The organism is Paenibacillus puerhi (assembly GCF_009846885.1).
Taxonomy (GTDB): Bacteria; Bacillota; Bacilli; order Paenibacillales; family NBRC-103111; genus Paenibacillus_G; species Paenibacillus_G puerhi.
Genome location: NZ_WUWM01000044.1, coordinates 1 through 44932, shown reverse-complemented (window position 1 = coordinate 44932; position 44932 = coordinate 1). Strand labels below are relative to the sequence as shown.

Genomic DNA, 44932 nt, shown 5'->3' with positions numbered 1-44932 from the left:
GAAGCCCTGGACCGCTTGCTGCCTTGGTCACCGTCGCTGCCGCTGACCGTACGCGTATTTAAATCATAATCTCATCATAGACAAGCCCACATCCTCTTGCCAAGGTGTGGGCTGTTTGACGCTTACGATCATAGCAATGAGATGGGATGAAATATGGCTCTAGTACGCCGGCAATGTTTCGCTCTCACCGCGTATAAAGTAGCCCTACGCCTGCATCATATACATCCGGCAGTACCCCCCTTGCCGCTTCATTAAGGAATCGTATGTACCCTGCTCGATCAACTCCCCGTTCTTCGGCACCAGGATGTGATCCGCCAGTTTGCAGCATCCGAGACGGTGTGAGAAGAGGAACGTGATTTTGCCGGAGGACAGCTCCGCAAAGCGCTTGAACAGCTCTGAATCTGCCATCGGGTCCCAACAAGGTCTCAAAACCATCGGGAAGTTGATCGATGACTTCTGTAGCGCCGGATCGCGAAGCGGCAGCCTCCAGAACGGCGGGATCCTCAGGCTTAGATAGATCGCCATAGCCTTGACCGGGCTTGATCGTGAACGAAATGTTTTTCAGCACAGGCGCTGGTCTTGACGGGTAGCTGAAGCTCAAATTATGAGGCAATTTCCTTTGTAATTAAAAGCGGTTCGGGGATTTTTCGAAAGGAGAATTATTTTGAAAAGAAACACTCGTAAGCTGTTCCTAATCTTATCTCCACTCCTGATTTGCTTGATAATTGGTATTGTCATAACTTATCTAAGTCTCGAGGATGGTAAATTACTTAATACGCAGAATCTGAGGGAAAATGAATTAAATGCTCAATATAATAAAATTATATTGCAATATGAAGATGCCGATCTTCTAACGTTCAATAATGTTTTTATATAAAGGACAATACAACCTGAACTTACTTCCCAAATCAATTTAGAAAATCCAATCGGTGAAATTACAAAAAAGTATAATTCAAATAAACCTTTTGAAAATCAAATGTCTACCAAACTAGATATTAGCACGAAAGTTTTTTTAGTGAACCATCACCCCGAGCTACTAGCAATTGCTAATTAAAAAAATGAAATCTACTTTTATAAAACAAATAACTAGATATTCAAGATCATTGACTCGACGACTATCCTAACTTTTATGCATCGCTAGTGAATTTATATATAAGAACGTGTAGAGTGGCCGGAGTATTTTACTACTCTGATCAGGCAAGAATCATCTTCTCTACGGATATTTAATCTTAATGTTGATTTTTCTTTCAAAAGCAAACGCCTAAAAGGCGGTCATTTCAATAATTCATATGAGAAGTATAAACATTATCCGTATACTTAGTAACGGCTTCATCGTAATCCGGATACGTATATCCGAGGCTTTCGGATACAGCTTTTGAATATTGTCTAAATAACTCATGACTGCCACATTTCCTGATATCCACTCTCCTAATTATCTAGCAACACTTCAACTAAACCGTCGCTATTGGTGAAGTAAGCCTCCAGTTCATAAGCAGGAATAAGTGTTAGATCTACTTTAGTTCCGTCCTCAAAAAGCATTAAATATGAAAACCAATTGCTTTCCGGTGGAAATAGTTCCATATCCTCAGGTTTTTGCATCATAACACGATTTCCCAAGAATAAAAGCCATTGATCGTTCTCCTTGAAAGAATCAATATCTGTTACAAAGTAAGAGATGTCAAAATCTTGGAATGTATCAGGTGGAATATTTTTGTTTGTACGCGAACCTTCCAAAGTTACCAATCGAATCCTATCATCATTTTTAGCAAAATCTAATAGAACTTTCATCATTTCTTGTTCACTTCTCAATACGGTACTCCTCCACTTCCCATAAATATGCCCCTTTAAGTCATATTTTAACATAGCTTATTTAGGAAAACTGCCGTTAGTTGGAAAACGTGTCGCCAAATACGAGTAGGGAGAAGTATTCGCTCATACATCTTATTTTCTCCATTTGCTGCTTCAGCATGGGATAGGAAGGAGGACACTGGAGACAATAAAACTAAACGAAGTAGATAGGGTGGAGCGGAAAAGAATACTTGCTAAAATAGGACAAACAAACCATGGAAAGGGCGAAGGATGATGAAGCTTTTGCTGAAGTGGATTGTCAATGGAGCAATTGTTGTGTTCATGCTGATGTATGCTGCAGAGAATATTACCATTTGGAATGCATTGGTTACAGCAACAGCCCTAACCCTCATTGCTTACTTTGTTGGAGATCAAATCATTTTGCGTATGACCAATAACCTAATCGCCACTATTTCCGATGGCCTGCTGGCTTTTATATTTCTTTGGGCGGCAGCCAGCTTAATGCGCTGGAATGTTACCACAGGCGAAATTTTCGCTATTGCTATTGTTTTAGGGATTGCGGAGTGGTTTATGCATCGCTACGTTTTTCAACCCCAAGTCAAAGCCCGATCTTATTAGTTCTGTTGCTGCCAAGCACGCTTTCTCGAACCGGAATGTAGCAGGGCCTGAAGACAGGTCCTGCTAGCCATACCTGTTAGTTGACATACCTTCCGTAATCAGGCTTGGCCATTTCATCGAAATGTTCAACCAAAGTATTTAAACTCTCCGTTAGTAATTCACCTGACATTGGCAGTCCATGTCCAGTAACGGCGACCGTTGGTTTTAGTGCCGCTAGCTTAATGACAGATTCCTTGGCGGATTTCCAATCTGTAGTCAAATATCTTGGAGGACCGCTAATTTCTTGTTCTTGTGTTATAACTTTATAGAGGTATTCTTGTTTGACCGTCACAAAAGCATCTCCTGCAATTAACGATTTATCGGTTTCCCTAAATAAGGATACATGACCTGGCGAGTGTCCAGGGGTATGAATCCATTTAAACCCTTGCATAGCAGGTACAGACCCATCGGAAGGCAATGGATGTATATTATTCCCCAGATTAATGGGTTCATTAGGAAACAATGGCGACATTTTTGCTACCATACCGCCTTCAACAGTCGGATCTGGCTCTGGGTAACTCCTATTTCCTGTTAAGAAAGGCAGCTCTAGCTCATGAGCATACACAGGGACTTCCCATCGGTTCACTAACTCAATCACAGCTCCCACATGATCAAAATGTCCATGAGTTAAAATAATCGCCTTTGGACGACTGTTTGCTCCAAAGCGGCTTTCGACAACCGAGATGATTTCCTCGGCCGAATCAGGCATCCCCGCATCAACCAATACAAATTCTGTTGTTTTGGGTTGACCGATCAAATGAATGTTGACTATTTGTATGGTGTGGCTGAACAGGTCCGGTAATACCTCTGTGCCTATCCCGCTCTCAATGGAAGTGACGGGAATGTACTTATAATCACTTCCGTAATTCATTTGCTTGTCCATATCTATCTCCTCCTTGAACTTAGATCTTGATTAGTTTTCCCAATAATGCTAAAGGCTAACAAGATTTTATTTTCTTGCGTACCCTTTTCAACCGTCCAATGCAGGAAAAAACAAATGGATATAGAACTTATCTTTCAATTGAATAGCGTATAGGAGGGAAACGCATGCTGAAGCCAACCAAAACATATAGAATTGCGTAATTACCTTGATACTATATCGGTCATTAACACACATGAACATCATAGCGGGGTGCTTGCTGAAGCAGATCCGTTCATTCGCCAAATATCCGGATATCTATGGTCGGATATGGTTAATGCCGATTTTAACATGCAGAAGGAAGCGTAAGCGGCTTTTCATTAATGGCCCGTGATAATGTAGCGTATGCGCTAAGTGATATGGTTGACATCGGCTGGATCGACCTAGAGGAGGCCAAGCGTCTAGCGTTGGATTGGTTCTTCCATAATCCGAATGAGTTCTACCAATTAGGTCTGAAAGCGAACTGACAAGAACGGAGGATGAACAGCCCTAATCCGATAACAACCGGACTAGGGCTGCTGGAGCTTTGAGAAGTCAACATCTTTACTTTCATCATGGATACTTCTGGAACTATAATAGAAGGCAAGTCTCACTAAATGGCATGAATGTAAATCGATCACAAAAAGGAGCGGGTCGTACATGTGGCGCTGGATAGGGACGTGGAACACGCTGCGCAATCAGATGCTCGCGGGATTCGTGCTGGTGATGCTCATCGTGCTTGTTTCCGCCGGGATCGTGACGTTCAGATCGGTGTCTACGCTATTGAAGGATAAAGCGGGGGACCAGATGAAGCAGACCGCGGTCCAGGCGAACGGGCGGCTCGATGCATTTATCTCGCAGATCGATATGCTGACGCTCCAAGCGGTCAATGATGCGCATATGCAAGCCCTGCTGCTGTCGATGGTACAGGGCGAAGAACTCAGCTTCAGCGACCGGCAATCGTTTAGTCAGATTGCGAATCATATTCAAAATTACAGCAAAGTCAGCAGCGTGGAGGTGTATACGACCGATCAGCTCCGCGTGTATCCGCTGGGCGATCGGAAGCTCACCGATCGTGTGGAGCCAAGCTGGGTCGAACGCGCAGACCGGGGGAAGGGAAGGCTCGTCTGGATAGGCGTCGATCCGAAGGACGACAATTCGGTGCTGGCGATACGGCGCATCGGTCTGTTCGACCGGTGGTTCTCGAACGGGGGATATGTGCTCGTGCGGCTGGACCGGCATGATTTCAACTTCCAGGACCCGGCAGCGGGCTCCGACCACCCCGAGTTCATGCTGCTCGCCGATCAAGCGGGCCGGCCGATCGTGTCAGACGACAGCGTCCAGGCGGACTGGAGCGGCCTTCTGGAGTCGGAGTCGCAGACGGTCACGCTCGCGGATCGTCGCTACCTGCTCGTGAAACAGCAGTCTGAGCAGACGGGCTGGACGCTCATGCTGCTCTACCCGGTGACGGCCATTACGGACGGGATCTCCGTGCTTCGCGTGGCGATCCTTGCCTCGGGTTCGTTTGGGCTCATCTTGTTCGCCATCCTGTCGTTCCTGCTGTCGACGATGATTACTCGGCCGCTTCTGCGGTTGATGAAGGCGATGCGGAATACGCGCCAAGGCGTGCTGACGCCTAACCCTGCGATGACGTATACACTTGAGCTGCGAGACCTCAATACGACCTACAATCACATGGTCGAGAACATGAATGAGCTGATCAAGCTCGTCTACGAAAAGGAGATCATCCAAAGCCGCATTGAGCTGCAGGCGCTTCAGGCGCAGATTAACCCCCATTTCCTGTATAACACGCTGGAGGCTGTCTATTGGTCTCTGCAGGAGAAAGGCGAAGAAGACATGTCCGAGCTGATCATCGACGTGTCCGATTTATTCCGCTATGTGATCGGCGGTCCGAATCAGAGCGAATGGGTCACGCTGCGCGACGAGCTTGACCATGTCGAGCGGTATCTCCGCATCATGGGCGTTCGCTTCGGGGACCGGCTGGATTGGTTGATCGAGGCGGAAGCAGGCCATTCTCATCTTCGACTGCCGAAGCTGCTGATTCAGCCGCTTGTCGAAAATGCGATTCTTCACGGCATTGAAGGCAAGACAGGCAAAGGAATCGTGAAAGTCCGCGTCGAGTTGACGAAGAGCCCTCCGCAGGCGCTGCGAATTACCGTTAGCGATGACGGTCCGGGCATCGGCGAAGAAGCGCTCCAACGCATCAAGGAATCGATGGCACAGGGGGCGGATGAGTTCTCGCGCAAAGGGAGCGGCATGGCGATTTCGAACGTCGAGCGACGGCTGCAACTTTATTATCCGCAGTTGACCACGGCGAATCGGCGGCTGACGATTTCTAGCGCTCCGGGTCGGGGGACAAGCGTCAGCTTCGATATCCCGCTGGAGGAGGAGCAAGAATCGGCATTCGTCTCCTAAAGCTGTTAATAGGCATACCCATTACATTTGTATGAGGAAGGGGGACAAGGAGCATGCAGGGGGTCAAAACTATTCTGGTCGTGGATGACGAGCCGCTCACCCGCGAAGGCATCCGCAAAACGCTCGAGGCCTGGTCGACAGGCCGTTACCATATTATTTGCGCCGCCAACGGTACGGAGGCCATCGAGCTTCTGGAAAGCCGCGCCGTCCATCTTCTCTTAACCGATATTCGCATGCCGGAGGTAAGCGGACTGGAGGTCATGGAGGTCATCCGGAGCAGAGGCCATCGGCCTGTTGCGATCGTCATTTCCGGCTATGCGGATTTTCAATATGCGCAATCGGCTATTCAGCTTGGCGTCGTCAACTATTTGCTTAAGCCGGTACATAAGCGCAAGCTGATTGAAGCTGTAGAGGAAGCGATTCATGCGCAGGAGCAGCGGGAGCGCGTCGAGACGATGGAGAAGCTGGTCGATCCGCTCTTGATGCACGCGAAGGCGGAGACGAAGCAGTACAGCCCACCCATCCGGCAAGCCGTTCAGTTTATCGAGGAGCAGCTGCATGAGCCGCTTGGCATGAGCGACATCGCAGCGCAAATTCATCTGAACCCGAGCTACTTCAGCTCCCTATTTAAAGAACAGACCGGCCTTACCTTCAGCGAATACGTCACAAGGAAGCGGCTGCAGAAGGCGAAAGAGCTGCTCGTCCAAACGAGGATTCCCGTTGCCGACATCTCGGATAGGGTGGGCTATCAGACGGCGAAATATTTTATCAAGCTGTTCAAGGATTACGAGGGAATAAGCCCGACTCAATACCGGAAGCAAACGGCTGTAACCGGGGAAGAGGACTGGAAAATCTAAAAATCGTGGAATTTTTCCCGAACGCTGTGCCCTCCTGCCGTCTATTTGTAAGCGTTATAATTACCTTTGCAGGAATAAATTGATGTCAGGGGGACGAGGTTGATATGGATAAAAGAACGCTTACATGGACGTTAACCGCTATGCTGAGCTCTGCGCTTGTGCTTTCGGGCTGTTCCGGCTCGAATACCGCAACGAACGGCAGCGGGGGCGCGTCATCTTCACCAGGCAGCACCCCGGCGGGAGCCGCCGCACCGGAGAAGAAGGTCACCATCAAGCTGATGCACCTGTGGCCGGCCGGCAGCTCGGCGACCCAGAACAAAATTGTAAACGATATCATCAAAGACTATACAGCGGCGAATCCGAACGTGACGATTGATCAGGAAGTGCTGGAGAACGAGCAGTACAAAAGCAAAATGAAGGTGCTCTCGGCTTCCAACAAGCTGCCGGACATCGGCTTCACCTGGGCGGCCGGCTATATGGAGCCGTATGTAAAAGGCGATATGTTCGCACCTCTCGACGACCTCCTCCAAGGCGAGCTGAAGGACAAATTCGTCAATGGGACGACCGATGCTTATGCATTTGGCGGCAAAACGTATGCGCTGCCGGTCGAGCTGAATATTGTGCCGGTGTACTACAACAAGGCGATCTTCGCCAAGTACAATCTGCAGCCGCCCAAGACGTACGACGAATTTAAACATATCGTCAAAACGCTCAGCTCCAACGGCGTCGCGCCGATCGCGCTCGGCAACAAGGATCGCTGGACCGGCTCGCTCTGGTACATGTACCTGGCTGACCGCGTCGGCGGACCGGAGACGCTGAAGAAGGCGATTGACCGCTCCGGCACCTTCAACGATCCAAGCCTCATTCGGTCGGCTGCCGAAGTCGCCAGTCTCGTGGATATGAATGCGTTCAATAAAGGCTTCAACGGCCTCTCGAATGACGAAGGCAAAGCGGAGTTCATGAACAGCAAAGCCGCGATGTACCTGATGGGTACGTGGGAGCTGCCGAACTATACGACGAATAAAGACGTTCCCCAAGCGTTCAAGGATCAGATAGGCTTCTTCAAATTCCCGACGGTAGACGGCGGCAAAGGCAATGTCGAGAGCTGGGTAGGCGGACCGGGCGTCGGGCTGTACGTCTCCAAGAACTCGCAGGTGCAGGACGAAGCGAAGAAATTTGTCAGCTACTTCGTACAGAAGTGGGGCGACAAAGCGATCACCGAGGCCGGAGTCATCCCCGCAACGAAGGTCGATACGTCGAAGGTGAAGCTGCCGGATATGTACATAGACCTGCTGAACGAGCTGAATAAAGCGAGCAGCATCACCCTGTTCGCCGATGTGCAGATGAAGCCTGCTTCCGCAGAGGTTCACCTCAACATGATTCAAGCGCTGTTCGGCAAAGCGGTCACGCCGGAAGACTTCGCGAAGAACCATGAGGATGCGCTAGCCAAGGAAGCGAAGTAATCCGCGAGAGGAGCAAGGGCATATCTTGTTCAGAGGATATGTCCTTGTTTCTGTCCATAGAAGGGAGTGAGAGAGCAGATGGATAAAGTGATGTCGAATAAAAAAATAATCGCATTGTACGTCATCCCTTCGCTGCTTCTCGTGGTTACGCTTATTTACATACCGATCGTTATGACCGGCTACTACGGTCTGATGGAATGGGACGGCGTCGGGAAAATGAGCTTCATCGGCCTTAACCACTACGCCGAATTGCTGCAGGACAAGTTGTTTTGGGAGAGCGTCAAGCACTCCTTCCTGCTAGCCGTCTTTTCCGCTATTAGCCTGCTCCTCTACTTGGCTGTTTCGCTTGTGCTGTCCGCGCCAATCCGCGGCACGAATTTTTTTCGCAAGGTGTACTTGATTCCGATGCTGCTGTCCTCGGTGGCCATCGCGCAGTTATGGCTGAAAATTTTCCATCCGACAAGCGGTGTCCTGAACCTCATGCTGTCGTCGCTGGGAGTCGAGCAGCCGCCGGAATGGTTGTCCGATACGTCGATCGTGCTGTATGCGATCTTTGTCCCCATTCTTTGGCAGTATGCCGGGTTCTACATTCTCATTTACTATGCGGCATTGAAAAATGTGCCCGCCTCGCTGATCGAGTCCGCGCGCATCGACGGCGCCGGCCCGCTGCGTCTTGCCATGTCGATCCGCATCCCGTTGATTGCCGAGGTGTTCAAGGTAACGGTTGTGCTGGCGGTGGTCGGGTCGCTGAAGTATTTCGATCTGATCTACGTCATGACGGGCGGAGGCCCGAACGGGGCGAGCGAGGTTATGGCCTCCTATATGTATCGCAAAGCGTTCCGGGGCTACGACTTTGGGTACGCGAGCGCGATTGCCTTTTTCCTGCTCGTGATCTGCCTGGTCATGACCTGGCTTATTCGCAGGGCGACAGCCGCCAAGGACGACATTCAATATTCGTAATCAGGAGGAGTTCCAATGACAAGAGTATCTGCAAGGATCGGCTATGGCGTGCTCTATGCCGTCCTGACGGTCGTAGCCGCCATCCAGGTGCTTCCCCTCCTCTGGCTGTTTTTGTTCTCGCTGAAAAATAATGAGGAAATCTTCAACCTCGCTCCTTTCGCGCTTCCGGAGAGGCTGCGATGGGAAAATTATGCGAAGGTGTGGGACCAGGGGAATATCAGCAGCTATTTTGCAAACAGTGTCTGGATCACGGTGGCGGCGGTTGTGGGGACGGTGCTGCTTGCCAGCTTCGTCACCTTCACGGTTACGCGGATGAGCTGGAAGCTCCGCTCTCTCACGCTGGGCCTATTCATGGTTGGACTTATGATTCCGGTGCATTCGACTCTTATTCCGCTCTTCAGTCTCTTTACGAAAGCGAATTTGATCGATAATCCGCTGTCGATTCTGCTGACCTATATCGCCTTTAATCTGCCCATTACGATCATGATCCTGATGGGCTTCTACTACACGCTCCCGCGCGAGGTGGAAGAGGCCGCGATCATGGACGGCTGCTCCGTGAACCGCTTGTTTTTCAGCATCACGCTGCCTATGACCGCTTCGGTTATGTCGACGGCGGTTATCATTAATATGATTTATAATTGGAACGAATTTATTTTTGTGAATACGTTCATTAGCTCCGATGAGCATAAAACATTAACGGTTGGCGTGCAGAACTTTATCGGCCAGTACACGACAGACTGGGGGGCGATCGGAGCTACGCTGATGATCAGCATTCTGCCGATTCTCCTTGCGTTCGTGCTGCTGAGCAACCGGATCGTTGAAGGTATTGCGGCGGGAGCGGTGAAGGGATAAGGCCGAGAGGCGAAGCATATCCGATGACACCAATGACAACAGCTATCGGTTGGATAGGGAACAAAACCTTCTTTAATGACCCTGATGAGACGGACAGGGAATTAAAGAAGGTTTTATTGGCGTACGATGGATGCTAGCTTTTTTTACTTCATTATTCCTTGAAGGAACATCGTCAACAGCTTCGCGGCCTCCGCTCTTGTTGCAAGGCCCTGCGGGTCAAACTGCTGATTGCCCTTGCCGACAATGAAGCCCGCTTGATGCAAGGCGCTGACGGCATCAGCCGCCCAAGAGCTGATCTGCTGCCGGTCGGTAAAGCCGGCGTCATCGACAGCGACTGGCAAGGTATAGCCGGTCAGATCGGCAAACCTGCTTAGCATGACGGACAATTCTTCGCGGCTGATCGGGGCATTCGGCCGGAACTGCTGATTGGCATCCCCTTGGATTAGGTTATGCTTGGAACCCCAAGCGACATATGGCATATACCAATCGTTTGCTTGGACATCGGCGAATACCGAAGATGAATCGCTGGATACATCGGCATGAGCGAGGCCCGCCAGCATTTTGGAAAATTCGGCTCGCGTGATGCTGGCATCGGGAGCGAACGTGTTGTCGCCGGCGCCGGTTGCGATGCCGCGCGCAGCCAGGTAAGACGTATAGCTGCTAGCCCAGTGCCCTGGCGTGTCATCGAAGCTCACTTGGTTATAGCTTACGGCATAGGCGCCGAGCTGATCGGTCCGGAAGCGAGCCTGTCCATCACGCTGGCTAAAGCCTGATTGCGGGAGAATACGAGCCTGACCATGGGTATCGATTTCGCTGATGACAAGCGCCGTCAAGTCTTCCCCTTGCGCCGGCTGATACGGGATGCGAATCTCGATGCTGTTGCCGTCCAAGCGGGCGATGGAGGAAGCCCCGGATTGAACGGTTACCTTCAGCGCCGGCCTCTTGCCGATCAGGCGTTTGGCTTCGGCAGCGAAAGCTGCTGTGTCCGCTGAAGCGAGCTCGATCTGGATCTGCTCTCCCGCTGCATGGTTCAAGCTCTCCCACGCGGCTTTGCCAAACAGCAGACTTCCGAACGGGGTTGTAATGACGACTTCCTTCGCTTTGCTATTCGACAGCTTGACAATCGCTTCTTTGGAAAGGGTGAGCGCTGCCGATTTCGCCTGTCCTGTGACGGTTACTTTCAGTTCTGCTACCAGTTGATCACTCTTCTCAGGCAAGGAATTGATCTTATTCAGCAAATCGCTTAGCTGGGAAGCTTCTACTCTCGCCATGGCTCTCCCGCTAGCGTCCACTGCTGCAGGAACCGATAGGATTAGCTTATTCGGCTCGACAACGGCTGGCAACGTACTCTCACCAGCTGGCTTTGTATCCACGGACGGCGCAGATGCGCCTGGCGAAGAAGAACCTTCCGTGCTTGAGGATGGCGACGATTCATCGTCAAACGTTACCTGAATACGATCGGACTGATAGCTAAGCTTCGCTTTGTACGAGCTTGGCAAGCCTGCTGTTTCAACAGAGGCGAACTGTCCGGTCCGCTGCTCCTTGCCATGGGTCATGATGGTGATTGCGCCGCCAGGCACGTAATGATCCGTAAATTTCAGAAGCAATTTGCCGTTCGCACGGACCGCACCTTGGATATCAAGCAGATCGCTAGCGCTGCTAAGGCTCAGCTCGAGCGTACCTCCTGCAGACTGCGTATAATCCCCTCCGATGATCATCCTGCCGGAAACTTGTTTAACCAGGCTTCCCTCGTTAACGGTCACATCGCCTGTTCCGAATGCCGTCTGGGACTCGCCTACGAGCGTGCCTCCGTTTATCTGCGTGCCGCCGGAATAGGAGTTGCTGCCCTGTAGCTTGAGCGTTCCCGATCCCGCTTTGGTCAGCTTGCCCGTGCCGGAAATATCGTTCCGCCAGCGATCGCTAGCATGGAAGCCGACTTGGTATGCGTCCATGGTCACCGTCACATCTTGGTTGAAGGCGCCATACCCGTCAGCGGCAGCAAAGAGATTCAGCCTGCCCCAGCCCTCGGGGTCATCCAGCACAGGATAACCGGAAGGAAGGCCGGTGGTCGCCAGAACCTCCCGGCGCTGCGTGTCCACCAGGTAAGGCAGACGGGTTTCCAGCAGCACCTCGGCGCCCTTCGGCACCGTTACCGGCTTGGTTGCAGCACCAATCGGGCTGAAGCCGTAGGTCAAACGCTCCGTATATTGCGCTTTATTCTGGGCATAATCGCTGAACCGATCCTCTGCCGTACCGGTTTGCGTGAGCAGCTTCGCGTGCGCTTCCTCATAAGCGGCCTTCTTCACGACCGCATGGTCCGGATCGGCCAGGATGGCAGCCGACAGTGCCGTCGCCATTACCCTTCCGCCCATCACATCCAGGGGAGAGTGCATGCCGGATACGACCCGGCTGTGACCCATTTCCGATGCCCGCGTCAGCAGCTCCTGGAAGCGCTCCGGCACAGCGTAGGCCATCGCGAACGCGCTTAGATAAGAGGCATTCGTGTGTCCGCTCGGAAAGCCGCCGTCTGTTTCGGGTGTCTTACTTATGGCAGGCACCAGAGAGGGAACGATAACCGGCGTGTCGGCCCAGCGGAACGGGCGTTTATAGCTATAGAAATTTTTTGCCGGATTCGTGGACGAATAGTTGCCGCGCAAGGTTTTGACCAATGTCACGATCCGGCCGAGCTCCGAGTCCGGGTCGCCGGCGTCTGTTCCGCCATCATCGTATTTTTTTGTGGTAGCGTCGTCCGGGATGTCATTGATCGTCGTCGTGGCGCCCGCCTTCGCGCGATACACATCGGTGAGCGAGCCAAGGCCCTCGATGGCGCCGTAGCTTTGCTTTCTGCGGTCATCGTAATAGGCCGCCTCGGCTTCGGCCGGGGTTCGGGTGGCGGCAATGTCGACCACCTTCTGAATATTGGCGTCGAGGACGCCGCTGTTCAGCTTGGTACCGTTATCCCAGGAGCTTCCGGGCGTCCACAGCTCCAAAAATGGAGATAGCACGCCGATGGCCGGGTTGGAAGCGACTGAGCTGTTCGCCGCTTGATTACCTTTATACGTATCGATGAAATGCCCCCAGTCCGGCGTTGATGGCAGCTCAATAGCCGAATATACTTCAGGAGCCGGTTGCGCCGATGTGGCTGGTCTGTCTGCTGCAGCGCTAGCGATTTGTGCCGGAATCGTATTAAGCAGCAGGGCAAGGCTTAGCGCAGCGGATAAGGTTTTTTTTGTGTTCATGTGTAAGTGCCTCCCTCTCAATCTCTTAGTTTATCGTCGATTCGTATTGTTATTGTCGCTATGTCAGCATTCTCTTCCATCACCCTTCTCCAAGCAAATTGAGGTACGACATCAATCTAGCATTCGGGGAGATGCGCCTCAATAGAACAATTTCCACATGATATAAAAATCGTACGGTCCGGGACGATGCATAGGGTTTCGGGCCCGTCGCTCCTGATACGTCACCCAGGATGCGAAGAGCAGAATCGGCATGAGTGCGATTGTCCGGGCGTGCTGTTAAGTTTCTGTAAATGGACCAAACCCTTCATTTTGATGATGTATAATTGGAAGATGGAAGGAAGGGAAAGAGATGAAAGTGATGAGAAGGATGAACACCGTGTTTGCCAACTTGGCCATTTCTTATCTGACGATCGTCATTATCGTCGTTCTCTTGCTGTGTTCCATATTCTATATGATCGTCCCTCGAAACTATAACGAAGAAATCCGAAGCAAGAACCAGCTGATGCTAAAAAACGCGGCCCATACTATGGAATCTGCCGTTGTCGAGCGGGTCAATAAGATTTATTTGGATATGACACTCGGAAAGACGCTGAATATCGACGCGGCGAGGGGTTCTTTTCAAGGACAAACCAGTACCATCCTTGATATTCAGGATCTGTTGAAGCAGAAGGTCATTACGAATTCGGACCTTGTGCATGCGATTCATTTGTACTATCCGGGCACTGACGTCATGATCTCCTCCCTGTACGGGCTGAAATACGGGGTTGATACGCGCAGTGAAGTCTACCAAACGATGGGGTGGATCGACAGGCTGCAGCGTGCCAAGAGCAGCTATCTGTGGACCGAGCCGCGCATGGTGCCCCAGGATATCTATGCGAGCGTTTCCGGCAGTAACAGGAAGGAGCCGCTCATTACGTATGCCCATAGCTATCCGTTCAATTCGGCGGGCGAAGGCTCCGACCTGATGATCGGTATCGATATCAAAGAATCCGCTTTTAGCGGCATTCTCCGGCAAATGATGCCAGCTGACTATCCAAACACCTACCTGATCGATCAGCAGGGAACCGTGATGTCGGCGGCAGATAAAACTTTACTCGGGGGCAGGGCCGCAGAGCCTGCACGAATCGCAAACATGCTTGCCTCCCAAGCCGATGCGCAAAGCTACAACGAAACTATCGAGGATACCGACTATGTCGTATCCCACCATAAACTTCCGTCCACCGGGTGGAAAATCTACAATGTCATTCAGGAAAACAGCTTCTATGAAAAGTCCATCGTGTTGCAGAAGGTCATCTTGCTTATCTGCTTGCTCGCCATCCTCATTGGCATGGTTCTCTCCGGTGTTTTCACCGTCGTCAGCTATTCTCCGATCAAGCGGTTAATGAGCAAAATTAAAGGCTTGTTCGACCATCCTTCCGAAACCCGGCATAATGAGTACGCGCTGATCGATACGGCCATTCATAAGCTGAGCAGCAAGGTAAGCAGCCTGGAGGAGACGCTTCAGGCCAATAAACCGGTGATCAAGCACAATGTCGTGCTGAATATGCTCCGAAACGGCTACAAGGCCGATGAGCTGGAAGAACAGCTCTTATCGCTGAACTTATCGATGGACTTCTCCAGCTATTGCTGCATGGTGATCGACCCGGTAAGCAAAGGCTTCAGGGAGCTTGGCTCCAAGGCGAATCAGTATGCCATGTACAAGCTGATCAATCAATTGGAAGCAGCCGGTATGGAGGAAGCGCACTTGATTGCGGAAGAGCTGCCGGATCGCAAAATTGTCGTGATTGTATGTGCGCATCATCCGAAAGACGCCTTGCTGGAGTCAATATCGAACCAGATTTTAGTAGATGTCAAGGCTCAGTTTGGGCTTGATTTTAAAATCGCATGGGGCATATGGGAAGATGAATGGACTGGGGTGCATCGAAGCTTTGCCGCCGCGCAGATTTTGATTAAATACGGTTTTTTCTTCCCGGAAGCTTCGATTATTCGGGAATTCAGCCTGTTGAACCGGGAACATAGCCATCTGGAAATCCCGCAATCCGTTCTATTGAAATTTAAAGAAAAGCTGCAAGCCAGAAGTTTGGATGGCGTGACCGTCGCGATCGACAATTTATTGAGAGAATTGAAGGAAGGCACGTATGCGGCGGATTACGGTCAATTTATGCTCAGGCATATGATCTCGATGTACGCCGATTTTTTGAAAAACACGAGGTTTAAGCATGCCGGTCCCTTTCAGATCGATGTATACAAGCAATACCATTCCATCTATGACATCCATAACTTCCGGGAATGGCTGGTTTCGTCCATAGCCGAGTGTTACGGCCATCTGGAGAAGCGCAGTGACGAGCGGGCCATGGATAGCATAGAAGCTGTCAAACATTATATCTGCTCGCACCTATCGGAAGATCTTTCGCTGGACGCGGTTGCGGCGAAGGTCTTTTTAAGCCCGAAATACCTGAGCAAAATTTTCAAGGAAGAAACGGGAATCGGCTATACGGAGTTCGTCACGCAGAAACGGATGGAGGGGGCACTGGAGCTGATGAAGAATAACAGCCTGACCGTTGAGCAGATTGCGAGTGCTGTCGGTTATGGAACACCGGCCTACTTTATTAAAAAGTTTAAGGAAATGAATGGATGCACGCCTAAACATTATGTCCGGAGTATGTTGAAGCACGGGTAGCCATTTCTTTACTAGGAAAGGTCAGGCTCGCTTATGAAAATGGTTCTTAGTCGCCGATGGGAGCTTATCCTGCTAGGATTGGCTCTTCTATTAACGGCTTGCCGTGCGTCAGATGAACAGAAACTGGAGGTCGAGGTCTCTTCGGATTCACCGGAACTCACGCAGGACAAGCGGTATAAAATTTCGTGGACGATGCACCTGAATGAGGCGGTCCCCGAGGATGCGGAAATGATTCGGGTTCTGGAAGAGAAATTCAATGTGGATCTGGATATTTGGAATCTTGAAAATACAAACTATGAAGCGCTGCTGGATCTCAAGCTGGCACAGGGCGAAATCCCCGACCTGTTCCGAATCCGGCAGTCGTATGATCTCCTGAAGTACCGGAATCAGCATGTGCTCGCCGAAATCCCGCAGGGCATGCTGGAGCGATATGCGCCGAACCTGACCCGGGTCATCCATGCCTATGCTCCGGGATATATGGAATATGGTCGGATTGAAGGGAAACAGTATGGCATTCCGGTTGTCAATGCGACCAATCAATACCGGGTTCCCGTTGTGTACAGAGAGGATTGGCTGAAGGAGCTTGGCCTTCAGCCTCCCGCAACCTTGGCGGAGTTCGAGAAGGTGATGTATGCCTTCACCCGCGATGATCCGGATCGCAACGGCAGGCACGATACGTATGGCCTCTCTAGCGAAGGGATGAACGTTGTATTCGGCGCGTTCGGACAGATGGTGTTCACCGAGCAGCTATATTTTGCGGAAAAGGATCAACGTCTCGTCATCGGGGCGCTAGAGCCGGAGATGAAAGAAGCGCTCCGGTATTTGCAAAAGTGGTATAGAGACGGCGTCATTGATCCCGAGTTCGTCACCGGCGAAAACATGGGCGGCTATAAGCACTTGTCCCATGCCTTTATTCATGGCCGAGTCGGGATGACCTCGATGGGCAACTACTATCACTGGGTTCAAGCCGGCGACTATAACGTTGTAGGCGACAAAGGCGAAGAGGTTCCGGTCGAAGCGGCGTTCAATGCGTTAGAGCTTATCCGAAAGAACGACAAGGCCAGGATCACCTTCGGACAACCCGTGACCGGACCGCTTGGAAAGAGCGGATCCAAGGCCTATGACAGGCTGATGAGCTATACGGCTATCGGGGCACATGCGATAAACGAGCCCGGAAAGCTGGCCAAAATTCTCGAAATTCTCGATTATGTCAGCGCGAACCCTGATCTGGAAGCGAACATGACGATGAAATACGGAATCCAAGGACAGCATTGGAAGTGGGCCGGACCTGCTAAGGACGATGTCGTCATCCTGCCGCCGTTTGACAAGAGGGTCAATTATACAAATCACATCGGCGCCAATATCGGCATGATGGTTCCAGAGCCGCCTAAAGGCCGGAGGGAGAAATGGGCCTCCACGCTTGGGCTGGATAAGCATGGGGTTTACAATGCTTTGAAGGTTTCCTTACCTTCCCTAAATCAGTACAGTCCGGACCTGATCAAGCTTCGCAACAAGGCTTATATGTCCATCATTACGGGGGATATGCCCGTCGATTATTTTGATGTGTTCGTCAAGGCGTTTATGGAAGCGGGCGGCGAGCAGGTTTTGAAGGAAGCGAATCACTGGTACGGAAGTTCTTCGAAAGAGTGAATGGTGCGTTCGCCGGCTGAAGGAAGAATGGGGTTGAATATTTGCTAAATGGAGGATCACGGGCTCGCAGAGCCATTGTCATTAAGTTAGGGTACAGAGCCAAAAATAAAGAAAAAGAGCAGGTTATCGAAAGATAGCCCGCTCTTTTTTTTGCCCGAAAATGAACGATGTTGAAGCGCTGATTCGCAAAAACATTTTGCCGATTCGACCCATTCGCCCAGGGCAGAAGAATACGCGCAAAATTCGCTCTTTTTGTTTATACGTGTAATGAGGATGCGCTGACGATCAGTGGATAAGTGCTGTAACAAACAAAATACCGCTTTTTTTTATACATGGAACCTTCATTTTTTCGATTATCACGTTAGGGCCTACATGATATAGTTCAAATGTAGAAAGGAATGAAAGCGCAATCTTCTTCCTTCCCTTATAGTCCATAAGAACTTGCTGAGGTGAAAGCACGATGAAATCTACCAGACGAAGGTTCTTTCCGAACCGTCAGCTCTATGCCATGCTGCTCCCGAATTTGGTCCTGTTCGTGGGTTTAACGGTGTATCCGATTATTTGGTCCTTACGGTATATGCTTTACGATTATGACGGTATTCAAAACGTGATTCGATTGGCGGAAGGTCACTATTTGATCGATTTCGGTCATGAAATTACCGGACAATTCGAGCTGAAAGCCTGCGGAGAGCCGGGGCAGCAGATAGAGCTGCGCTTCGGGGAGGAGCTGCAGCAGGGAGGACGTTCCGTCAGATATGATATGCGCTGCAACTGTACTTACGTGGAAACCTGGACCTTATCGGGTCAAGAGGACACGCTTGAGCCTTACGAGTATAAAGCGTTCCGATATGTGGAGCTGATCGGGCCCGCAGGGGTCATGCGAGAGGACAGCTTTGCTGCCATCGTCCGGCACTACCCGCTGGACGAAGCCGCATGCCGCTTCGATTCGAAGGACCGGATGCTGAAGCAAATCTGGGACATGTGCAAGCTGGGCGTTCAACTTTGCGCGCAGGAGAACTACGTCGACTGTCCTACCCGTGAGAAGGGGCAGTATCTGGGCGACAACACGATTATAGGTCACACTCATATGTATATAAGCGGAGATATGCGCTTGTTTAAAAAGGCGATCCGCGACTTTGCGCGATCGGTAGAGGTATGCCCTGGGCTGCTCGCAGTTGCCCCGGGCAATTTCATGCAGGAGATTGCAGACTTCTCGCTCCAATGGCCGATGCAGCTCCTAACCTATTATCAGCACAGCGCCGACCGCGAGTTCCTTGAGGAGATGTACCCCATCGCCGAGGGCATCCTCGCGTATTTCAAGAAATACGCCCGGGAGGACGGGCTTCTCGAAAACGTCAAGGAAAAATGGAATCTGGTCGATTGGCCGGATAATTTACGGGACGGCTACGATTTCCCTTTAACCCGGCCGGTAAGCGACGGCTGTCATAATGTGATCAATGTGTTTTATTACGGCTGCATCCAAACCGTTCAAGCGATTCGTGACATCTTGAACATTCCTTATGAGGATGAGCTGCAGACCCTGAAGCAAGCCTTTGCCAACGCCTTTTACCGTCCGGAAACGAAGCTGTTCGCGGATGCTGTACAATCGGACCATAGCTCGCTTCACGCGAATATTTTCCCGCTGTTGTTTGATATGGCTCCTTCCGACTCGATTGACACTCTAGTTTCCTTGATCGCTGAGAAAAGACTAAGCTGTGGCGTGTACATGTCCTATTTCCTTCTTAAAGCACTCGCTGCTCACGGGAAGACCGAGCTGGAGTACGAACTGATCACGTGTGAGGACGAGCGCTCCTGGGTGAACATGGTGCGAGAAGGGGCGACCTCGTGCTTTGAAGCTTGGGGGAAGGAGCAGAAATGGAACACCAGCTTATGTCATGGATGGGCCAGCTCTCCGATTCCTGTACTGATTGAACACATCCTTGGGCTCACGCCATCGAAGCCGGGCTGGACGGAGCTGCGGTTCGCTCCTCGCATTCCGGAAGGGATGCAAGCGTTCAGTCTGGAGTTCCTGACTGTTAGCGGACCGATTCGGATTGAATACTCCGATGGCAGGCTCTTCTTAGAGGCAGCTGAAGGGATTACTGTTGTCGAGTAGCATGCCTTAGATTGAGCTCTGAAAACCTTCTTTAATGACCCTGATTTTATGAGCGGGGAATCGAAGAAGGTTTTTTTGTTTTGGGGATCATCGTCAGCATCATGAAAGCAAAAGCTGCCTAGAAGTACTATGCTATCAAAAAGTGCTATTCCGTGTTAGAGCCCTACGTTCGATGTGAAGCATTAACATAAGCCGCAACGAAGAAATAAGTAAAAAAGACGACTAACATCCCATGATCCGGGTTTGGAAGTCGTCTTTTTCTCTGCTCTCCGAGATAACTGGACCACAACTTTTGATACAAATATTAGTAGAATAGATTAGAAGATTGAAATCCAGCATAAAGGAGAACCGTCGCATGTGGAAAAAAGCTGTGATGCTTATGTTAACCGGTGCTGTGCTTCAGATCGCGCTGCACGCCTCCTCCGGCAACGCCTACGAGTACGCAGATACGCCAACGGAGCCGGCAGATGGTTATTTTATTCCGAAGAAGCTTACCTTCCTCGAGAGTATGCCTTTTTACGCCATTCCCAATACACTGAAAAATGAACCGGAAGGTTCTTTCACACCGCAAACGGTCGATGTTATCGAAGCGGAGGTTAACTGGTCGACGTCGGGAAACTGGTGGAAAATCCATACTGATTTCGGGGACCGCTGGGTCAAAACCGCTCCCTGGCAAATTGAAGTGCCGCCCCCGCCGACTATCCGATTAATGGCGGAAACGCCTTTATATGCGAGGGCGTCAGAAGCGGGCGGGCCAACGGCTGCGCTCTCTCCGCAGGAAGTGAAGGTTGTCGACGCAGAGAAAAGCTGGTTTCGTCAAACGGAATCGGATTACAATCCGAAGCGTTGGATTAAAATCAACACGACTTGGCTCGGAGATCAATGGGTCCACCTTCATTTAGACGAGATTGGAAACCTGCAGCAGCTCGATCGCACGGTTTATTATCCTAGCATTTATTACAACCGTATACCGCATTGGCGCTATATCACCGATCAAAAAGAGGGGCTTCTTACCCAGATATACGTTCATCAAACCGCTCGATTCCGTTCGCTGCTTGGGAGCGCCTATCAATTCGATACGGAGCAAGGTCCCAAATGGGCGTTTGCTTCCGGAATGCCGATCCAAGCCGATCAACAAATCTTGAAGCGTACTAAACCAAGTGTATTATTTGCATTCCCGGATGAGAATTCCAAGATGGTTGCCGAGCTCCCGGCAGGGAATTTGAACGTAGTGGAAACGACCGTCAATAACGACGGTTATATGAGGTATGATGAATGGTACCATATCCGGAACGATCAAGCCGATGGATGGTTTAGCCCCTCTTATGCTGAACCTGAGGGGACGATGGAGGATACGGAATCGATTACACTTCATAGCTCTTCAACCGGCATTTTGCGTTTCCCGAACAGCTATATTCCGCTGAATAACGGACAAATCGGACCGCAGACCCTTCATCCGCTGGCTGCGTGGACCGCTCCGAACGGAACGCGTTGGTTCAAAATCGACTCCTTTGTCGGTCAGGGCTGGATTAGTCTCAATCCTTATCTAGATGACATCGTGTTGAAAGGCCGTGAGGACGATGCCCAGATACGGTCCAAGATGCTGTATCAAGGTGTATTTTCTCATAATGATGCGGGGATCTTTACCTTTGGCCCCGAGACCGTCGGAAACCTGCTTAACGGAGAGCCTTATTTGAGAGCTGATTTCTTGGCAAAGCAGTATCAGTATGAACTGACTGGCCCTGATACAAACGGCTGGTGGACGCTGGCGAATAATACGGGGTATGCGTTTCAAATCAAGTCCGGCGAGAAGTCCGCCAAGACGTTCTGGAACGGGAGCCTTGCCAATAACGTGAATCTCGCGGCGGCGCCGGTGGCGGCGACGGAAGGGAAGCTCGTGCCGCTCCTCAGCTTATCGGAAGTGCAGCAGCTCTTCGGCGCCACAACAGCCTACTATGACAAGGTGGCTTTCGGCGATAAACATGTCGTGCTAAGCTCCCGCGAATATGACATATCCGGGTTTTCCCTGCCTGCAACCACAGCGGGCAGCGAATTGCATCTCACGGGTCTTCTCTATGAACATTCGGTATCGGATCCCGGCTCGATTGCTCCTGAGATGAGTATCTTAGTGAAATCTCGTGACAACTATGGCAGCGATCTTGCTAATGAACATGTGGCGAAAGTAAACCATCTTTACGATTTGGGCTACAACTTCGGTGTCTACGATGTAACACTGGATGCCCCGCTTCATCCGGGAATCAATCACCTGACGATCGAAGTCAAAGCTGGCGAACGTATCGTCTACAAAAAGGACTGGAATGTCACCGCTCCGGCTGCAAAGTAAGACAACAAAGCAGGCTGCTCCACAGAGGGGATCGCATGAATACGAGCTAGCGGAATGGGATTGAATAATTGCTTAAATGAAGGACCACAGGCTCGCAGAGCTTGTGGTTTTTCCAGTTTCAGGTCCAAATCTCAGAAGCGGAATGGGAAGTGAGTAGAAACTTTGGAGAAAATCGCCTATTACCGCTCAAGAAGTCATTGACCAGCTCGCAGGTCCGCATGAGTGGAGTCCCAGAACGGTGAAAACCATGCTAAGCAGGCTTCTAAAAAAAGGAGCCGTGACATTTACAGCGGAAGGCAAGGTTTATTACTACTCTCCTGCCGTTTTCGGAAGACGAATGCGTCAGAGCGAAAAGAAGCTCGTTTTTGCAGAATATGTACGGAGGCTCTCCCGCCGCGATGTTAATGCACTTTATACAAGAGGAATCATTAACGAAAGAAGAGATTCAAGAGTTGAAAAAAATGCTCGATGAGAAAGGGTAATTTCTGGAGTGGATATCTATACGGCACTGGTCCGGGTTTTTCATTGGGTTGTATCCATCACCCCTTCCGCCCTTCACCTCATCCAGCACCTGTCAAATTCCTTGCAGCCGCAGCAGCTAGACTTTGCCCTCGCCTATGAGGAAGAAAGCGCGTCGCAAGGCAGCGGGTCCGGGCTGCTTAAGGTTGTCTATTTCATCTGGGTAATCGGCGTGCTGTGTACGGCCGTTTATTATGTTATGGCCTGCCCTTAGATGGCATCGAGCCCTAACAAGGGAAGCAGGGCGTCACCCGTCTCCTGCAATCGTTGCTTTGTTGTCTGAATGTAAGGATAGGCTGCGTATAAGAAAACATGTATCCGTCAAGCTGAGTTCACTGGTCGCTACGCCGGCAACCTATGGTTTGTGGAAACCGATTTGATGAGTAATGGTGAATTTGTCGATCCTGAGCAAGCCATTTCATTTCCAGAGTAATCATTCATTATGATTATAGATTTCTATGGATAATCAGTGGTAAGATGTTACAAAGTGACATGTACGTACAATTCCGGTAGGCGCTGTCCGTTCCGTGAACGATTTCGTACAAAGTGGTAAGATTCATTTACCAAATGAAGAAAATAAGATAAATTCGGAAAAGGGAAATCCCTTGCGAAGAGGAGATGGATGACATGCGCAAATTTGAATGTGATGAAAACGAAGTAAAGGAACTTATTGATCGGGTAGTCCGCAGAACGATGAATATGGATTTTACTTGGAACTGGTCCTGTGGAGTAGCATATTACGGAATCTCCAAAGCCTGGGAAGTAACCGGGAACCAAGATTATATCGATTTTCTGGTTAAATGGGTGGACGAGTATTTGGAGCTTGGACTGCCGACCCTGATGGTAAACTCATGTGCGATGGGGCACACCATGCTGACCTTGCATGAAGCTACAGGCGACTCCAAGTATCTGGATCTGGCTCTGCTTAAAGCCGATTATCTTCAGAAGGACGCTATCCGGTTCGGAGAAGGCGTATTCCAGCACACGGTATCCTCCAAGAACGACTTTCCGGAGCAGGCATGGGCGGATACGTTATTCATGGCCGCGTATTTCCTGCTTCGCCTGGGCTTCAAACTGGACAACAAGGCATACATAGAGGATGCGCTGAACCAGTTTTATTGGCACGAGGAATACCTGCAGGATATGAAGACGAACCTGTTCTACCATGCTTGGGATAATGTCAGACAAGATCATTTGTCCGGCATTTACTGGGGCCGGGCCAATGCTTGGGCCGCTTATACGATGGCGCAGGCGCATAAAATGCTGAATCCCTTCATGCCTATGTGGATGCAGCTCGGCGGGGCTCTCGGAGACCAATTGAGCGCTTTGGTCAGGCTGCAGACTTCGGATGGGCTGTGGCGTACGGTATTGAATGATGAAACCTCCTATGAGGAAACCTCGGCATCTGCGGGGATCGCAGCGGCCATGGTCATTAACGGGCACCCGCTTCATCAAAACTATATGGCCAAAGCCTACAAGGGCATCCTGGCTAATATTGATGAGGACGGCTCCGTTCGGAACGTATCGGCGGGCACCGCGGTTATGTACTCGGCGGAAGACTACAAGGTGATTTCCAAGAAGAGAGTCCAGGGCTGGGGACAAGGCTTGACCTTGGCGTATCTGGTGGCTTTGCTTCAGAATAAGGAGCTTGTCAGCAACATCTAACTTTGGTATGAAAACCATAGAGGAGAAGAACATGACAAAGCAAACGGTAGAGCAGCAGTTTCTGGAGCCGTCGGAGGAATTTACTCCGATTCCCTTCTGGTTTTGGAATGACGATTTGAACGAAGAAGAGCTTCTGAGACAAATCGGGGATTTTGCTGACAAGGGCGTGATGGGCTTCGTGATCCACCCTAGGCTGGGGATTCCGGAGTCCATCCCGTATTTGTCCGACACTTTCATGCAGCTTGTTCTAACGGCAGTCAAGGAAGCGGCAGCTCGAGGAATGAAAGTCATTTTATATGATGAAGCCATGTATCCTTCAGGCTCGGCGAAGGGAATGGTCGTTCAGGGTAATCCGGAGTACGCCAGCAGAGGCTTGCGGTTGGCGGAAATCGCGGGAACAAGCGCAGCGTTATCCTCGATCCTCGAGGAAGGGGAGGTGCTTGTTTCGGCCCAGGGAATCAGAAGAGCTCCGGACGGGTCCGTGGATGTGGAGCAGTCGCTGCTTCTCCAGCCGCAGCAGGGAGTTATTTCCCTGGAACAAACGGGTCAAGAGGAGGGCTGGAGCCTCCTGCTTCTGATTGAAACGTATTCAAAGGGTACGATTCGCGGCATTCACTTCGGAGAGGATGACGGAGAACCGAATGTGCCGGCCTCTGCGGATTTGTTGAACCCGGAGGCGACCGATAAGTTTATCCGGATCACTCATGAAAGGTATTACGAGTGGCTGAAGGATTATTTCGGCGAAACCGTCATTGCCATGTTCACGGACGAGCCGGAGATTATGGGCCGCGGACATAAGAAGGGATTGAAGGCATGGACCGGCGGGTTTTTGGAGAGCTTCATCGCTCACGGCAATAGGGAGCAGGATCTTCCCTTATTGTGGCTGGAGGGTAAGGACGGCTCCGAGGCGGAGGTGCGTAAAGCCTACCGTAAGGCTATTCAGACCCGGATGATTCTTTCCTATTATAAGCCGCTAAGCGATTGGTGCGCGCAGCACGGAATTGCCCTGACCGGCCATCCTGCGGCTAGCGATGATATCGGCTTGCTGGAGCATTTCCAAATTCCCGGTCAGGATGTGGTTTGGCGCTGGGTAGCTCCTGAGAACGAGCTCGGTCTGACGGGAAGACACAGCACCGCCGGCAAGTGCTCCTCCGATGCGGCCAGACACAGAGGCAGACGGAGAAACATCAATGAAGTGCTCGGCGTGTGCGGCAAAAACAACGACTGGAACTTGAGCGCGGGGGATATGAAATGGTACCTGGACTGGCTGTTCGTCAGAGGCGTTAACATGATCAGCCCGCATGCCTTCTACTATTCCATAGACGGCCCGCGCAGGTTTAACGAGAGACCGCCGGATGTAGGGCCGAACAACATCTGGTGGCCGCATTATAAAACCATTGCCCAGTACATCAAAAGAATGAGCTGGCTCATGACGGACAGCCGGAATATGACGTCGATTGCCGTTGTATGCGGGGAAGATTGGATGCCTTGGCGCATAGCGAAGCCGCTGTATGAGAATCAGCTTGAGTTTAATTATCTCGAAGAAAAGCTGATAACGCCTAACGGTATCACCTCCCAGGGAACGCTCCGCATAGCCGAATATGACTATTCGGTTCTACTGGTGGAAGAGGGAGAGCCGCTCGATCAAGCAACGGAAGAGATGCTGCGCAGCTTCGCCGAGCGTGGAGGAACGGTCATTCGCTTGGCCCAAGAGAGCGGCACGCTGCCGAAGGCTGCGACGCATCTGATTACTAATCCTGACGAGCTTATTGCTGTGCTTGAGCCGTATGCGCGGCGGGAGATCCGCCTCCAGCCAGCGCATCCAGATGTTCGGGTCAGTCATGTCGTGAAGGAAGGCCAGCATTTTATCGTAGCGGTCAATGAAGGGGAATTGCCTTATAAGGGCAGCCTGATCGTCAAGCGTGAAGGCTTTGTCGACCGGTGGGACGCGTGGAAAGGAACGATCGAACCGGCCTTTAGTTCGCAAGTAGAGGGCGGCATCCATGTCCATATAGAGCTTGAGTACAGACAAAGCGTTATTTATCGGGTCGATCCGGAGCGGAATCCCGTTTATCAGGCAGAACCGGTGTATGCAAAGTCGCAGGAGTGCTTGCTGCTCTCTGAGGGCTGGACAACTGAGGCCCCCCATTTCCCTGTTAGCCCCCCATCCCTAGGCTCTTGGACGGAACTGCCCGAGCTTGCTCACATATCCGGTTCCGTAACTTACCGGTGCTCCTTCGAGTGGAACAAGCCGGAGGCTTCCAAGCTCGTCACTTTGGACTTGGGCGAGGTACAGGAAGTGGCAGAGGTACGCATCAATGGTCAGGCGGCAGGGGCGGCTCTATGGCGTCCATACCGCTTCGATATCCAGTCCTATCTGGAGCATGGCGTCAACACGCTGGAAATTACGGTTACCAACAGCTTGGCCAACCATTTCGATAAGCTTCAGCTTCCTTCCGGTCTGATTGGACCGGTGAAGATTTCTACTTTTGGCTAAGACATAGGAATGAAGCTATACTAGCAGAACCAAGCCAAAAGCAGCTCGTCCCAAAGGACTCGAGCTGCTTTTTGGCTTGGTTCTTTTTTGACTTCGGCAAGGAACCCGAACCTCAAAAAAAGCCCATGCAAAAGTCAAAAATGGAACGTTTAAGGTTTCCGTGGTAGCGGTTACAATTTGAGTGACAAGGAGGAGTGGTTGTAGTGATAACAAATAGAATGAGCCAAACGCAGGCTATCACGAAAAGAACAAGGGGCCGTTCATTAACGACAAAAAGGTGGCTGTGGTGTTATGCCTTCCTGCTGCCGCAAGCCTTACTGTATGTATCCTTTACGTTATATCCTATGGTGATGAGCTATGTATACGCTTTTTATGAGTGGAGCGGCATCGGCCCTGTCGATGATTTTGTCGGCTTCGAGAACTTTAAGGAAACCCTGCTAGACCCGTTGTTTTGGAATGCATTTAAAAACAGCTTTATTTACATGGGGTCGCTCGTTCTCGTCCAAGTCCCGCTTGCCCTGCTGCTGGCCTTGTTATTAAGCGCTTCCTGGCTGAAGGGCTCGGCCGCGTATCGTACGATTTTTTTCCTGCCTGTCGTGACGACGACGGCTATTGTCGGTCTTGTGATGAAGTTTATATTCGGGGCTTACAAAGGGTTGGTTAACGAGGTATTGCTGGCGGTCGGATTGATAGATGCTCCGGTCGACTGGCTCGGCAACGCCGATACAGCCTTGCTCATCGTAGTCGTTGTGGGAATCTGGAAGTATTTCGGGATCAAAGTGATTTACTGGCTATCGGGTATTTCGGCGTTGCCGAAAGATTTATATGAAGCTGCAAAAGTGGATGGCGCTTCAACGATCCAATGCTTCCGGTTCATTACCATCCCGCTGCTAATTCCTATAGGAACCGTTATTGTTCTGTTGTCAGCCGTGAATGCGCTTCATGTGTTCGATCTGGTCCAAGCCATGACGGGTGGCGGCCCGTCCTTCTCAACGGATATGGTTGACGTTTATATTTACCGGTATGCCTTCGGGGGCGGCGGAGAGTCCAGAATCGGATTTGCCTCGGCAGCTGGAGTTGTATATGGCTTTGCTATCTTGTTCGTATCGCTGGCTCTCGGACTGCTCTCTCGTCTGGCTGGCGGCAAGAAGAGAGGCGCGCAGCATTAATGCACGGTAAGGTCACACATCTTGGATGAGGAAGGGATAAGAAATGTACGCTACAAAATCTGTGAAGAAGCTAATGACTCCCCTTATACACCTGCTGTTAATCGTTGTAGGCTTGATCTGGATCTATCCTTTTATCTGGATGGTCATGGCATCGTTTAAGACGAACTCCGAATACATCTCAGGCGGATTATCGATCTTGCCCAAATCGTTTCAATTGGATAACTATGTAAGAGCCTGGGAGACGGCCCAGTTTTCCGTTTACTTCTACAATACGGTGATCATGTCGGTTTCCGTTGTCCTCATTGTGGTCTTGCTATGTGCGATGACTGGCTACGTGCTGGGGCGATTCGAATTCCCGGGTCGCAAAGCGGTTCTTATTCTCGTAGCAGCTACGTTGTTCCTGCCCAAGGGCTACACGGTTATTCCGATCTATACGCTAGTGAACTCGCTCGGACTAAATAATACCCTTGCCGGGGTCATACTTGCGGAAGCCGGCGGAGCGCATGTGTTATTTATCTTATTGTTTACGGCCTTCTATCGGGGCATCCCAAGGGAGCTGGAAGAAGCGGCGCAGATTGACGGAGCAGGCTTTCTGCGTACCTTTTTTCAAGTCATGCTTCCGCTTTCGAAGCCGACGATCGCGACTACAGGAATATTACAGTTCATGTACACTTGGAATTCCTTCTTGATTCCGTTAGTATTTACTTTAAGCAAACCGGAATTAAGAACGCTGGGCGTAGGGATGTATCAGTTTGTCGGCGAGCATTCCGTGGACTGGACCGGTGCGGCTGCGGCGGCAAGCATCTCTCTCGTTCCGATCATTCTCATCTTCGTGTTCTTCCAGCGCTATTTCGTTGAGGGGATTGCCGGTGCCGTCAAAGGATAGGAGAGGCAGCAGGTGAACAGAGCAATCGAATGGTTAGATCAACAGACGAATAATATGAAGCTTAGACCCAAGTTGATGATCACGTTCTATTTCATCAGTATCGTGCCGCTTGTTGTAACAGCGGCTTTCTTTTATTTGACCCTAACTCAATCTCTCGGGGAAGAGGTAGGGGCCTCCATGGTACAGACGACCAGGCAGGTTGATGAAAGAATAAGCTCGTTCACAGAAGAAACGACCCATCTCACTAAAATTATTCAGTTTGATTCGAATACGCAGGCGTTCTTGGATTGGGAGGATCCCGCCGATCTGTCCTTGATTCCCAGTCTTCAGGCTCTGAGGAGCCTTATTTCTACCGTTACCAATCAGAACACTCACCTGCGCAGCATTCATGTGATTAACGATCACGGTAATTTCCTCGCTGAGAGCAAGGATATGTTCAAGCTGAGGTTTGATTTTCTACATGACCCTTGGTACAAGGAGGTCGTCCAGCATAAAGGATTCCGGCTGCTGCCCGCGCATGAGCAAAATTATGTGCAAGGGGCATCGGTCGTATCGTTTGCAGGCCGAATATTTAAAGTTTCCGATCTTAAGGAAAGCGGCACGTTGCTGCTCGATTTTGATACGCAATTTTTATCCAGTATGATTGATACGATCCAGGTTGGGAAAACAGGGTCCGTTTATTTGATCTCTCGGGAAGGGAAGTCTGTCGTCAGCCCTGGTGAGGATGGAGAATCTCAAAGCCTGATCAAGCAGCTCTACTCGCAGCCTGCATTTAACCAGGACCAAGGCTACCTGCTTACGAAGATTAACGAAGTGAATACGCTCGTAGGCTTCTCCACCTCCAAAACCACAGGGTGGAAAATTGTCGCGGCTGTTCCCTTCCATGAGCTGTCAGGGAAGATCGAAGCCTTGAAATGGATTATCCTTGTCCTGGTCTGCGTGGCTCTTTGTTTTATTGTCATCCTAGCGAAATATTTGAGTCAAGCTATCACCAGCCCTATGATTCGACTGGCCGAATATATGAAGCGTGTGGAGAAAGGGGATTTATCCGCCCGTGTGCCTATCGACCGAGGGGATGAGCTGGGCTTATTGACGCGGCGCTTTAACCATATGCTCGAGCAGGTTCAGGTATTGGAAGAAGTCGTCTATTTGTCGGAGATCAGGGAGACCAGGCTCCAGCTATTGAATCGGGAGTCCGAGCTGAAAGCCTTGCAGATGCAGATTAACCCGCATTTTCTACATAACACGTTAAACACGATAAAGTGCGTTGGAGAAGTGTATGACGTGAAGGAAGTCGCCATCATGAGCGAGGGCTTGTCCGAAATGTTCAGGTATAGCATTGACACCGACAAATATAAGCTGCTTCGTCAGGAAATCGATCATGTACAAGCTTATATCCAAATTATTCAGGTTCGATATCCCGAGCGAATTCGCTGTCACTTCGATATTCCGGCGCATCTGGAAGAACAGCCGGTGCTTAAGCTAATTCTTCAGCCCCTGGTTGAAAATGCGATTGAGCATGGCTTGATCCCCAAGTCATCGGATGGAGATATTTGGATATCCGCGTCGGTAACTAATCGGAAAGAGCTTGTTTTACGTGTCGTGGATAACGGAGTAGGCCTTACCTCGGAGCGCTTGCGGGAGATCAAGCAAAAGCTGTCCAGGCATGGAGACGAAGCTGCGGACGGCGAGGAGCCGCTGGTTGGCCATGTCGGCTTGTATAACGTAAGCCAAAGGCTATTTCTAAATTATGACGGGCTGGGGAGGCTTGATATCGATTATGATTCGTTATTGGGAACGATAGCCGAAATACGCTTACCGTTGGATGAGGACAGGGAGGCAGACATCAATGTATAACTTACTGGTCGTGGATGATGAGTTTTGGATGTGCGCAGGGCTGAAAAAAATTATAGACCGGCTTGACGTTCCCTTTACGGTAACGGATTCGGCCTGCGACGGCAGACAGGCGCTAGCCAAGCTGGAAGGCGGGCAATTCGACGCCATTATCACGGATATCAACATGCCGGTTATGGACGGGCTGGAGATGATGAAGGAAATGCGGGAGCGTCAGTTCAAGCAGCCGGTCATTATTGTATCCGCCTACCATGAGTTTGAATATGCCAGGACGGCTATGCGTCTGGGCGCGGTCGATTATTTGATCAAGCCGGTCAAAAACGAGGAGCTTTCCGCCGTATTAACTAACCTGCAGGATTTAGTATCCCGACGTAAAGAAGGGCCGCCGGCCGAGACGGAGACGGCTGCCGACTTCACCGGGCTGGGCGGAGGCGTAGAGCTTGTGCAGACCGTCCTGGGCACGATCGAACGCTCGTATATGGAAGACTTATCGCTTGCTATCCTCGCCGACCAGGCTGGCTTTAACTCTTCCTATCTTAGCCGTTTGTTTAAAATAGAAACGGGCAAAGGCTTCGTCCAGTACTTGAGAGAGGTAAGGATGAAGCATGCCTGTAGAATGCTAAAGGATACGAGCCTGACAAATATAGAAATTGCCAAGCAGGTGGGCTATTGGGACGAGAAGCATTTTAGAAGAACGTTCAAAAAAGATTTTGGCATGACGCCGGGAGAATACCGAGAGAAGTATCAAAGTAAAAAATAGACCCTCAAAAGTAAAAAAAGAGTGCCTTCATACCCTCGCGGTAAGCGTTTACAATAAAAGTGTAGGAAAAGAACTTGCGATTACATAAAACAAGGGGGAAATCACATGCTAAAACGTTCGGGTTCAGTCACAATGGCGGCCGCACTGGCAATGACGGTCGCGATCACCGGATGCTCGCAAGGAGGCGGCAAGCAAGATGCTAATTCTGAAAGCGCTGCTAACGGAGAGAAAGCTAAAGAAGAGGTAGTCCTCAAGCTTTGGAGCGCCGACTCCGCCTGGGACGGTGCGGACAGTCCGGGGATGCAGGTGATCAAAGCATTTAACGAGAAGTACAAGGGGCAAATTCGCGTAGAAGCGAAATATGCTCCGTGGGAAAGCCATAACACGGCTGTTCAAGCTGCGTTTGCTTCCGGGGGCGAGCCGGATGTGTTCCAGCTGCCGCTGGGCTCCCAGATATCCGATTATGTCAGCAAACAATTGATTCAGCCGATTACCGGGCTCGTCTCCGATAATTGGAAAGGTCAGTTTTATGAAGGATCGTTTCAAGAAGGGGTCAATCAGTTTGACGGCAAAATTTATGCGTGGCCGGTGACAGGTCCGTCCCTCAGCTATATGCTGTTCTACAACAAGGATGTTCTGAAAAATGCCGGCCTGGAGCCTCGGGCACCGAAAACCTGGGACGAGCTCAGGGAAATGGCTCAAAAAGTGACGGCGCAAGGAAAAGGCGACGTCTACGGCATCACGTTCGGAGGGGGGACCCCGGCACGATTCACTCAGCTTACGGTGGCCGGCTTTGCCGTGGGGGCCAGTAAAGGAGAAAGTCCTTTCGACGGATTCAACTTCCGAGAAGGTAAATACGACCTGGACTCCAAGGCCTGGCTGGACTCCGTTAACTTCTTCCTGACGCTCAAGAAAGATGGCAGCTTTCTTCCATCCTCCTTTATGCTAAAAACGACGGAAGCGGAAGCGCTGTTCGCTGAAGGGAAGGCCGCCTTCCTGTTAAACGGCAGATGGGGACTCTCTAACCTGAAAGGTCTGAATCCAAATCTTAATTTCGGCTCCGCCTACACGCCGACACCGGATGGAAGTGTGCCTAAGTACGGCTATACGCTCGCTGTTCCGGAACGGGCTTACGTCGTAGCGAAGAACACGAAGCATGCCAAAGAGGTCGGGATCTTAATTGAGGAAGCGATTGCATCCAAGGAATTTTACAACATCTTCATGAAGCAAGGGATCTCTTTAACGCCGATGCCGGCTGTCAATGCGGACGAGAGCAATTATCCGTTTCCCGAATTAAAAGAGTTTGTCAACGTTCATAACGAGGCATGGGTACTCGGGCCTGATCCGATAGCACGCAACCCGGAGCTCGTTCCCGTATCCAACAAAATCGGTAATTTGGTACAAGACAAGATGAAGCCGAACACAGGCGAAGTGCTGCAAATGATTTTGAACGGTAAAGCGACTAACGTGGAAAGCATACTGAAGGAGCATTCCGATAAGATGAATAAAAACTTGCAGGATGCGGTAAACAAAGCGAAAGCGGATGGCGCCAAGGTAGATATGAAGGATTTTCATTTCCCAGAATGGGATGGAAGCAGTAACTACAAGGAAGTTAAGTAAGTAGCGTAGCGGCACCCTGGCGAAATGCGTGCTGCGTCCACCGGCCGAACCATGACCCTTCAGGGGGGCGGGACGGCCGGTTTTTTTAGTCAGGACAATCGTAAGTCGAAAGGATGGACCTACCTTGAAGCAGCCCCATGTAATTTGGATTTTGGTCGACCAGATGCGCGCCCAGGCGATGAGTCACCGTCTGGATCCGAATGTCAATACACCGAACCTCGATCGAATGGCGATAGAAGGGGTAAACTTCACGCATGCCCTGTCGGGAACTCCTCTTTGTTCGCCGTTCCGAGGCTCTCTAGTGACAGGAAAGTATCCGCACCGTTCCACGGTCCCTGCTCTTCATTCTCCGATGTCAACCGAGGTTAAAACGGTAGCGCATGCGTTTCGGGAGCATGGGTACCGGACCGGATGGTTTGGCAAGTGGCATCTGGACGGCAACCGTCCGGAGCTTGATCTTAGACAGCCACCGGTGATGAAGAAGCGAAGTTCAGATCAAGAATGTCATTGCAATTTGGATTTGAATCATTTATTATGGACAACAAAGGTCTATATTAGTGATAATGAGAAGGGAGGTGGGAAACTTGCAGTTCTCCAAAAGTACAGATTATGCCCTACACGCCTTAATTCATCTGGGACACTCGGAGCGTTGCAACAACGTTGGGATCAAGGAATTATCCGGGGCACTGGGTGTTTCCGAAAGCTACTTATCCAAAATTATGTCCAAGCTGAGGCAGGATGGAATCGTACGTGCGGTGTCAGGGGTGAACGGTGGTTACGAGCTCGCACGGCCGGCCGATCAGATTACGTTTCTGGATGTGATTCAAGTGATTGAAGGAAGACAGCAGTTATTCGAATGCTCGAATTCGAGTTCGCGGCAACATCGGTTGTTAGCGGAAGAGGGGGCTGCACAACGGGATCAGAATCGTCCAAGAAAAAACGAGTGTTTGGTTGAGAAAGTTATGAACGGCGCGGAACAGCATCTGCACCAATACTTGCAGGAACATACGATTCAGTCAGTATTAGATGAGGCATTCAAGCGTTGCAGTCACGAGGTAAACAAGAAGTGATGAACTTCTTGTATTATAATTGTGGACATTATCGATCTATGTATAACGCAAAAACAAGATGTTTTTGTTCTAATTACGGACATTGTAGATCTATGGAGGATAAATTAAATGGATAAAAAGCTTCTCGATGTGGCAATTATTGGCGGCGGGCCGGCTGGGTTGAACGCCGCACTGGTGCTTGGGAGGGCAAGGAAAAAGGTGGCGGTGATCGATGCAGGCCGTCCCCGCAACGCTGTGACAAGCGAGGTCCATGGGTTTCTTACCCGTGACGGGATCAGTCCCAGTGAGTTTCGGCGCATTGCCAAGGGAGAGATCAGCGCCTATCCCTCCGTATCATTCGTAGCGGATACAGCGGTGTCAATCATGGGAACCGACGGCCGGTTTCAAATTGAGACTGAGCAAGGACAATCTTTTACAAGCAAGAAAATACTGTTTACCGTCGGAATGAAGGATCAGCCGCTTTCCATTCCGGGACTGGCGGAGGTATATGGGAAGAGCGCTTTTGTCTGCCCATATTGCGACGGCTGGGAATTAAGGGATCAGCCGCTTGTCATCATTACAAAGGGGGCTATGCTTATGCATTTCGCTCCACTCATATCCGGATGGACGAAACACTTTACCATCTGCACGAATGGACCAGATGAACTGACGGATGCCGAGCGCGAAGAGCTCCTGCTTAATCAAGTCCCTCTTTTCGACTCGCCGATCCGGCGCATCGACTCTAGCGACGGGATCGTTCGGCAAGTTGTTCTCAAAGACGGAACGATAGTGCCATGCACAGGGATCTTTTTCAAACCGAATCTGATTATAGGATCGGATCTGCCACAAACGATCGGATGCGAGATCACGGAATGGGGAGGGATCGTTGTCGATGAATTCGGAAAAACGAACATTCCGGGTGTATATAGTGCCGGAGATGCAGCATCGCAAATGCATCAGGCTATAGCTGCAGCTTCGAGGGGCGCACTTGTCGCCGCGGTTATAAACGGTAACCTGAATACAGAAGCTTGGGGGAAAAAGGATGATCGAATTAAATAAAATTAAACGTGGCCCAATCATGTTTGCTCTGATAATCGGCATGTTCGTCGCCGGTTTGAATGAGACTTTAATGGGCAATGCCCTTCCCGAATTCATGAAATCGTTTGGCGTGTCTGCTGCAACGGGGCAGTGGCTTTCCACCGCCTATATGCTCGTTGTTGGCGTGCTTGTTCCGGTAACGGCAATCATGCAGCAATGGTTTACGACCCGGCAAATATTTCTGTCGGCGATGAGTTTGTTCCTCGTCGGTACGGTCACCTCGGCAGTGTCGCCGGAATTCGGTGTGCTGCTGGTCGGGCGGATCCTTCAAGCGATGGGAACCGGCATGCTGATGCCGCTTGTAATGAACGTTATCATGACCATTTATCCACCGGAAAAGCGCGGAGGTGCCATGGGGATTTTTGGGCTCGTCGTCATGTTCGCCCCAGCAATTGGCCCAACTATATCAGGATTAATCGTTGACGGACTATCATGGCGCTGGCTGTTTTACCTTGTAATACCGTTTGCGCTGCTCGCCATTATTATAGGAGTCGTTGTCTTGAAGAATGTATCGAAAGTCACCAAACCGCGAGTGGACCTCCTATCCATCGTGTTGTCAACGATCGGCTTCGGCGGAATCGTTTATGGGTTCAGTAATGCCGGCGAACACGGTTGGTCGGAACCAGCAGTCGTCTGGACGATCGCTGCAGGCAGTGTTTCCTTGTTGCTGTTCGTGTGGAGACAGTTATTGTTAAAGGAACCTGTTATGGATTTACGTGCTTTCCGGTATCCGACATTTGCACTTATCGTGGTGCTTATGTTTGTGCTAATGATGACATTTTTTTCATCGGCGATCATGCTTCCAATATTTATGCAAGGTGTGCTCATGGTAACGGCATTTAAATCAGGCTTGATCCTGCTTCCTGGAGGGTTTGTGAACGGGCTCATGGCTCCGATCTCAGGCAAGCTGTTTGATAAGTTTGGACCTCGCATAACGATCATCCCAGGACTGGCCATTGTTGCCATCTCATTGTGGCAATTCACCCGATTCGATGAAACGACGAGCACGGGGGTTCTCGTCGCCGTTCACATCGCACTGATGATTGGTTCAGCGCTAGTCATGATGCCCGCACAAACAGCGGGGCTCAACCAACTGCCAAACCATCTGCACTCGCATGGGACAGCGATTTTGAATACGCTGCAGCAGGTGTCCGGCGCAATCGGCACTGCCCTGTATATCAGTATTATGTCGGGCGGACAGAAACATTACTTGAGCGGCGCGAGCGATCCGCAGGCTCCGGCGGAAATCGCCAATGGACTCGCAGCCGGTATCAACAACGCGTTCTGGTTCGGCGGCATCATCGCTCTCGTTGCGCTCGTACTTGGTCTCTTTCTTCGTAAAGGGAAATCGCCGAAGCATGAACAGGCGGCAGGATGAGAATGACCGCCCGCTCCATAAACAAAAAGGAAAGAGTGAGGAACGATCATGAACGATTTTTTCAATGCATTCATTTGGGAAGAAGCATGGAAAGACGATTTCGATACCATCGTAAACAAGATGAGAAGGGCCGGAATCGATCCCGCCAGATCTTTTGACCATAAGGCCAAGACTTTCAACGAACAATCATTTAATGAAGAGGGAAGAAAACGAACCAAACGAATCATGAACTGGCTGGAAGGACAAGGAGTTCAATTCGAAAACAGCTCCATATTGGATATTGGCGCCGCATCGGGCGTATTCTCAGTACCGTTTGCGAAGCGAGGAGCCCGTGTAACCGCCGTAGAGACATCTCCCCCGCTAATCGAATTGCTGGAAGAAAACATCTCTAACTTCGCAGAAGACCAAGTGAAGATTATTCCTGAAAAGTTTGAAGATATTGATGTTCAGGCCAAGGACTGGAACCAGGCCTTCGATCTCGTCTTTGTATCGATGAGCCCGGTCATTCACAATTGGGAGAGCGTGGAGAAGGTGCTCCAGTGCGCTCGAAAGTTCTGTTATATCAGTATGCCGGTAAATCACGCGGAGCACAGCCTCGTGAACGAAATTTGGCCGCTCATCACCGGGCAACCCTTCCATACGAAACTAACGGAAATGGGATATTTGCTGCATCTGTTGTATCTTAAAGGTTATGCATACGAATCGATTATCACGTGGGAAGTGAAAACGTCGGAAGTCTCTAGAGATGCGGCGTTGCAGGAAGCGATGACCTGGCTTGGCCATCACCGTCTGCCTGCAGATGAGCGGAATCGGAACATCATTGCTGACTATTTGGAGCAAGCCTATCCGTCCGGAAAAGTCGTCATCCATAAAGGCGGACGTTTTGGAAAAGTACTGATTCGATTGCAAGATCTGAACATGTACACAAGAGAGATCTGAGTCCGGCAAGGCGGATTGAGTATTCTTCCAGAAAAATTAGAGATCACTTAGCGATTGAGTACCGAAAAGTGGTTGTCTATTTTAAACGCGCCTGCTCGTATGAAGATTCATTCAGGTGGAGACAAACTCTCCACCTTCTCATTGCCCTCATTGGTAGTGCGAAGCGAACCACTACAAGCACAGTTACAGAGGTCAGCTTGTATGGACTTGCCGAACCACCGAAATACTGCGAATAGATGCCTCTTTTGTACATAGGCTACACGGTTTTATTCTCATTCTGTAAATGAAAAACATTCCTTGTTTCTTCTATGAAAGATAACATGATTGGTGAAAGCCACTTGTCTTTATGCCACAAAATCTGTGTGTACACCTGCAAATCCGGAATTTGCCATGGAAGGACAACAAGTTCTCCGCGTTCAACTTCAGCTTCCACGACGATTTCAGGAAGAAAGGCAATACCAATTCCAGAAATTGCACATTTTTTAATTGCTTCAGCACTTTGAAACTCCAGATACGTGATGCTATCAATGCCTTCTTTCTCAAAAGATCGGTCAAACATCGTTCGATATGGACAACCCTTTTCATTGGTCAAGAACACTTCTTCATGAAAATCTTCCAACTTTAGCTCGGTTCGCTTAGCAAGTGGATGATCTGGAGCAGCCAACAAACGGAAATTCTCTTCTACGAGCGGTTCCACGACAAGTCCACTTGAGCAAATTGGTTCATCCAGCATATAAACGATATCCGTCGTTCCCTCGAATAACGTTTGCTTAAGCTCTTGATTCGGAACTGAGCGAAAGATCAGGCGAACACCCGGATGTTGCGAACGAAACCGTTGGAAGACAGGAGGAAGCCGATAGGAGCAAATAACTTCATTCGCACTTATCGTTAGAGTACCACTTAGTTTTGCATTATCATGGACAACACTGCGAGCTTCGTCCAATTTTTCAAGAACACCTTGGGCATGCATTAAAAAGCGTTTGCCCGCAGTTGTGAGCGCGAGTTGCTTACCCAACCGATCAAAGAGGCGGACACCGAGTTCCTCTTCCAATGCTTTAATTTGCATCGTGACGTTGGAAGGAACGTAGTTCAGCACCTCTGCTGCCCGCGTGAAATTCAATGTTGTAGCAACCATGCAAAACGTATTCAGTTGGCGCAATTCCATCGGAGGCCCCCCTTTCTTCTTTCAATTATATTGAATTCTATCTTGAATTCTATTCACTTTTATTGAGAGTATCACGACTCTATACTGAGTACAAGAGATCACAGTGAACATGTGGTTTTTCATTTTGAAGGGAGCGATCATACGATGGATTATGAAATTTTTAATTTGGGTGATGTACTTTTACAATCAGGAGTGACGTTACCCAATGCTTTTCTTGCTTATAAAACATACGGAAAATTAAATGAACAGAAAGATAATGTGATTGTCTATCCAACGGCATTTGGAGATCAGCATGTTCAGAATGAATGGCTCATTGGCAGCGGAATGGCACTTGATCCAGAGAAATATTTTATTATCGTTCCAAATTTGCTGGGTAATGGACTTTCATCCTCTCCCAGCAACACGCCGCATCCATTCGAGAGGGCTAACTTTCCACAAGTAACTATCTATGACAACGTACGATTCCAGCATCAACTACTGACCGAAAAATTCGGCATTCAGAAGATTGCTCTCGTCGTCGGATGGTCCATGGGCGGCATTCAGGCATTTCAATGGGGGGCAAGTTACCCGGAGATGGTCGAACGGATTGCACCTTTCGGAGGTATCGCCAAACCTTGGCCTCACACATATGTAGTGCTGGAAGGTGTAAAATCCTCATTGCTATCTGCAGTCGGCTTCGACTCAAGCAAACTAAACCAGTTGACTTCTGCAGACATGCGCGCCGTTGGTCGGGTGTATGCGGGATGGGGATTATCACATGCGTTTTATAGAGAGGAGCTTTATCGTGAGATGGGATTTGACTCATTGGAGGATTTTGTAGCTGGTGTCTGGGACAATAGTTTTATGAATATGGATCCACATAACGTCCTAGCCATGTTATGGACAGGCCAGCATGCAGACATTAGTGCCAACTCTTCCTATAACGGAGATTTTGATAAGGCACTTAAAAGCATAAAGGCATTTGCTTGCATTATGCCGGGAAGTACCGATCTCTTCTGCACAGCGGACGATAATGCATATGAAGCTGCACGTATCCCTAATGCTAGTCTTAACCCGATCCAGTCAATCTGGGGTCACTTTGCCGGTCGCGGTATCAACAGTGCCGATAATCAATTCATCGATGACAATCTGAAGCACTTGTTGTCACTTAGCGCTAACGAATAGAACGTCATTAACCTAACGAATCGTATTTGAGGTCACCAGAATGTACGGGTTTGACCTCTTTTTTCTTTGGTCGTACTTGCTTTCACGAATTCTGCGAACGCTGAAATTCTAGTTTTTATCCACATTGAATGAATGCTAGGTTTAGTAACAAAAGAAACTGTAGCGTGTCTTAAATCTTGAAAATCATACTTATTATTTTTTCGTTCTCATACCTGTGTATGTTCTTATTTATTTTCTTTTAACAGTACTTTCATCAACCTCAATTACGCCCAAATGTTGCAAATGAGCTAATGTTAAAATCATGTTCATGTATTTTTCCAGTGAAAAGCCAATGTAACCAGCCGATGCGTTGCTTCGTAAGGTTTATTTATAGATTCAATAATCTCTTCATCTGTTTGAAAGGAGTGTTCGGTGGTTGTCCAAGCATCAAGTGCGGTTTCAACCATTTATAATTCCCTGTCAAACATCGAGGTTACTACTTAGGTAGCTGAAAAGGAAACTCGTGCATCCCAAAGAAAGCAAAGAATAGACTCCTATGGAGTTCGAATCGACAATAGCTCATGATGGTCATAACTTCCTTCTCGTAAGCCTAATTTCTTGTGTATACTTCTGGGTGAAATGATATACAAATACATAAATTTTGATCTATGGTTAGCTTAATGTATGCAATCTTTCCATTAAGCTCCTTTCTGAAGAACCAGACTAGTTCACCGGACCCTCTTTCGATCGGATTCAGACGGCTTGTATTGGTCGCTTGGCTCCAAGTATAAAATAATGGAGACACAAGTAATATGTGTCCCCACATTCCGTTTCAGTTTACCGGAAAATGAACTATATATTGATCTATTGCGAAGTAGAGATCATGCGGATCGGCCCCGTATCGTATTGACTAAGCACTATTCCATTACTCATCGTCAATATCGTTATGCCAGAAATCCAGACTGCTTTCTGCTGCCCTACTAAGTTTAACTAATGCTCTGTTTTCACGCATTTTCAAGTACCCGATAAAGTCCTCTACTTTTTCCACTTCCTGCTGTGGTGTTACCGCGATCATTTCTGCAGCAGACGCCCTTTACCTTCGCTATATTTATTCGTGCGACTATCCCTCAATTCCCGCTTCGATCAGCTTCCAGACCGCTTCGAACTCCGCTTGGAATTCAATCCGCAGCCAACTGTCCGCAAAGGCCGGCGCGGAAAAAAAAGAAAAAGAAAGCAAAATAGCATGCAGCCGCCTAACGTCCTCAATGCCGCTCGCTGCCTTTAGGCTGCCGATCAAGTCGCCGATGTGCCGAGCGAGTACCACCGGATTCCTATCGATATAGGTCGTATACAGCTTAAACATTTCCGGCTCGCGCACATAAGCTTCATATTTCGATTGACTTAATATCCAAAGCCAGTCGTGCACGATGTCCTTCGTAGACGAGTACTTGTCAGTGTCAAATGGAAAAATTCTCGCCAGTTCATGGTCCAGCCACGACAATGCAAGCTCGGTCCACAGCTCTTCTTTGCCCGAAAAGTACTTGTATATCGCAGCGTGAGTTGTCCCCAGCTCAGAGCCGACTTTGGACAGATTAACTTTCTCCATCCCTTGTTCGACTACCATTCGATGTGCGGTTTCCAAAATGAGTTTTCTGCTTAATGTAGTCATGATTATATTATACAGATTGACATGTTCGGTTACAACTATTGACTTTTGTAACTCGGCAATGTATGCTTAGTTTGCTTGTAAGTTACAAAAAATGAAATATGTAACTTGAAAAGGAGAATCATTTCATGAAGCTATCCAATCGTACGATCGTCGTTACAGGAGGCACTTCGGGCATCGGTCTTGCATTCGCTTTGAAATTGTTGAATCGCGGCAATAAAGTCATCGTCATCGGCCGCAATCAAGCAACCCTCGATCAAGTAACTAACAAGCATAAGGGGCTCATCGGCCTGCAGGGCGACGTCTCCAATGCGAACTCCGTTCGTGAAATGGCCGCATTCATTCGTGACCGCTACCCAGAAGCCTCGATCTTGTTCAACTCGGCAGGCATTATGCGCGCATTCGAATTGATGGGCGGTAGCCTCGATTTGGAGCAAACGACCGCAGAGGTTGAAACGAACTTAAACGGGACCATCTGGATGACGGAAGCGCTGCTCCCGCAATTGACCCAACAAGACGAAGCCATGATCGTAACCGTAAGCTCCGGTCTTTCCTACGTCACTTCTCCCGAACATCCCGTCTATTCGGCTACTAAGGCAGGAGTCCATATGTTTACCGACGCGCTGCGGATCCAACTCAAGAAATCGGGAAAAAATATTCATGTTATGGAGCTTGTCCCACCCCTCGTTGCGGAAACCAATCTAGTACCGGACACGCAAAGCAGCGGACCCGTTCCCAATATGAGTCTGGATACGCTCGTGAAGCATGGGATTAAAGGAATGGAGCATAACAAAAAGAGGATTGTTCCGGGCTTCTCCAAATTTTTGCGCTTTGCCGGGAAATACTTTCCGGATGTCCTTTCGAATGCGATGGTGCGGAGATAAGGGGTTAATCACCGTACTCAGCACGCCGAAAATAGAAAAACACCTCTTCGTTTGGTAAAGTGAGCATGTCGAATTCCACTGCCAGACCGAAGAGGTGTCATCCATCGCAGGACCTTGTCAGCATCAAAGCTCTCTTTTTAGCCCCCGTATGTGCATCTCCTGATGTGCATCTTCTGAAAAATTACGCTGATGCACTCTCCTTGCACCGAACATGCACCGAACAGGTGTCAAGAAAGCACCCTCAATGCCCTACTTTTGCACCCCATTTGCATAGCTCTCGTGATAGCATGGTATTGTGGACAAGACAGGGACAGTACGTTCCATTGAATAGCATAAAGATGAAAGGAGGCTTTTAGTAATATCTTATTTCCATATAGTCGAGAGCCGACAGGCCATCCGATTTTCGGAGAGCCTGTTTTTTGTTTCGGGCAAAAGCGAACCAAGATCGCCTGCTTGTCCTCCCTCTTTCATTCTCTCATCATCAAGCGCCGGTTCTTTTCCTTAACAGGAAAAAGTTCAAGACGCTTATTTCTACTACGGATGACAGCACCGACATAAACAGATGGTGCTTCTTCTCGCACGGTGTTGCCATGTGAGGACGGAGCTGATACTTATGTGCCCCATGTTGCCGTAATGTCTCGCAACGATCTTGTTATATGTCTGTTCTGCAGTTATTAACACAATTACGTTCAGGATTTGTCACAATGGAGCATTGGTCGGTGCAGTTGGGCATCGGCGAAGTCTGGGAGGAACTATGGGTGCATCGCCCGTTGCCGCTAAATCGTTGGTCATTCGTGGCGGCTACATATCGTCAATCGCAGGGCATGATGCGGTTGTATCTGAATGGGGAAGAAGTGGCAAGCAAAAAGACAACTGTAAAGGTTGCCATTACGCCCGCTCACTCAGACCTGTTGATCGGAAAGAATAACCAGAGCGTCATGCTGGCGAACGTATTCGAATTAAATATGTTTAATGGCATTATCGATGAAGTGAAGCTGTATGGCCGTGCGCTGGACGGCAAGGAGATTGCGGCCGTCTACGATGCGGACGTTCGGCCACACGGCGGCGAGCCTCCAGTCATTCTTTGGGAGGAGATCCGGCTGGACCGCGGATTGCTTAGGGCCGATAAGCATCGGCCCCAATTTCATATCAGCCCGCCTGCCCATTGGATGAACGAACCGCATGCGCCGATTTATTTTAACGGTCAATATCATCTCTTTTATCAGCATAATCCGCAAGGTCCTTACCGTTTTTGGAAATAAGCGGTTAACGTTTCTCTGTTGACAACTACATTCCCTAATGGAGGTTATTCACAAGTGGATAGGGTAAAGGAACTCGAACAGGCAATCGAATTGAAAAGGGATGAACTTAATCAGGCAGGTAATAGATATGGGCTTTTGTCAGAGATAGTTCTGAGATTGTCCGGAGAGCTTGATGATTTATTGAATAAATATAGAAAAATGAACCGTGCGGCTACTTAGCTGCACGGTTTCTTTATGTTCCGGACCTTATTACTATGAAACTTATATATTAATATATTATATAGATTGAACTCATAAAATTGAGAGCCGCACAAATCGGGTAAAAGATATCAAAGGACCGAAAAGGCGGGGATCAAAATGACACATGAACAAGAAATTGAAAAGCTGGCAGTAGCCATGAAAGAAACAAATAGCACTCGCATGTACGAAAGGTATCTGGCTATCCGTTTGCATTTAGAAGGCCGGACGTTAACCGAAATTGCAAAAATTTTAGGCAGATCCTTTCCAGCCATTAGCGGATATTGGAAAAGTAACCGTGAAGAAGGGCTTCGTGGCCTGGAATTCGGAGAATATCCTGGGGGCATCCGAAAACTCTCCGATGAACAAGAACAACAGTTGAAAGAGACGATTGCTAAGCAGAAACCCGTGGATGTGGGATTCGAAGCCAAGTACACCTGGACTTTGAAGATCATAAGGACCTGGATTCATCGGGAGTTTGGTGAAGCCTATACCTTAAAGGGGGTCTCCAAACTGCTAAATCGACTGGGTTTTAGCTATACGAAAGCGACCTATACCTTGGTAAGAGCGGACAAAAAAGAGCAAAAGCAGTTCCGCGAAGGTACCTTGACCGAACTCAAGCAGAAACTTTCTCAAGGAGAAATCGATCATCTTTTATTTGAAGATGAGTCCATGACCGGGCGTATTTGGCTCTGCAATACAACTGGTTTCCCAAGGGGCAGCAGCGAAAAATACCGACCCATGGGGAACATAAAGGCGCCAAATTGTTTGCAGCTATCAATTACGAGACGGGATACGTGATCCATCGGGAAGAAGAGACATTCACGGCAGATGCCTTTCAGCGTTTTTTGGTGGACATTCTACGGAAATATCCAGACGGTCAAGTGGTCATCGTACTAGACAATGCACGCACGCATCATGCCGACGAAATCCAACCGTTTCTTCGAGAGCACTCGAGGCTTAGTCTTGTCTTTTTGCCAAAATACAGCCCGGAACTTAATCCGGTGGAAGGCTTATGGAAATGGCTGAAGCATGATGTTGTGAATAATGTCTTTTTCCATAAGTTTTATGTGATTCGTTCTCATGTCGCTGCTTTCATGAAACGGATCAATAAATCGCCTCTTGAAGTCATAGACCGTCTGCTTGTTCAGGTATGAAGTTTTTCAGTTCAATCTATATA

The 44932-nt window shown here is 49.6% G+C and carries 36 protein-coding genes and 3 pseudogenes; 31 read left to right on the top strand and 8 right to left on the bottom strand.

Annotated features, from left to right (window positions below):
• Positions 1-204: 204 nt before the first annotated feature.
• The 3 genes and pseudogenes from GSF01_RS26935 to GSF01_RS26930 all read right to left on the bottom strand — a co-directional run.
• Complete coding sequence (locus GSF01_RS26935) at positions 205-525, bottom strand: hypothetical protein (protein WP_159888360.1); 321 nt, start codon at positions 523-525, stop codon at positions 205-207.
• A gap of 752 nt (positions 526-1277) precedes the next feature.
• The gene (locus GSF01_RS30505; protein ID WP_407945804.1) at positions 1278-1424 is read right to left on the bottom strand and encodes an aminoglycoside 6-adenylyltransferase; all 147 of its coding nucleotides are present in this window, start codon (positions 1422-1424) and stop codon (positions 1278-1280) included.
• Positions 1425-1434: 10 nt separating this feature from the next.
• Positions 1435-1809 (bottom strand): annotated as a pseudogene (locus GSF01_RS26930) (aminoglycoside 6-adenylyltransferase); the annotation flags it as partial.
• 270 nt (positions 1810-2079) lie between these two features.
• Between GSF01_RS26930 and GSF01_RS26925 the strand changes: the two are divergent.
• Entirely contained in the window at positions 2080-2427 is a 348-nt protein-coding gene (locus GSF01_RS26925; RefSeq protein ID WP_159888359.1) for a DUF2512 family protein, read from the top strand.
• A gap of 76 nt (positions 2428-2503) precedes the next feature.
• Here GSF01_RS26925 and GSF01_RS26920 read toward each other — a convergent pair whose 3' ends face one another.
• On the bottom strand, positions 2504-3349 hold the full coding sequence (locus tag GSF01_RS26920; protein WP_159888358.1) for an MBL fold metallo-hydrolase: 846 nt from the start codon (positions 3347-3349) through the stop codon (positions 2504-2506).
• A 359-nt stretch (positions 3350-3708) separates the two neighbouring features.
• Between GSF01_RS26920 and GSF01_RS26915 the strand changes: the two genes are divergently transcribed.
• From GSF01_RS26915 to GSF01_RS26890, 6 genes are all read left to right on the top strand, one after another.
• On the top strand, positions 3709-3852 hold the full coding sequence (locus GSF01_RS26915) for a hypothetical protein (RefSeq protein ID WP_159888357.1): 144 nt from the start codon (positions 3709-3711) through the stop codon (positions 3850-3852).
• A gap of 172 nt (positions 3853-4024) precedes the next feature.
• Positions 4025-5800, top strand: coding sequence for a sensor histidine kinase (locus GSF01_RS26910; protein ID WP_159888356.1), 1776 nt, complete (start codon positions 4025-4027; stop codon positions 5798-5800).
• Between the two features lie 53 nt (positions 5801-5853).
• Positions 5854-6657: a response regulator transcription factor gene (locus GSF01_RS26905; RefSeq protein WP_159888355.1), complete on the top strand. Its 804-nt coding sequence runs from the start codon at positions 5854-5856 to the stop codon at positions 6655-6657.
• A gap of 104 nt (positions 6658-6761) precedes the next feature.
• Complete coding sequence (locus tag GSF01_RS26900) at positions 6762-8120, top strand: extracellular solute-binding protein (protein ID WP_159888354.1); 1359 nt, start codon at positions 6762-6764, stop codon at positions 8118-8120.
• A 78-nt stretch (positions 8121-8198) separates the two neighbouring features.
• Entirely contained in the window at positions 8199-9080 is an 882-nt protein-coding gene (locus GSF01_RS26895; protein ID WP_159888353.1) for a carbohydrate ABC transporter permease, read from the top strand.
• 15 nt (positions 9081-9095) lie between these two features.
• On the top strand, positions 9096-9932 hold the full coding sequence (locus GSF01_RS26890; RefSeq protein WP_159888352.1) for a carbohydrate ABC transporter permease: 837 nt from the start codon (positions 9096-9098) through the stop codon (positions 9930-9932).
• A 143-nt stretch (positions 9933-10075) separates the two neighbouring features.
• On the opposite strand, the gene GSF01_RS26885 is transcribed toward GSF01_RS26890, so the two are convergent.
• Positions 10076-13171, bottom strand: a complete 3096-nt coding sequence (locus GSF01_RS26885; RefSeq protein WP_159888351.1) for an S-layer homology domain-containing protein — start codon at positions 13169-13171, stop codon at positions 10076-10078.
• 349 nt (positions 13172-13520) lie between these two features.
• Between GSF01_RS26885 and GSF01_RS26880 the strand changes: the two genes are divergently transcribed.
• The 19 genes and pseudogenes from GSF01_RS26880 (at position 13521) to GSF01_RS26795 (ending at position 37395) form a co-directional block, all read left to right on the top strand.
• Complete coding sequence (locus GSF01_RS26880) at positions 13521-15851, top strand: AraC family transcriptional regulator (RefSeq protein WP_159888350.1); 2331 nt, start codon at positions 13521-13523, stop codon at positions 15849-15851.
• A gap of 33 nt (positions 15852-15884) precedes the next feature.
• Positions 15885-17501, top strand: a complete 1617-nt coding sequence (locus tag GSF01_RS26875) for an extracellular solute-binding protein (protein WP_159888349.1) — start codon at positions 15885-15887, stop codon at positions 17499-17501.
• A 460-nt stretch (positions 17502-17961) separates the two neighbouring features.
• Positions 17962-19617 carry a family 78 glycoside hydrolase catalytic domain gene (locus GSF01_RS26870; RefSeq protein ID WP_159888348.1) on the top strand — a complete coding sequence of 552 codons (1656 nt, stop codon included), beginning with the start codon at positions 17962-17964 and terminating at the stop codon, positions 19615-19617.
• A gap of 355 nt (positions 19618-19972) precedes the next feature.
• On the top strand, positions 19973-21961 hold the full coding sequence (locus tag GSF01_RS26865; protein ID WP_159888347.1) for a hypothetical protein: 1989 nt from the start codon (positions 19973-19975) through the stop codon (positions 21959-21961).
• A gap of 178 nt (positions 21962-22139) precedes the next feature.
• Positions 22140-22283, top strand: a pseudogene (locus GSF01_RS30240) (BlaI/MecI/CopY family transcriptional regulator); the annotation flags it as partial.
• A 52-nt stretch (positions 22284-22335) separates the two neighbouring features.
• Positions 22336-22443 (top strand): BlaI/MecI/CopY family transcriptional regulator, encoded by a 108-nt coding sequence (locus tag GSF01_RS30235; protein ID WP_328803711.1) that lies wholly within the window; start codon positions 22336-22338, stop codon positions 22441-22443.
• 8 nt (positions 22444-22451) lie between these two features.
• Complete coding sequence (locus GSF01_RS26855; RefSeq protein ID WP_159888346.1) at positions 22452-22694, top strand: hypothetical protein; 243 nt, start codon at positions 22452-22454, stop codon at positions 22692-22694.
• A 413-nt stretch (positions 22695-23107) separates the two neighbouring features.
• Positions 23108-24145: a glycoside hydrolase family 88/105 protein gene (locus GSF01_RS26850; RefSeq protein WP_159888345.1), complete on the top strand. Its 1038-nt coding sequence runs from the start codon at positions 23108-23110 to the stop codon at positions 24143-24145.
• 31 nt (positions 24146-24176) lie between these two features.
• Positions 24177-26642, top strand: coding sequence for a glycosylhydrolase-like jelly roll fold domain-containing protein (locus GSF01_RS26845; RefSeq protein WP_159888344.1), 2466 nt, complete (start codon positions 24177-24179; stop codon positions 26640-26642).
• 203 nt (positions 26643-26845) lie between these two features.
• Complete coding sequence (locus GSF01_RS26840) at positions 26846-27811, top strand: carbohydrate ABC transporter permease (protein ID WP_235941758.1); 966 nt, start codon at positions 26846-26848, stop codon at positions 27809-27811.
• Positions 27812-27854: 43 nt separating this feature from the next.
• Positions 27855-28697 carry a carbohydrate ABC transporter permease gene (locus GSF01_RS26835; protein WP_159888343.1) on the top strand — a complete coding sequence of 281 codons (843 nt, stop codon included), beginning with the start codon at positions 27855-27857 and terminating at the stop codon, positions 28695-28697.
• A gap of 12 nt (positions 28698-28709) precedes the next feature.
• Complete coding sequence (locus GSF01_RS26830) at positions 28710-30554, top strand: cache domain-containing sensor histidine kinase (protein WP_159888342.1); 1845 nt, start codon at positions 28710-28712, stop codon at positions 30552-30554.
• Positions 30547-31311 (top strand): response regulator transcription factor, encoded by a 765-nt coding sequence (locus tag GSF01_RS26825; RefSeq protein ID WP_159888341.1) that lies wholly within the window; start codon positions 30547-30549, stop codon positions 31309-31311. Before GSF01_RS26830 ends, GSF01_RS26825 begins: the two co-directional genes overlap by 8 nt.
• A gap of 105 nt (positions 31312-31416) precedes the next feature.
• Positions 31417-32931, top strand: a complete 1515-nt coding sequence (locus tag GSF01_RS26820; RefSeq protein WP_159888340.1) for an ABC transporter substrate-binding protein — start codon at positions 31417-31419, stop codon at positions 32929-32931.
• Positions 32932-33055: 124 nt separating this feature from the next.
• A pseudogene (locus GSF01_RS30500) lies at positions 33056-33358 on the top strand (sulfatase-like hydrolase/transferase); the annotation flags it as partial.
• A 157-nt stretch (positions 33359-33515) separates the two neighbouring features.
• A complete protein-coding gene (locus GSF01_RS26810; protein ID WP_159888338.1) occupies positions 33516-34001 on the top strand; it encodes an RrF2 family transcriptional regulator in 486 nt (161 codons plus the stop codon).
• A gap of 108 nt (positions 34002-34109) precedes the next feature.
• Positions 34110-35039: an NAD(P)/FAD-dependent oxidoreductase gene (locus GSF01_RS26805; protein ID WP_159888337.1), complete on the top strand. Its 930-nt coding sequence runs from the start codon at positions 34110-34112 to the stop codon at positions 35037-35039.
• Positions 35023-36456 carry an MDR family MFS transporter gene (locus GSF01_RS26800; protein WP_159888336.1) on the top strand — a complete coding sequence of 478 codons (1434 nt, stop codon included), beginning with the start codon at positions 35023-35025 and terminating at the stop codon, positions 36454-36456. The genes GSF01_RS26805 and GSF01_RS26800 overlap by 17 nt, the downstream gene beginning before the upstream one ends.
• A 48-nt stretch (positions 36457-36504) precedes the next feature.
• Positions 36505-37395: a class I SAM-dependent methyltransferase gene (locus GSF01_RS26795; protein ID WP_159888335.1), complete on the top strand. Its 891-nt coding sequence runs from the start codon at positions 36505-36507 to the stop codon at positions 37393-37395.
• Between the two features lie 256 nt (positions 37396-37651).
• Here GSF01_RS26795 and GSF01_RS26790 read toward each other — a convergent pair whose 3' ends face one another.
• On the bottom strand, positions 37652-38560 hold the full coding sequence (locus GSF01_RS26790) for a LysR family transcriptional regulator (RefSeq protein ID WP_159888334.1): 909 nt from the start codon (positions 38558-38560) through the stop codon (positions 37652-37654).
• A gap of 144 nt (positions 38561-38704) precedes the next feature.
• Here GSF01_RS26790 and GSF01_RS26785 point away from each other — a divergent pair, with 144 nt between their 5' ends.
• Positions 38705-39724 (top strand): alpha/beta fold hydrolase, encoded by a 1020-nt coding sequence (locus tag GSF01_RS26785; protein ID WP_159888333.1) that lies wholly within the window; start codon positions 38705-38707, stop codon positions 39722-39724.
• 904 nt (positions 39725-40628) lie between these two features.
• Here the strand turns inward: GSF01_RS26785 and GSF01_RS26780 are convergent.
• Complete coding sequence (locus tag GSF01_RS26780; RefSeq protein WP_159888332.1) at positions 40629-40778, bottom strand: DUF2281 domain-containing protein; 150 nt, start codon at positions 40776-40778, stop codon at positions 40629-40631.
• 45 nt (positions 40779-40823) lie between these two features.
• On the bottom strand, positions 40824-41345 hold the full coding sequence (locus GSF01_RS26775; RefSeq protein ID WP_235941757.1) for a TetR/AcrR family transcriptional regulator: 522 nt from the start codon (positions 41343-41345) through the stop codon (positions 40824-40826).
• 152 nt (positions 41346-41497) lie between these two features.
• Between GSF01_RS26775 and GSF01_RS26770 the strand changes: the two genes are divergently transcribed.
• From GSF01_RS26770 to GSF01_RS26755, 4 genes are all read left to right on the top strand, one after another.
• Complete coding sequence (locus GSF01_RS26770; protein WP_159888330.1) at positions 41498-42253, top strand: SDR family oxidoreductase; 756 nt, start codon at positions 41498-41500, stop codon at positions 42251-42253.
• A 704-nt stretch (positions 42254-42957) separates the two neighbouring features.
• Positions 42958-43515 carry a LamG domain-containing protein gene (locus GSF01_RS30230; RefSeq protein ID WP_159888329.1) on the top strand — a complete coding sequence of 186 codons (558 nt, stop codon included), beginning with the start codon at positions 42958-42960 and terminating at the stop codon, positions 43513-43515.
• Between the two features lie 54 nt (positions 43516-43569).
• Positions 43570-43734, top strand: a complete 165-nt coding sequence (locus GSF01_RS26760) for an aspartyl-phosphate phosphatase Spo0E family protein (RefSeq protein ID WP_235941756.1) — start codon at positions 43570-43572, stop codon at positions 43732-43734.
• A gap of 132 nt (positions 43735-43866) precedes the next feature.
• Positions 43867-44909 (top strand): IS630 family transposase gene (locus GSF01_RS26755; protein WP_159888361.1). Its coding sequence is split into 2 segments (ribosomal slippage): positions 43867-44428 and positions 44428-44909, totalling 1044 coding nucleotides; the frame shifts between segments, so codons are not numbered across the junction.
• The last annotated feature ends 23 nt before the right edge of the window (positions 44910-44932 follow it).

What these genes read in the sequence shown, in the direction of transcription:
- GSF01_RS26925 (WP_159888359.1), top strand. Translation starts at nt 2,080, where the DNA reads ATGATGAAGCTTTTGCTGAAGTGGATTGTCAATGGAGCAATTGTTGTG.
- GSF01_RS30235 (WP_328803711.1), top strand. Translation starts at nt 22,336, where the DNA reads ATGTACGGAGGCTCTCCCGCCGCGATGTTAATGCACTTTATACAAGAG.
- GSF01_RS26820 (WP_159888340.1), top strand. Translation starts at nt 31,417, where the DNA reads ATGCTAAAACGTTCGGGTTCAGTCACAATGGCGGCCGCACTGGCAATG.
- GSF01_RS26905 (WP_159888355.1), top strand. Translation starts at nt 5,854, where the DNA reads ATGCAGGGGGTCAAAACTATTCTGGTCGTGGATGACGAGCCGCTCACC.
- GSF01_RS26880 (WP_159888350.1), top strand. Translation starts at nt 13,521, where the DNA reads ATGAAAGTGATGAGAAGGATGAACACCGTGTTTGCCAACTTGGCCATT.
- GSF01_RS26915 (WP_159888357.1), top strand. Translation starts at nt 3,709, where the DNA reads ATGGCCCGTGATAATGTAGCGTATGCGCTAAGTGATATGGTTGACATC.
- GSF01_RS26910 (WP_159888356.1), top strand. Translation starts at nt 4,025, where the DNA reads ATGTGGCGCTGGATAGGGACGTGGAACACGCTGCGCAATCAGATGCTC.
- GSF01_RS26890 (WP_159888352.1), top strand. Translation starts at nt 9,096, where the DNA reads ATGACAAGAGTATCTGCAAGGATCGGCTATGGCGTGCTCTATGCCGTC.
- GSF01_RS26920 (WP_159888358.1), bottom strand. Translation starts at nt 3,349, where the DNA reads ATGGACAAGCAAATGAATTACGGAAGTGATTATAAGTACATTCCCGTC.
- GSF01_RS26895 (WP_159888353.1), top strand. Translation starts at nt 8,199, where the DNA reads ATGGATAAAGTGATGTCGAATAAAAAAATAATCGCATTGTACGTCATC.
- GSF01_RS26885 (WP_159888351.1), bottom strand. Translation starts at nt 13,171, where the DNA reads ATGAACACAAAAAAAACCTTATCCGCTGCGCTAAGCCTTGCCCTGCTG.
- GSF01_RS26795 (WP_159888335.1), top strand. Translation starts at nt 36,505, where the DNA reads ATGAACGATTTTTTCAATGCATTCATTTGGGAAGAAGCATGGAAAGAC.
- GSF01_RS26935 (WP_159888360.1), bottom strand. Translation starts at nt 525, where the DNA reads ATGGCGATCTATCTAAGCCTGAGGATCCCGCCGTTCTGGAGGCTGCCG.
- GSF01_RS26845 (WP_159888344.1), top strand. Translation starts at nt 24,177, where the DNA reads ATGACAAAGCAAACGGTAGAGCAGCAGTTTCTGGAGCCGTCGGAGGAA.
- GSF01_RS26780 (WP_159888332.1), bottom strand. Translation starts at nt 40,778, where the DNA reads ATGATCGCGGTAACACCACAGCAGGAAGTGGAAAAAGTAGAGGACTTT.
- GSF01_RS30230 (WP_159888329.1), top strand. Translation starts at nt 42,958, where the DNA reads ATGGAGCATTGGTCGGTGCAGTTGGGCATCGGCGAAGTCTGGGAGGAA.
- GSF01_RS26865 (WP_159888347.1), top strand. Translation starts at nt 19,973, where the DNA reads ATGTGGAAAAAAGCTGTGATGCTTATGTTAACCGGTGCTGTGCTTCAG.
- GSF01_RS26800 (WP_159888336.1), top strand. Translation starts at nt 35,023, where the DNA reads ATGATCGAATTAAATAAAATTAAACGTGGCCCAATCATGTTTGCTCTG.
- GSF01_RS26790 (WP_159888334.1), bottom strand. Translation starts at nt 38,560, where the DNA reads ATGGAATTGCGCCAACTGAATACGTTTTGCATGGTTGCTACAACATTG.
- GSF01_RS26835 (WP_159888343.1), top strand. Translation starts at nt 27,855, where the DNA reads ATGTACGCTACAAAATCTGTGAAGAAGCTAATGACTCCCCTTATACAC.
- GSF01_RS26825 (WP_159888341.1), top strand. Translation starts at nt 30,547, where the DNA reads ATGTATAACTTACTGGTCGTGGATGATGAGTTTTGGATGTGCGCAGGG.
- GSF01_RS26770 (WP_159888330.1), top strand. Translation starts at nt 41,498, where the DNA reads ATGAAGCTATCCAATCGTACGATCGTCGTTACAGGAGGCACTTCGGGC.
- GSF01_RS26850 (WP_159888345.1), top strand. Translation starts at nt 23,108, where the DNA reads ATGCGCAAATTTGAATGTGATGAAAACGAAGTAAAGGAACTTATTGAT.
- GSF01_RS26785 (WP_159888333.1), top strand. Translation starts at nt 38,705, where the DNA reads ATGGATTATGAAATTTTTAATTTGGGTGATGTACTTTTACAATCAGGA.
- GSF01_RS26870 (WP_159888348.1), top strand. Translation starts at nt 17,962, where the DNA reads ATGAAATCTACCAGACGAAGGTTCTTTCCGAACCGTCAGCTCTATGCC.
- GSF01_RS26805 (WP_159888337.1), top strand. Translation starts at nt 34,110, where the DNA reads ATGGATAAAAAGCTTCTCGATGTGGCAATTATTGGCGGCGGGCCGGCT.
- GSF01_RS26900 (WP_159888354.1), top strand. Translation starts at nt 6,762, where the DNA reads ATGGATAAAAGAACGCTTACATGGACGTTAACCGCTATGCTGAGCTCT.
- GSF01_RS26875 (WP_159888349.1), top strand. Translation starts at nt 15,885, where the DNA reads ATGAAAATGGTTCTTAGTCGCCGATGGGAGCTTATCCTGCTAGGATTG.